The 57,671-nt window shown below is 42.2% G+C and carries 57 protein-coding genes and 1 pseudogene (1 of these 58 cut by a window edge); 33 read left to right on the top strand and 25 right to left on the bottom strand.

Going from position 1 to position 57,671, the window contains the following annotated elements; translation table 11 throughout:
- Positions 1-138 precede the first annotated feature (138 nt).
- The 4 genes from ectA (at position 139) to IQO02_RS18130 (ending at position 3,876) form a co-directional block, all read left to right on the top strand.
- A complete protein-coding gene (gene ectA / locus IQO02_RS18145; RefSeq protein ID WP_010431975.1) occupies positions 139-672 on the top strand; it encodes a diaminobutyrate acetyltransferase in 534 nt (177 codons plus the stop codon).
- A gap of 35 nt (positions 673-707) precedes the next feature.
- Positions 708-1,973, top strand: a complete 1,266-nt coding sequence (gene ectB, locus IQO02_RS18140) for a diaminobutyrate--2-oxoglutarate transaminase (RefSeq protein ID WP_010431972.1) — start codon at positions 708-710, stop codon at positions 1,971-1,973.
- Positions 1,974-1,986: 13 nt separating this feature from the next.
- Positions 1,987-2,373 carry an ectoine synthase gene (locus IQO02_RS18135; RefSeq protein ID WP_010431969.1) on the top strand — a complete coding sequence of 129 codons (387 nt, stop codon included), beginning with the start codon at positions 1,987-1,989 and terminating at the stop codon, positions 2,371-2,373.
- Between the two features lie 78 nt (positions 2,374-2,451).
- Positions 2,452-3,876, top strand: a complete 1,425-nt coding sequence (locus IQO02_RS18130) for an aspartate kinase (RefSeq protein WP_010431966.1) — start codon at positions 2,452-2,454, stop codon at positions 3,874-3,876.
- A 226-nt stretch (positions 3,877-4,102) separates the two neighbouring features.
- Here IQO02_RS18130 and IQO02_RS18125 read toward each other — a convergent pair whose 3' ends face one another.
- Positions 4,103-5,443 carry a sigma-54 interaction domain-containing protein gene (locus IQO02_RS18125; RefSeq protein ID WP_010431963.1) on the bottom strand — a complete coding sequence of 447 codons (1,341 nt, stop codon included), beginning with the start codon at positions 5,441-5,443 and terminating at the stop codon, positions 4,103-4,105.
- Between the two features lie 335 nt (positions 5,444-5,778).
- Between IQO02_RS18125 and IQO02_RS18120 the strand changes: the two genes are divergently transcribed.
- The 6 genes and pseudogenes from IQO02_RS18120 (at position 5,779) to IQO02_RS18095 (ending at position 9,964) form a co-directional block, all read left to right on the top strand.
- Positions 5,779-6,324, top strand: a complete 546-nt coding sequence (locus tag IQO02_RS18120) for a BON domain-containing protein (RefSeq protein ID WP_010431961.1) — start codon at positions 5,779-5,781, stop codon at positions 6,322-6,324.
- Between the two features lie 42 nt (positions 6,325-6,366).
- Positions 6,367-6,536, top strand: a pseudogene (locus IQO02_RS18115) (DUF1328 domain-containing protein).
- An 8-nt stretch (positions 6,537-6,544) separates the two neighbouring features.
- Positions 6,545-6,742 (top strand): hypothetical protein, encoded by a 198-nt coding sequence (locus tag IQO02_RS18110; protein WP_010431955.1) that lies wholly within the window; start codon positions 6,545-6,547, stop codon positions 6,740-6,742.
- Between the two features lie 70 nt (positions 6,743-6,812).
- Positions 6,813-7,241: a hemerythrin domain-containing protein gene (locus IQO02_RS18105; RefSeq protein ID WP_016767331.1), complete on the top strand. Its 429-nt coding sequence runs from the start codon at positions 6,813-6,815 to the stop codon at positions 7,239-7,241.
- Between the two features lie 150 nt (positions 7,242-7,391).
- Entirely contained in the window at positions 7,392-9,005 is a 1,614-nt protein-coding gene (locus IQO02_RS18100; protein WP_016798649.1) for a diacylglycerol kinase family protein, read from the top strand.
- Between the two features lie 41 nt (positions 9,006-9,046).
- Entirely contained in the window at positions 9,047-9,964 is a 918-nt protein-coding gene (locus IQO02_RS18095) for a mechanosensitive ion channel family protein (protein ID WP_016784381.1), read from the top strand.
- Positions 9,965-10,152: 188 nt separating this feature from the next.
- On the opposite strand, the gene IQO02_RS18090 is transcribed toward IQO02_RS18095, so the two are convergent.
- Positions 10,153-10,563, bottom strand: a complete 411-nt coding sequence (locus IQO02_RS18090) for a hypothetical protein (RefSeq protein ID WP_016784380.1) — start codon at positions 10,561-10,563, stop codon at positions 10,153-10,155.
- A gap of 107 nt (positions 10,564-10,670) precedes the next feature.
- The gene (locus IQO02_RS18085; protein WP_016784379.1) at positions 10,671-11,099 is read right to left on the bottom strand and encodes a DUF2383 domain-containing protein; all 429 of its coding nucleotides are present in this window, start codon (positions 11,097-11,099) and stop codon (positions 10,671-10,673) included.
- Positions 11,100-11,403: 304 nt separating this feature from the next.
- On the opposite strand from IQO02_RS18085, the gene IQO02_RS18080 reads away from it, so the two are divergent.
- The 4 genes from IQO02_RS18080 to IQO02_RS18070 all read left to right on the top strand — a co-directional run bounded on the left by IQO02_RS18080 (position 11,404) and on the right by IQO02_RS18070 (position 13,531).
- Positions 11,404-11,652 carry a hypothetical protein gene (locus IQO02_RS18080; RefSeq protein WP_010431939.1) on the top strand — a complete coding sequence of 83 codons (249 nt, stop codon included), beginning with the start codon at positions 11,404-11,406 and terminating at the stop codon, positions 11,650-11,652.
- Positions 11,653-11,687: 35 nt separating this feature from the next.
- The gene (locus IQO02_RS18075) at positions 11,688-12,176 is read left to right on the top strand and encodes a hypothetical protein (RefSeq protein ID WP_010431936.1); all 489 of its coding nucleotides are present in this window, start codon (positions 11,688-11,690) and stop codon (positions 12,174-12,176) included.
- Positions 12,163-12,375, top strand: a complete 213-nt coding sequence (locus tag IQO02_RS22265) for a hypothetical protein (protein ID WP_010431934.1) — start codon at positions 12,163-12,165, stop codon at positions 12,373-12,375. The genes IQO02_RS18075 and IQO02_RS22265 overlap by 14 nt, the downstream gene beginning before the upstream one ends.
- 100 nt (positions 12,376-12,475) lie before the next feature.
- A complete protein-coding gene (locus IQO02_RS18070; RefSeq protein ID WP_010431932.1) occupies positions 12,476-13,531 on the top strand; it encodes an AI-2E family transporter in 1,056 nt (351 codons plus the stop codon).
- On the opposite strand, the gene IQO02_RS18065 is transcribed toward IQO02_RS18070, so the two are convergent.
- The 3 genes from IQO02_RS18065 to add form a co-directional block, all read right to left on the bottom strand.
- A complete protein-coding gene (locus IQO02_RS18065) occupies positions 13,525-15,774 on the bottom strand; it encodes a hypothetical protein (RefSeq protein WP_010431929.1) in 2,250 nt (749 codons plus the stop codon). The genes IQO02_RS18070 and IQO02_RS18065 overlap by 7 nt on opposite strands.
- A gap of 188 nt (positions 15,775-15,962) precedes the next feature.
- Positions 15,963-16,526, bottom strand: coding sequence for a sugar O-acetyltransferase (locus IQO02_RS18060; RefSeq protein ID WP_010431927.1), 564 nt, complete (start codon positions 16,524-16,526; stop codon positions 15,963-15,965).
- A 153-nt stretch (positions 16,527-16,679) separates the two neighbouring features.
- Positions 16,680-17,678 (bottom strand): adenosine deaminase, encoded by a 999-nt coding sequence (gene add / locus IQO02_RS18055; protein ID WP_010431924.1) that lies wholly within the window; start codon positions 17,676-17,678, stop codon positions 16,680-16,682.
- A gap of 120 nt (positions 17,679-17,798) precedes the next feature.
- On the opposite strand from add, the gene IQO02_RS18050 reads away from it, so the two are divergent.
- The 5 genes from IQO02_RS18050 (at position 17,799) to IQO02_RS18030 (ending at position 23,450) form a co-directional block, all read left to right on the top strand.
- The gene (locus IQO02_RS18050; RefSeq protein WP_010431921.1) at positions 17,799-18,746 is read left to right on the top strand and encodes a LysR substrate-binding domain-containing protein; all 948 of its coding nucleotides are present in this window, start codon (positions 17,799-17,801) and stop codon (positions 18,744-18,746) included.
- A gap of 122 nt (positions 18,747-18,868) precedes the next feature.
- Positions 18,869-20,323, top strand: coding sequence for a glutathione synthase (locus IQO02_RS18045; RefSeq protein ID WP_016789960.1), 1,455 nt, complete (start codon positions 18,869-18,871; stop codon positions 20,321-20,323).
- Between the two features lie 199 nt (positions 20,324-20,522).
- Positions 20,523-21,041, top strand: a complete 519-nt coding sequence (locus IQO02_RS18040) for a TetR/AcrR family transcriptional regulator (RefSeq protein ID WP_102282465.1) — start codon at positions 20,523-20,525, stop codon at positions 21,039-21,041.
- Positions 21,038-22,093, top strand: a complete 1,056-nt coding sequence (locus IQO02_RS18035; protein WP_010431911.1) for an alcohol dehydrogenase family protein — start codon at positions 21,038-21,040, stop codon at positions 22,091-22,093. The genes IQO02_RS18040 and IQO02_RS18035 overlap by 4 nt, the downstream gene beginning before the upstream one ends.
- 241 nt (positions 22,094-22,334) lie before the next feature.
- Entirely contained in the window at positions 22,335-23,450 is a 1,116-nt protein-coding gene (locus tag IQO02_RS18030) for an HDOD domain-containing protein (protein WP_016784375.1), read from the top strand.
- Positions 23,451-23,560: 110 nt separating this feature from the next.
- Here IQO02_RS18030 and IQO02_RS18025 read toward each other — a convergent pair whose 3' ends face one another.
- From IQO02_RS18025 to IQO02_RS18010, 4 genes are all read right to left on the bottom strand, one after another.
- On the bottom strand, positions 23,561-23,959 hold the full coding sequence (locus IQO02_RS18025) for a DUF1090 domain-containing protein (protein ID WP_016784374.1): 399 nt from the start codon (positions 23,957-23,959) through the stop codon (positions 23,561-23,563).
- Positions 23,960-24,146: 187 nt separating this feature from the next.
- Positions 24,147-25,667 carry an SgrR family transcriptional regulator gene (locus tag IQO02_RS18020; protein ID WP_010431881.1) on the bottom strand — a complete coding sequence of 507 codons (1,521 nt, stop codon included), beginning with the start codon at positions 25,665-25,667 and terminating at the stop codon, positions 24,147-24,149.
- A 10-nt stretch (positions 25,668-25,677) separates the two neighbouring features.
- The gene (locus IQO02_RS18015; protein ID WP_016784372.1) at positions 25,678-26,688 is read right to left on the bottom strand and encodes a Gfo/Idh/MocA family protein; all 1,011 of its coding nucleotides are present in this window, start codon (positions 26,686-26,688) and stop codon (positions 25,678-25,680) included.
- A 115-nt stretch (positions 26,689-26,803) separates the two neighbouring features.
- Positions 26,804-27,703 carry a homocysteine S-methyltransferase family protein gene (locus tag IQO02_RS18010; protein ID WP_010431874.1) on the bottom strand — a complete coding sequence of 300 codons (900 nt, stop codon included), beginning with the start codon at positions 27,701-27,703 and terminating at the stop codon, positions 26,804-26,806.
- Between the two features lie 242 nt (positions 27,704-27,945).
- Between IQO02_RS18010 and IQO02_RS18005 the strand changes: the two genes are divergently transcribed.
- Complete coding sequence (locus tag IQO02_RS18005; RefSeq protein ID WP_016789958.1) at positions 27,946-28,647, top strand: lipoate--protein ligase family protein; 702 nt, start codon at positions 27,946-27,948, stop codon at positions 28,645-28,647.
- A 148-nt stretch (positions 28,648-28,795) separates the two neighbouring features.
- On the opposite strand, the gene IQO02_RS18000 is transcribed toward IQO02_RS18005, so the two are convergent.
- Positions 28,796-29,614 (bottom strand): SDR family NAD(P)-dependent oxidoreductase, encoded by an 819-nt coding sequence (locus tag IQO02_RS18000; RefSeq protein WP_010431869.1) that lies wholly within the window; start codon positions 29,612-29,614, stop codon positions 28,796-28,798.
- A gap of 324 nt (positions 29,615-29,938) precedes the next feature.
- Positions 29,939-32,011, bottom strand: coding sequence for an alkyl/aryl-sulfatase (locus IQO02_RS17995; protein WP_010431867.1), 2,073 nt, complete (start codon positions 32,009-32,011; stop codon positions 29,939-29,941).
- Positions 32,012-32,222: 211 nt separating this feature from the next.
- Between IQO02_RS17995 and IQO02_RS17990 the strand changes: the two genes are divergently transcribed.
- Positions 32,223-33,125, top strand: a complete 903-nt coding sequence (locus IQO02_RS17990; RefSeq protein ID WP_010431866.1) for a LysR family transcriptional regulator — start codon at positions 32,223-32,225, stop codon at positions 33,123-33,125.
- 86 nt (positions 33,126-33,211) lie between these two features.
- On the opposite strand, the gene IQO02_RS17985 is transcribed toward IQO02_RS17990, so the two are convergent.
- On the bottom strand, positions 33,212-34,111 hold the full coding sequence (locus tag IQO02_RS17985; RefSeq protein ID WP_080572704.1) for a DMT family transporter: 900 nt from the start codon (positions 34,109-34,111) through the stop codon (positions 33,212-33,214).
- A gap of 197 nt (positions 34,112-34,308) precedes the next feature.
- Here IQO02_RS17985 and IQO02_RS17980 point away from each other — a divergent pair, with 197 nt between their 5' ends.
- The 5 genes from IQO02_RS17980 (at position 34,309) to IQO02_RS17960 (ending at position 38,755) form a co-directional block, all read left to right on the top strand.
- Positions 34,309-34,698, top strand: coding sequence for a VOC family protein (locus IQO02_RS17980; protein WP_010431863.1), 390 nt, complete (start codon positions 34,309-34,311; stop codon positions 34,696-34,698).
- Between the two features lie 51 nt (positions 34,699-34,749).
- Positions 34,750-35,274: a hypothetical protein gene (locus IQO02_RS17975; protein ID WP_016789957.1), complete on the top strand. Its 525-nt coding sequence runs from the start codon at positions 34,750-34,752 to the stop codon at positions 35,272-35,274.
- A gap of 171 nt (positions 35,275-35,445) precedes the next feature.
- Positions 35,446-36,885, top strand: coding sequence for a 6-phospho-beta-glucosidase (locus tag IQO02_RS17970; RefSeq protein WP_010431861.1), 1,440 nt, complete (start codon positions 35,446-35,448; stop codon positions 36,883-36,885).
- Between the two features lie 107 nt (positions 36,886-36,992).
- Positions 36,993-37,991: a LacI family DNA-binding transcriptional regulator gene (locus IQO02_RS17965; protein ID WP_010431860.1), complete on the top strand. Its 999-nt coding sequence runs from the start codon at positions 36,993-36,995 to the stop codon at positions 37,989-37,991.
- Between the two features lie 203 nt (positions 37,992-38,194).
- Positions 38,195-38,755 (top strand): sugar O-acetyltransferase, encoded by a 561-nt coding sequence (locus tag IQO02_RS17960; protein WP_029189507.1) that lies wholly within the window; start codon positions 38,195-38,197, stop codon positions 38,753-38,755.
- A gap of 152 nt (positions 38,756-38,907) precedes the next feature.
- Here IQO02_RS17960 and IQO02_RS17955 read toward each other — a convergent pair whose 3' ends face one another.
- The 8 genes from IQO02_RS17955 to IQO02_RS17920 form a co-directional block, all read right to left on the bottom strand.
- The gene (locus tag IQO02_RS17955; RefSeq protein WP_102282464.1) at positions 38,908-40,266 is read right to left on the bottom strand and encodes a diguanylate cyclase; all 1,359 of its coding nucleotides are present in this window, start codon (positions 40,264-40,266) and stop codon (positions 38,908-38,910) included.
- 36 nt (positions 40,267-40,302) lie between these two features.
- A complete protein-coding gene (locus tag IQO02_RS17950) occupies positions 40,303-41,172 on the bottom strand; it encodes a hypothetical protein (protein ID WP_102282463.1) in 870 nt (289 codons plus the stop codon).
- Complete coding sequence (locus IQO02_RS17945; protein ID WP_010431850.1) at positions 41,141-43,579, bottom strand: pilus assembly porin PapC; 2,439 nt, start codon at positions 43,577-43,579, stop codon at positions 41,141-41,143. The genes IQO02_RS17950 and IQO02_RS17945 overlap by 32 nt, the downstream gene beginning before the upstream one ends.
- 43 nt (positions 43,580-43,622) lie before the next feature.
- A complete protein-coding gene (locus tag IQO02_RS17940; RefSeq protein ID WP_010431845.1) occupies positions 43,623-44,297 on the bottom strand; it encodes a fimbria/pilus periplasmic chaperone in 675 nt (224 codons plus the stop codon).
- Positions 44,298-44,349: 52 nt separating this feature from the next.
- The gene (locus IQO02_RS17935) at positions 44,350-45,021 is read right to left on the bottom strand and encodes a hypothetical protein (RefSeq protein WP_010431836.1); all 672 of its coding nucleotides are present in this window, start codon (positions 45,019-45,021) and stop codon (positions 44,350-44,352) included.
- 122 nt (positions 45,022-45,143) lie between these two features.
- Complete coding sequence (locus IQO02_RS17930) at positions 45,144-45,788, bottom strand: response regulator transcription factor (RefSeq protein ID WP_010431833.1); 645 nt, start codon at positions 45,786-45,788, stop codon at positions 45,144-45,146.
- A gap of 31 nt (positions 45,789-45,819) precedes the next feature.
- Positions 45,820-46,578 carry a helix-turn-helix transcriptional regulator gene (locus IQO02_RS17925; protein ID WP_010431830.1) on the bottom strand — a complete coding sequence of 253 codons (759 nt, stop codon included), beginning with the start codon at positions 46,576-46,578 and terminating at the stop codon, positions 45,820-45,822.
- 387 nt (positions 46,579-46,965) lie between these two features.
- Positions 46,966-48,150, bottom strand: a complete 1,185-nt coding sequence (locus IQO02_RS17920; RefSeq protein ID WP_010431827.1) for an MFS transporter — start codon at positions 48,148-48,150, stop codon at positions 46,966-46,968.
- Between the two features lie 281 nt (positions 48,151-48,431).
- On the opposite strand from IQO02_RS17920, the gene IQO02_RS17915 reads away from it, so the two are divergent.
- Entirely contained in the window at positions 48,432-49,313 is an 882-nt protein-coding gene (locus IQO02_RS17915; protein ID WP_010431824.1) for a LysR family transcriptional regulator, read from the top strand.
- Between the two features lie 126 nt (positions 49,314-49,439).
- Here the strand turns inward: IQO02_RS17915 and IQO02_RS17910 are convergent, their stop codons facing one another.
- Together IQO02_RS17910 and IQO02_RS17905 are read right to left on the bottom strand one after the other, a co-directional pair.
- Complete coding sequence (locus IQO02_RS17910; RefSeq protein ID WP_010431820.1) at positions 49,440-49,730, bottom strand: putative quinol monooxygenase; 291 nt, start codon at positions 49,728-49,730, stop codon at positions 49,440-49,442.
- Positions 49,731-49,934: 204 nt separating this feature from the next.
- Positions 49,935-50,432 carry a hypothetical protein gene (locus IQO02_RS17905; protein WP_102282462.1) on the bottom strand — a complete coding sequence of 166 codons (498 nt, stop codon included), beginning with the start codon at positions 50,430-50,432 and terminating at the stop codon, positions 49,935-49,937.
- Between the two features lie 93 nt (positions 50,433-50,525).
- Between IQO02_RS17905 and IQO02_RS17900 the strand changes: the two genes are divergently transcribed.
- Entirely contained in the window at positions 50,526-50,804 is a 279-nt protein-coding gene (locus tag IQO02_RS17900; RefSeq protein WP_010431815.1) for a hypothetical protein, read from the top strand.
- A 137-nt stretch (positions 50,805-50,941) separates the two neighbouring features.
- Entirely contained in the window at positions 50,942-52,474 is a 1,533-nt protein-coding gene (locus IQO02_RS17895) for a phospholipase D family protein (RefSeq protein ID WP_010431804.1), read from the top strand.
- 89 nt (positions 52,475-52,563) lie between these two features.
- On the opposite strand, the gene nfsA is transcribed toward IQO02_RS17895, so the two are convergent.
- Entirely contained in the window at positions 52,564-53,286 is a 723-nt protein-coding gene (gene nfsA, locus IQO02_RS17890) for an oxygen-insensitive NADPH nitroreductase (protein ID WP_010431802.1), read from the bottom strand.
- Between the two features lie 241 nt (positions 53,287-53,527).
- Between nfsA and IQO02_RS17885 the strand changes: the two genes are divergently transcribed.
- The 4 genes from IQO02_RS17885 to IQO02_RS17870 all read left to right on the top strand — a co-directional run bounded on the left by IQO02_RS17885 (position 53,528) and on the right by IQO02_RS17870 (position 57,323).
- Positions 53,528-54,511: an HAD family hydrolase gene (locus tag IQO02_RS17885; RefSeq protein ID WP_022571084.1), complete on the top strand. Its 984-nt coding sequence runs from the start codon at positions 53,528-53,530 to the stop codon at positions 54,509-54,511.
- A gap of 223 nt (positions 54,512-54,734) precedes the next feature.
- Entirely contained in the window at positions 54,735-55,430 is a 696-nt protein-coding gene (locus IQO02_RS17880; protein ID WP_016789953.1) for an aspartate/glutamate racemase family protein, read from the top strand.
- 596 nt (positions 55,431-56,026) lie between these two features.
- Positions 56,027-56,263 carry a YdcH family protein gene (locus tag IQO02_RS17875; protein WP_010431796.1) on the top strand — a complete coding sequence of 79 codons (237 nt, stop codon included), beginning with the start codon at positions 56,027-56,029 and terminating at the stop codon, positions 56,261-56,263.
- 163 nt (positions 56,264-56,426) lie between these two features.
- Positions 56,427-57,323: a LysR family transcriptional regulator gene (locus tag IQO02_RS17870; protein ID WP_010431794.1), complete on the top strand. Its 897-nt coding sequence runs from the start codon at positions 56,427-56,429 to the stop codon at positions 57,321-57,323.
- 103 nt (positions 57,324-57,426) lie between these two features.
- On the opposite strand, the gene IQO02_RS17865 is transcribed toward IQO02_RS17870, so the two are convergent.
- Positions 57,427-57,671 carry the 3' portion of an SDR family NAD(P)-dependent oxidoreductase gene (locus IQO02_RS17865; RefSeq protein WP_065100706.1) on the bottom strand. The gene runs 565 nt beyond the window's last position, so the window shows 245 of its 810 coding nt (coding positions 566-810); the start codon falls outside the window, past its right edge — the gene reads right to left on this strand; its stop codon occupies positions 57,427-57,429.

The following is a 57,671-nucleotide window of genomic DNA, read 5'->3' as shown; positions in this document are numbered from 1 at the left end:
TTTAATTCATGCTGACCGCTATTAAATGTGACACAGATCACTAATTTTTGTTTTTTAAAGTTAAGGTGTTGATCTTAGTAGGGGGTAAATGCTCATAATAAAAAGGAATTTAATTAGAGTTCAAAGGAATTTCTCGGTATGATTACATCAGCGCCTTGGGTGTTGTGTCCAGAAGTGATAGAAAAAACGAGTGAAGAATGGAGTTTTCGCGAGCCCAAAGCTTCAGATGGCAACGACATTTATCGACTGATTTCAGAATGTCCACCACTAGACACCAACTCGTCATATTGCAATTTTTTGCAATCCACTCACTTTAGTAAAACTTGTATTTTGGTTGAGAACAAAGGTGAGCTTGCGGGCTTTATCTCGAGTTATCAAAAACCGAGTGAGCCTAATGTTCTCTTTATTTGGCAAGTTGCAGTTGCTCCTCGATTTAGAGGTCACTCTTTAGCTTACAAGATGTTGAACAGCTTACTTCGTCGAGAGTGGCTGAAGAGTATAGAAGCTATTGAAACAACCATTACTAAGTCAAATCAAGCGTCTTGGGCACTCTTTAAAAAGCTAGACGCAAAAAATAGTAGCACTGGAAAAGTGACCACTTTCTTAGATGAAAATGTTCATTTTAAAGGGCTGCACGATACTGAGTATTTGTATCGAATACCCCTTAAATAATCATTAACTTATAGGAATCAAATAACGGCCTTATCATGGATATTTTTAAAAAGCAGGAATCTAACGTACGTTCATACTCGAATAGTTTTCCAGTCACTTTTGCTAAATCAAAAGGCTGCTGGCTTGAAACAAAACAAGGTGATCGTTACCTCGATTTTCTTGCTGGAGCAGGATCTCTCAATTACGGTCATAACAATCCAATACTTAAGCAAGCTTTACTTGAGTATATTGAAATGGATGGAATTACACATGGCTTGGATATGCATTCAGAAGCCAAAGCTGAATTCCTAGAAGCTCTTAGTCGCTTTATTTTGGAACCTCGAGCATTAGATTACAAAGTTCAATTTACCGGCCCGACAGGAACAAATGCGGTTGAGGCAGCGATTAAGTTGGCGAAAAAAGTAAAAAGTCGAAGCAGTATTGTTGCATTTACCAATGGTTTTCATGGTTGTACGGCGGGTGCATTGGCTGCTACAGGCAACCAACACCACAGGCAAGGTGCGGGCTCAAATCTCAACAACGTTACGCGTTTGCCATTTGAAGGTTACGCTGGAATCGATGGTTTAAAATTATTTGAAACGATGTTAACCGATAATTCCGCTGGTATGGATAAACCTGCTGCCGTTTTATTGGAAACGGTTCAGGGTGAAGGTGGGTTAAATGTCGCTTCAAATGAGTGGCTACAGAAGTTAAGCAAAATCTGTAAAGCCCACGATATCCTACTTATTGTGGATGATATTCAAGCCGGTTGTGGTCGAACAGGAACGTTTTTTAGCTTTGAACCTTCAGGTATAAAACCAGATATCGTTACGCTATCTAAGTCGATAAGTGGTTATGGCTTACCGATGGCTGTGGTTTTATTAAAGCCTGAACTAGACAAGTGGGAGCCGGGAGAACACAACGGCACCTTCCGTGGTAACAACCATGCGTTCATTACTGCTGCTAAAGCGTTAGAAATGTATTGGTCAAATGATGATTTTGAAAATCATATTCAACGTAGCTCAAGCATGGTCGATGATGTCATTCAACGCAATCTCAAGCGTTTCCCTGAGCTATTTGTTCAACGCAAGGGACGCGGAATGATGATTGGCATTGAATGTAAAGATGGGAACACAGCTGATGAGATTGCAAAAGTGTGTTTTGACAAGGGCATGGTAATTGAGACCGCAGGTCCAAACGATGAAATCTTGAAGTTCTTTTGTCCATTAACCATTTCAGAATCGGAATTGATGCAAGGTTTAACTATTTTCGAAGACTCAGTTGAAGTGGTAGCAACCAAGCATTTCAAGAAAGCATCGTAATAGGGAGAGTAAAATGATTGTTAGAACACTTGATGAATGTCGTAATAGTGAAAGACGTATTGTATCGGATAACTGGGAAAGCACTCGCATGTTATTGAAAGATGACAATATGGGATTTTCTTTTCATATCACAACAATTTACGAAGCGACAGAAACACATATCCATTACCAAAACCACTTGGAGTCTGTGTTTTGTATGAGTGGTGAAGGGGAGATTGAAGTCGTTGGTGGTAAAACTTACCCAATCAAACCCGGTACGTTGTACATCCTAGATAAGAATGATGAGCATTATTTACGCGCATATAAAAACAAAGAAATGACAATGGCTTGTGTGTTTAACCCACCAATTACTGGCGCTGAAGTACACGATGAAAACGGCGTTTATCCACTCGTTGATTAACCCATATATTCAGGGGTGATATCTCACCCCGCTCCCTATTATTTAGTCTTTAATCTCTTCAAGAACAAAAGGTCTTTTATGACATTTACCGTAGAAAAAATCGGCGGTACATCAATGACAGCATTTGATGCTGTGCTCGACAATATTATTCTCCGCCCTCAAAATCCTTATAACCGAATCTTTGTTGTGTCCGCTTACAGCGGTATGACGGATGCATTGTTGGAATGTAAAAAAACAGGTAAGCCTGGTGTCTATCAATTGATAGCGATGCGTGACGATTCGTGGAAGGATGCTCTATCTTATATTGAACGCCGCATGCTATTGACCAATGAGCATATTTTTGCGGATCCAATGAATCGTATGAGAGCAGATAAGTTCATCCGGTCTCGTATTTCAGAAGCCAAAAACTGTATTACTAACATTCTTGAAACGTGCCAATACGGACAGTTTTCACTGAGACATTATTTACCACAGATTAGAGAGTTTCTTTCTTCAATTGGAGAGTCACATAGTGCATACAACACGGCTCTTAAATTAAAAAACATTGGTATAAATTCGACCTTTGTTGACCTTTCTGGTTGGGACAACAAAACCCCTCAAAGTTTGGACGATACGATTAGAGAGGCTTTCTCTGACATTGATGTTACTGAGGAGCTTCCCATAGTAACTGGTTATGCGTATTGCAAAGAAGGTTTGATGCATACTTATGATCGTGGTTACAGTGAGATGACGTTTAGTCGTATCGCTACTATTACTGAGGCATCATTGGCGATCATCCATAAGGAGTATCACTTTAGTTCGGCTGACCCAAAAGTCGTTGGTGTAGGTTCGGTTAAACCGATTGGGGCAACTAATTATGATGTTGCCGATCAACTGGCTAACCTTGGTATGGAAGCTATTCACTCTAATGCGGCTGCTGGGTTACGAGAAAGTGGCATAGAACTGCAAATCAAAAACACCTTCGAGCCAGAACATGAGGGAACACTGATTTCTTCTGATTACCGACCAGACACGAATCACATTGAGATCATTGCCGGAAAACAGAAGGTATATGCGTTACATGTTTTTGACCAGGGAATGGTCGGTAAGGCGGACAATGTTAGTTATGAGTTAATGGAGATTATCGCAGATGCTAGAGTGAACCTTATTGGTAAAGAGATGAACGCCAATTCTATTACCTATTATCTAGGTGGTAGCACCGAGAGTTTAAACAAGGTGTCTTATAAGGCTGAGAAACGTTACCCTCAGGCATCTATTTCAGGTCGAATGGTCGCTATAATCTCAGCGATCGGTTCTCAAATTGATACCAATAAAACGCTCGCTAATGGTGTATTGGCTTTGATGAACCATAGTGTTACGCCTATTGCATTACATTCGTCTATGAGAAACGTAAATGTGCAATTTGTTGTGAGTGATGACAAGTATCAACAAGCGATTTGCGCGTTGCATGAAGAATTCTTTGACCAAGATAAAAGAACCGAGACATCGGTGAATGCAGCATAAAATTTAACAGTGGAGGGCTCACCCTCCACTGTTAAATTTTCATGGAAAAGCAAAACATCAACTGCAAATTAACGATCGCCTGTATCTATTTTGATCACACAGATGCGGTAAACGTTACATGATTTTTGTGTTGATACTGTACTTTCTTGAATTAATCGGTGATTTATTAAGTATTCGGTTATCGGTTATTTCACCTTTCACATAGCAACATCAGATATGAGTATTACTACTCTTGATACTTATCGAGCTTGTTATAAAGCGTTTTGATGCTGATTCCCAAGTCTTGTGCTGTTTCCTTTTTGTTGCCTTCATTTTCTTCGAGCGTATTGATAATCGCCGCTTTCTCAATCTTCTCGAGAGAAACACCCGCCGGAACCATATCCTCAACGGTAGTCCCTGTTTCTAAAGGAGGAGTATCAAAAATTAGGTGTTCATCTTTAATCGTCTCATCTGCCAATATAAAAGCTCTTTCAATACAGTGTTTTAATTCCCTGACATTCCCTGGCCATGCATGGGCTGATATTTTTTGAAGCGCTGATGTGAAAATGGTCTTCGCAGTGGTTTCATTTGCGTTGCGATGAGCAATAAAATGTTTTGCTAAGCCGACGATGTCGTCGCCTCTTTCACGCAATGGAGGGACATGTATGGGGAAGTGAGCCAACCTGAAATAGAGATCCTCTCTCAAAAACTGTTCTTCAATAGCGACTTGTGGATCTCGGTTTGTCGCTGCAATGACTCGAGTATTAGCGATACTCGTTGCATTACTGCCTACAGGGCGATATTCACCTGTTTCTAAAACTCGTAGTAATTTGACCTGGTGTTCAAGTGGCATTTCGGTGATTTCGTCGAGAAACAATGTGCCACCTTCTGCTTGCCTAAACACCCCTTGGTGTGTGCGATTCGCCCCTGTAAAAGCGCCTTTTTCATGACCAAATAATTCACTATCAACTAACTCAGGGCTGATAGCACCGCAGTTGATCGCAATAAAAGGTTGGTTTTTACGATCACTGGCAAGGTGAATCGTTTGTGCGACTAATTCTTTACCTGCCCCACTTTCGCCGACAATCAAAACATTGGTGTCAGTCTTCGCGACTCTTCTTAAAGTTCGATACAGCTTATGCATGGGCTTAGAAGAACCGACTAACATACCGAACTGGTCTAAATCGCTGGTGGACACTTTACGCCCTTCTTCCTGCTTCTGGAGGAAGTATTGACTGAAGTCTGCAAGGGTATCTTCCAATATTTGCATGTCGACGGGCTTTCTATAATGGAAGATTGCGCCATGGTTCATCATCATGTCTAAATTTTTGTTTGGCGTACCTGTACTGATAATAATCAAGTCCATTTCGTCCAATCCTGTTGCACTCGATAAGGACTTAAAATCATCGTTAGTAAATCGAGAGACTTCAACAATAGCAGTATCTGGTTGCAGTTGTTGTAGCTTGTCAATCCAATGAACATCCATAGTACTTTGAATTATTTCAAAGCTTGATAATTCATCTAGAGAGTTTATTTTAGACCGCAATAATTCATCTTTTAACTCTATAAACAGTGTCGGTAATGACATGATTTAACTCTCTTTTTGTACGACAGAAAACGACCTTGATAATAACATGATGTCCTTCAAATACGAATCTATCATTTACTATACGCCACCTTTTAAATGTAGTTACAATATTACTGATAGTAGAAGTGGCTAATTAATAGTATTGATATTAATTATTCTAGGATCTCCATTGATGATAATTTTTACAAAATACTCGTGTAATTAATACACCTCCGATTATTTTACCAATGGTAAATTTTCAAAATTAAAGTGTAAATCCTTTATTTTCAGTCAGTTAAAAAGTTGGCATGCTGGTTGCAATTGTACAAGTGTCAGTTAACTAGAGGAGATAATTAATGAGAAATACTGCAAGTAAAATATTATTAGCTACTTTAATTGCAACTTCTTCATCAACTGTTTTTGCTAATAGCATGTGGGAAAAAGAAACTTTCGATGCGTGGATTGATGGAAAAGCAGAAACGACTTTATTACTGAATACTAATTTAAACTCATTTGACATCAACACCTACGTTAAAAATCGAGTGGTTACTTTAACTGGCTCGGTTAAAAATGAAACAGAGAAAGATTTGGCAGAAGAGTTAGTGCTAAGCCTAGATGACGTTAAGTCTGTAAAAAACGAACTTACAGTGATTGATGAAGACAAAGAAAAAACACCCGCAGCCGTACAAGCTTTGACTGATGCTCACATAAAGACACTGGTAATCACTCGTTTATTAATGAATACCAATGTTAGTGGTAGCGATATTCAAGTTAAAACCGAAAACAGTGTGGTTATCTTGAAAGGTTCAGTTTCATCAAGCAGTGAACACGACTTAGCTTTATCTATAGCAAATAATACCCCGAATGTAGAGAAAGTGGTGGATAAATTAAATATTATTTAACCTCTCTACAATTGGTAATTTATTAAAAATTGGGGAATAACGATGATTCGCTGGTCGCTAATATTTTTATTGTCGCAATTATTGCCGCCCTATTGGGATTTAGTGGTATCGCTGGGGCTGCTGCGACAGTAGCAAAGATCATATTTTATATATTTGCAATATCACTACTGGTTTCAGTGGTAATTATGTTGCTGAATAAAAACAAACATTAGGAGTTTATATGAACATCAAATCGAACGCTTACCGTTTTTTAACTATTGTGGGTATTACATTTGCACTTGCGGCATGTAGTGATGAAGGTCCGATGGAACAAGCCGGGGAAAATGTAGATGAGGCTGTAGAGGATACTCAAAACGCAATAGAAGATAGCTGTGAAAATATTAAAGAGCATTTAGATGCGAAAGATGAAGATTGCTAGAACTGTCATCTAGAGTGCAATGAGATGCCAAAATCCTCATAAAAGTAAACCAATGAAGTAGGAATTAGACATGAAAAATATATTTGATGTGCTCAAAGACAGTCATGAAAAGCAACGACTTTTGATGGATGCGTTACTCCAAACTTCGGGAGACACACAAGCTAGGCAAGAACTCTATGTTAACCTTAAGAATGAGTTAACCAAGCATGCGATTGCAGAAGAGCGCCATTTTTATGCACCTTTGATCGAGAGTGATCAATCCATTGACATGACTAGACATGGAATCGCTGAACATCATGGAATCGACAAAATACTCGCTCAACTCGATGATACAGAGATGTCTTCACCAGCTTGGCTTGTTTTAATGAAAACATTAAAAGATAAGGTTGAACATCATTTAGAAGAAGAAGAGCAGCGTTTTTTTCAAACCGCAGGTCGAGTCTTAGATACTGAACAAAAAGAAACATTAGCTCGTAAATATGAAAAAGAGGTTGCTTGAATCACGAAGTAATCAAATTCTTTAAATAAGTATAAAACTGCTTTGTTATCAAGCTAAGGGCTCATTCTTGAGCCCTTCTTTTATTTAATTTAGAGATAGATAAATTTACGGATAAATATATTTAAATTCACGGATAAATTAAGGCGTAACATGTTTATTATTAAATATTATATGCTTCTTGCTATAGCTTGTTTTTTTGCTGCTGCTCTTATACCACAGCTAATAATCCGTGGTGTTTTTGCCTGGTGTAGTTTGTCGATGTTCATCGTTAGTGTTGCCTACATCTTCGATATGCCGTCAATATTTAGGAAGACTAGCGATGGGAAAATAGTGTGGTGGATTAGATGGATCTTCATTCCATTCTTCTTAGGTGTTCGACTGTACAATGCATGGGCAATTAAAAGAGATAAAGTTGAACCAATACAGAAGGTTGGAAAAGGTTTATATGTATCTCGTCGTTTGTTCCCTTCAGATTTATCGTTCTTAGAATCTCAAAACATCCATTGTATTGTAGATGTTACAGCTGAGTTTTCTGGTTTAGAAAGTGCAATGACCGGTGATCAATTTCGCTATTTAAACACCCCGGTTCTTGATCATAAAGTCCCTAAAATGCATAAGCTTAAACATGCTATAAATTGGATCGATACCCAAATCAATCAATCTAGATCGGTTGTTGTGCATTGTGCTCTCGGTCGAGGACGTTCTGTCTTTGTCGTAGCTGCCTATCTTTTAGCAAAAAATCCGTCACTTACTGTAGAGCAGGTCTTGAAAAGTATTAACGACGTGCGAAGTACAGCTCAATTGAACCATCTACAACTGAAAACACTTCAAGCAATCAGTGATAAAGGTTTGCTCACTCTTGGCCATAAAGCTTGCCTTATTGCCAACCCTGTTGCAGGTGGTGGTAAATGGTTGGCGAATGAACAACAGGTTATTCGTGAACTTACAAGAAAGTACAGTTTAGATATTTTTCTTACTAGCCAAGAAGTATCAGCAGAAATATTAGCTAAGCAGGCCAAAGACCGGAATACTGCGCATATTATCGTTGCAGGTGGCGATGGGACGGTTAGTGAAGTCGCAAGGCAAGTTAGGAAGACTGATACACAACTCGGGATTATACCTTTGGGTACCGCGAACGCTCTATGTCATATGCTTTATGGATTGACCTCGAAAATATCGCCTGTTGAAAAAGCGTGTGAGGCTATTTTATCGGGCAACTCAAAAAGAATCGATCTGGCGTTCTGTAATCAACAACCAATATTACTGCTTCTTGGTATTGGGTTTGAAGAACAGATGATCGATTACGCACATCGAGAACAAAAAAATGAAAAAGGGCAATTCGCGTATTTGACTGGGTTCTTCAATGCAGTAATCACCGACGATAATCAACACTTTCAAATTTCAATCGATGACCAACCATCACAAAGTATGAAACTACAAAGTTTGGTCGTGGCGAACTCTTCCCCTTTTAGTACTGTGCTTGCTCAAGGGGGACAGCCTCCTAGGCCGGATGATGGGAAGCTGCATATTACCTATTTGGAAAATACAAATTCACTTAGTAAACGAGCTATCGCTCTATCTGATCTGTTGTTATCGAGTCTCGGAGCGAAAGAACAAGCTAGTTACTTTACTTATGCTTCGGCACAGCTCGTTAAAATTGATTCTGACCGACCTATTTCATACGTGATTGATGGAGAGAGGTATTCGGCTGATTCACTGGAGATAAGTATTGATAAGCAAGCCTTAACGGTTTGTATTCCATGAATGTATTGAATAATCCGCATATTGAATAAGAAGGAGACACCATGGAAATGAATCTCTCTTTTAACTTAGAGAAGTTTCAGCATCTGATAGAGGGTAAGTTAGAGCATTGGTTAGTTGAAGCAATTAAACTTATCCCTAACCTGATTGTTGCTTTTGTTACGTTTCTTATTTTTATCTTTGTTGCCAACATAAGCGGTAAGTTGTTTAAAAGATTGAGCAATAGAGTTGTCGACTCTCAAGAAGTCATTAACTTACTGGCTTCTATTGTTAAGGTTACCATTGTTACTATTGGATTTTTTGTCGCGTTAGATTTTGTTGGGCTCCAAGGTACGGTTACATCGTTGCTTGCCGGTGCCGGTATTCTAGGTTTAGCTATCGGTTTTGCTTTTCAAGATATGACTGAGAACCTCATTTCAGGTATTACAATGAGTATTCGTAAACCTTTTAAAATTGGCGATGTTGTTGGTTCCAACGATGTCATGGGTACCATAGTCAAAATAAACTTACGAAATACACTGGTTGAAACGTTCTCTGGTCAACACGTCATGATTCCCAATAAGATGGTTTTCCGAAATATTTTGACGAACTACAGTCGAAAAGGACGAAGAAGGGTCGAGATCCCTGTGGGGATTTCCTACTCAGACTGTCCCAAAAGAGCCGCTGAGGTGATAACCAAAGCGATAAACCAAAAGTCTTATGTTAGTCGGAAAGAAGATACGACGGTTTACGCTTCAAGCTTTTCTGATAGTAGCGTTAACTTATTGGTTTGGTTTTGGATTGAGTACCCAGGAGGTTTTGGTTATATGGACGCAAAGCACGACGGTATTATAGCGGTTAAAGAGTCATTATCAGAGGCTGGAATGACAATACCGTTTCCGATTAGAACACTTGATTTTGATCCCAAAGGCGGTAAAAATCTGTCTAGAATGATGACTGGGGCTGTCGATGACGCTTCCTAGAATAACATAGCGGTCCCTCTCGTAAAAAAGCGTCAAGGCAATATGCCTCGACGCTTTTTATTTTGAGTGATGCCAGAATTAGATCAGAATTAAACCTAGATTATTCCCACTGTTTAATGATTGTGTTGTAGGCTTTGATTCTCTTCTCAAGTTAATTAATCGTATCTATTTTAGATGGGTTATATCTGTTACAAATGCTTTGCTATCTCATCATTTTCAACTTGCAACGCCGCAACCCAATAGGAGAAAAAAGCAGACATATGTTGATTGTTAAACTTTCTAATAGTGTTTTTGAGGTAAGAAATTAGGCTTAAATTACTCTGGTACATATCGTTATAACTAACAATTAACTCAGGGGGCTGACTCAATATGTCATTGTCATTAACTTCATTGTTAATGCAGAACTTGGTGTTTACTTCGTTTATTAATGAACGTTCAACTTTTATAAATCGATTTGCAGCTCTTGCAATGTTCCCATGTGCTTTCTGTTCAATTAGGTCAACACATGAGAAGTAGTGATCTTTCAATGTACATAGTATTTTTTCTATGCCTTTATAGTGAATTACCTCAAGGGGATCATTGTCCTTTTTAAACAACATATCATTACTCCTTTTTATCTCAGTAGTATTTATAATTTCAGTTGATTTATAATAATTAAAATAAGCCTTTTCTTTGATTCTGATTTCCAACCATCATTCGCTAATAACTAATTCTGACGCATGTTGTGTATTTGGTCTCGACATGATTCCATTTCATTTTTTACCACTTTTAATCTTCTTCTCCCTTCTATATCAGGGTTAGTTTCTAGCAGTGATTCAATGTCGGAAATGATCTTTGTCTCGACACCTTCTAGGTGCTTTAAATAGAGCTCTTGATTGTTTTTACCTTTTGTATCTTCCGCTTCAATACAGCGCTCTCTGGCATTTATCGTATAACTAGCGGGTATCTGTTCTTGATGTATTTTTGAGTAGTAAGTTAAAGATTGTAACTTTAACTCTGCACATTTCTTTACCGTGTAGATATCAAAAAGATTTTTTGCCATCTTTTCACTTCTTATGTTGGATATCGCTTTTTCGTAAATAATATTTCCACTTTTTATCAGGTTAACAATAGATAATATACTTTGGTTTCTCATGAATCCTCATTTGGTTCTAAGCTGTATTTGGTTATTGCATTTTTTATGCCAATTAATAACCCTATATTCAGATTGTTTCGTCTAAGGTTTTACTTTGCTTTTGTAAAAAATACATTAATAGATGTTTTCTAGTGAAATTATTACATTGATTAATGCCATTTATTAATGATATGGGAGCTTATCTTCAATTATTCTGGTACTTGTGAAAGTTGGCACGATGCTAGCATTGATTATTAAAGTAGCTAGAGATTAATAGTATTAATATTATTCTCTGGCTTATGATAATCAAATAAGGAGAAAACTTATGCCAAAGTCAAACGCTAAAAATTCAGAAGCCAAACAACAAATTGAAGAAACTTATGAAAAAGCTGAAGAGGCCGCAGTAGAAGTTATCGAAAATGTGAAAGAGGCGGTCCATGAAACTCTCGAGGCCAGCTCTGAAAGTGTGAAGAACACGTCTGAGAAAGCGGAAAACATCATTAAAGAGCGTCCATTATTGAGTGTTGGCTGTGCGTTTCTCGCTGGTTGGGCTGTCTCGAAGTTAATCAAATAGCCATATATCAACATCGCAATTGAGAGAGCACCGTTATGCAGGTAAATAGTCAAAATGATCCAGTAAACTCTGCCAATGATAAATCGAGCGATCGTAAGGTGGATGATCTTAAACGTTCTGCTTCTGAGTTAAATGGATTGTGGAAAGACTTAGCTATATTACAGACACATACCCAGCAATGGTCTCAATCGACCTTAGAGCTTTTCTTATTGGAGTTTCGCAATAGTGTTGATGCATTTAAAAAGCGTCTTGTGTTTCAGCTCCTCTTTGTTGCGTTGTTACCGCTGTTTCTTTTTAGTATCGCCGTCGGTGCTGGAGTAGTGATCTACTACTTCACTTTGAATCTGTTAGCGGGTTACGGCGCGTTTATATTCACACTCGGTTTGATTCTAATATGCTTGGTACTTCGTTCTAGTTACTTAAAGCAATTTATAGGTTTTGAATGTACGAAAGAGCAATTGAAGGAGGGGTTACATGTCAGCACTCAAGAATCGACAAAGACAGATTCAAATGAAAAGACTTGAGGGGAGAAGTAGAGCTCGTCAAGTTGCACTTTGTATGGGACTTATTCGTCACAAAGGAAAAGAGTTTGTTCACAAGCACCCCTTGTATGCTCTTGGCATCACAGGCCTTGGTGTTGTAATTTTGAATCGAACTCATCGTTTTAAATCGTCTGTTTTTGGTTATAAACAGCTATCGCTAATACTTAATTTACTTAAGTAACCATCATTTTTAATTCAAGTTAGTGTTGGCTGACGGTATCGAGTGCCTGATTCAAATTGACGAAGCCTCAAAAACAAGACCTCCTACTCATAGGAATAAAATGACATCAAAAAAATACAGTATTCTTAGACAACGAAGTGTGTTGCAAACTAGTTTTATGCTCCTTGCTGTTCTCATGATGTCTATTTTTACATTACATATCGCCAAGCCATTTTTGTTGCCAATCATCTTTGGTGCTTTTATTTCTTTGCTATGTAGCCCTCTAGTTAACTACCTTACTCGCTTCGGTATCCCTCGAGTCATTAACGTAATGGCTGTACTTATTGGTTTTATTGGCTTTGTTGTGATTAGTTTGAATATGTTGAGTGAGCCCGCTCAGCAATGGTGGTCAAAATTACCAATGTTGGTTGAGAATGTATCTAATGAAGTGAGTGAGGTTACTCAAAACAGTCGCTTAACTGACGCCACCGGGTTCTCCATGAGTAGTACTGTTACCAATGATGGGCTTACCAATAACACGGCTTTTTCCATTATAGAATCAGTGCTTACGACAACACCAACCATTGTTACTCAGTTGTTGGTTGCGTTTCTTATGGCGTATTTCATGATGAATTACGGTCGAAAAATTTATTCTCAAAGCTTATCTCTTTTTGAATGCTTTTCAGATAAGCGTAGAGCTGTTGAATTGGTTAAAGTTGTTCAAAAGGATTTGTCTCGTTACATAGGCGCCATCACCATCATTAATGTTTGCTTAGGACTCACTGTTGGCTTTGCTTTTTATATGATGGGATTGCAAGACCCTTTCCTTTGGGGCGCTTTTGCAGGCTTAATGAATTTTATCCCCTATCTTGGCCCGATGGTTTCAGTTACGTGCTTTGCTTTAGTCTCTTTTATACAGTTTGAGTCGTTTAGCTACGCATTGACGGTCGCTGCGATCTTCCTGGCGATTAATTTGATAGAAAGCCAATTGGTTACTCCTACATTACTGGGGAAAAGGTTTAGTCTCAATCCGCTGATTTTATTTGTATGGCTTGTATTTTGGGGTTGGCTATGGGGCTCTATGGGAATGTTAGTAGGGGTCCCATTACTTGTCTGTGTGAATGTATTTTTTGAACAGTTAAGACATCCAAGGTTGAATGCTCATAAAGGTCAGTAGAGCAGAAGTAAGCCTTGATAACCACTCAGCGTCACTTCTTTCACATAGTCTCCAATGTTGCCATTTGTATCGACCGGCCTCATGGGTTTTTTTAATGGAATATTGAGTTTAGGCGCTGAATAGAAGTCTGGATTTTTGCCGTAGAAATCGGTGCGGAAGAGTACGCGACCATGCTCAAACTCACGTGCGACCACCATTTCTTGTGGGCCGCCTTCCACTGCGTTTTCATCTGTTCGATAAGCGAAATAGGTATAGGTTGGTAACAGTCGAACCATACCGTTTGGCAGCGCTGGGTGCATGATGTGGTTGTTAGTTGAATCGCCAATTATGGTGTAGTCGTTGGGGGTAGGGTTTAAGGTCGATATCATCAAAGGAATCGGTTTCAAATGAGTAGGAATCTGGTTAGTTGGATTGCCGAGTTCTATCTTAAGTAACTCCGTTGGTTGGTAGGCGATATTTTTTGGTACACCACTTTTCCAATAATTATCTTTAGTTGTGTTACCACTTCCATACACATAACTGCCACTCCATTGATTAAAATAGCTATGTGTCGGTTGAGCGTTGAGGTAATAGATTACGAGGTTAGAATATTGATCTTGTTGCCAATTGTCCTGATTGTTACCTAGGAACTGAACTCGTCCAAAGCGAGTGGTGGCCTGAAATATAACGTTAGAGCCAGCATAGGCAAGTGCTGAGTTATCCCAAAACTTAGACAACCCGTTAAAGCCGCTAAAACCGGTAGAGGGGAATAAGTATTGCTCCCGAAAGTATAGGTCTCCAGCTTTAATCAAGTGTGCCTGCCCATTTCGACCATAAAGGTTTGCTGTTCCAATGTTGAGACCTATTGAGGGTCTATCTTGGTTAATCTGCAGACCATTCAGAAAAGCAGAGAATTGCTCTTTGTAGACATTGTCAGCCTCGACAGATCCTACGATAAACCCAAGCTCACAGACGGTTCCTCCGGAATAAACCTCAAATTGATTGCGGCCAATGAGTTTATTGGTATCGTCGTTGTAGGCCCCAGCCAGCCCTTGTTCCTCCCAGGTTTTGGAATAGTAATTTTGTAGAATCATTAACAGGTTTGGATTGGCCAAATTGGTCAGCGCCCATGATGAGTTTTGGTTCCACATTCGCCCGAATGGGATCACGCGAGATTCCCAACGAAAGCGAGCCGTGGCTGATTTGTTGTTCCTGTTTTCATATTCATAAGGGGATAAATAGTTGTCTTGATTGAGATCCGCCGATTGGTCAAAACCACGAACCTTTCGCCATTGCTTTGTTTCGTTGTGAGATCTTGAATTCGTATTTGTGATCTGAGATAGAAGGTCTTTGGCAGCGATTTTTTGGAAGCTGTCTTTCAATTGAACTCGATTCAAGCGAGGTCGGATATCACTTGAGTTGCCTTGCCAACGGATTCTGACAACGTATAAACGGCCGCCATCTCTCACCAATGTAGAACCAAAATATTGCCCACCACCGTAACTCTGGCCGCTGCTATCATGAGTTGTTGCTCTGACCCAATCAGAGGGCACTCGCCAGCTTACCGCTTGGCTTTGAGTCATATTGTGTGTGTGATCATTAGTTATTTCTAAGTGAGCCCATGCCGTAGATTGGCCTAGATCATTCATCGATATGGGGTATTCAATATGGAATTCTCCGCCTTGCGCAAAGCGCGAAAATTCGAATGTTAAGCTATCGAATTTCTCCGAATGGTAAATGTAGAGTGCGCCCCCTTTGTCGAAATGTTCAAATACATCTGCATTCCAAGGCGGCTGCTGATAAAGTGCATAACCCGCATGCTTTTCGTTTTCGGTATAGCCAATGATCATAGGCTTACGGTTTAATAGCGTATTGTCACCGTGTGTAGTATCGAGTTCAGCTAGAATGGTGTCTTCTGCAAAGTGTAGAAAAAAATCTTCGTAATCTATCCCGTTTTTCTCTGCCGTGTTTCTAATTTCGTTTTCCAACTCTCCTGAATTCAGCTCTAACTTTTGGTTGTACATATAGCCGATAGTTTTAACTTTTTCGTTATCACGTTTATTGCCGAAAGCGCCAAACACTAAGTCACTATTATCGATCTCCCAATCAACCACGTTGTCTGCTGATACAGCAGAGCCTTGCAGGTTAATCCCTTGTTCATGCTGGCCTGGTAATACGATCGCATAGCCAGCGTAGCTAGAGTTACATATGAAAATAGAGCAGAAGGTCGCTGTGGAGAGTAACAAAGCTTGGTGTTTTGTCATTGGCTTTCCCAATCATGGTGACGTTGGAGCTACATCTGTTCGAAAAAATTATCATGAGTTTATTTCTATCTAAGTGTAGCTAAATTACGAATTTTGATAGGGGGGAAGGGCATTATCATCATTAAACAATCATATAGAAGAAAAGCCACAGCGTTCGCTGTGGCTTTGTTTGCTCCGAGAGCAGTTAGCTATCGTCTTTGCTCAGTATTCAAATGTCGAATCAACTTGGCTGGCGTGCCTCCGTATAAGCAGTCTGGTGGCACATCACTATTGACCACAGAGTTCGCTGCGATAACAGAGCGAGCACCAATCGTCACGCCTTGGTTAATCACCGAGTTTCCGCCAATCCAGACATCATCTTCGACTGTAATAGGTAGACAAAACGTTTCCCACTTACGGCGACTGAGGTGATCCAATGAGTGAGAGGCTGTGTAAAATTGAGCACTTGGCCCCACCAATACATTGTTACCAATTCTGATATTGGCGCCGTCAAGCATGACAACATTCATGTTGATAAAGGTGTTGTCACCGATCTCAATGGTTTTACCAAACTCGCAATGAAAAGGAGGTCGGACAACGCTGCTGCCTACTTTCCCAAATAGATTAGCTTGAAGGCTTGGCTGCTGAGTATCGTCTGAACATTGATTGAAGTCTGACAGAGCCTTGCTCGCGTGAGTGCGCATGTGGTCTATCTCATGGTCTGCGCCATCAAAAATTTCACCGGATAGCATTTTTTGGAGTTCTGTTTTCATTGTTTGCATCTCACTAGTCAACATGGGTATTAGAATACGGAGATACAGACATAAAAAAAGAGAAAAGCCTAAGCCTTTCTCTTCCTGTTTTGTGCCTTTAAGCACTAATGCTAAGTGAGCCCAGCTATTCAGCAAAAGGCGCGCTTTGTTAAATTAGATTTGCTTAACGAAACCCATTAGGTGTTGTTTCACTTCGTCTGAAGCAAAAGCGCTCTCCACAGAGTATTTGTAGATCTCTGCGTAGTCTTCTTTTGTTAGACCGAAAGTTTCACACACACGCTTCACTTCGTTGGTCATAGTGGTGTTCGACACAGTGCGGTTATCTGTGTTGATAGTGACAACGATGCCGTCTTTCTTGAATTCAGCAATTGGGTGGTCGCTAAATTTGTGAATACATTTGGTTTGAACGTTACTTGTTGGGCAAGTTTCAAGCGCAACCTGCTTCTCTTTAACGATGTTGTATGCGTCTTCGTTTCCTTGGATGTGAACACCGTGGCCGATACGCTCAGCATCAAGCATTGTCACTGCATCGTAAACGTTTTGACCATGCCATTGCTCACCAGCGTGCACGGTAATACGGTACCCTTTATCAAGAGCGTATTGCGTGTATTCTGGGAATTCAGCACAGAAGCCTGGCTTTTCACCGCCAGCGATATCAAACGCCACTACACCTTTACCTAGGTAAGGGTGGCCTGCGTCGATTACGTCTTTGATAGAGTCTTTAGGGAACATACGAAGTACAGACATGATGTAGTTGCCCTTGATGTCGTATTTCTCTTCAGCACGCTTCATGCCTTTAACTGCACTAGCTATGATTGCATCGAGAGATAGACCTTTGTTTACGTGCAGAATCGGTGCAAAACGAACTTCTAGGTACTTAACGTTTTCTAGTGCAGCGTCTTCGTAAAGCTCAAAAGAGATACGTTCAATTGCTTCTTCAGTCTGCATTACTTGCAATGGTAGGCTGAAACAAGCTAGATACTCATCTAGGTTTTTGCAATCTTCTGGCACCGTTAGAGATTGAACAACCGCGTCGCGATCTTCAGGTAGTTCGATATTGTACTGTTTTGCTAGGTCAATAATCGTATCTGGGCGAACACTTCCGTCTAGGTGGCAGTGCAAATCAATCTTTGGTAGTGCTAGAAAATCCATGAGTAATCCTTAATTCTATTATTATTTGAGCGTGTTAACTCACATACACTAAATTTACCAAGACAATGATATGATTTAAAGTGACAAATAATCATCATTAACCTGAATTTAGGGAATATCATGGTAGATGTTAAAAGCTTACTTAAATGCGATATGAATTTGCTGCTTTGCTTACATGTTCTGATTGAAGAGCGCAGTGTGAGTAAAACGGCAGAGCGACTCTTTTTAAGTCAGTCTGCGGTAAGTAAACAGCTCACCAAGCTCAGAGCTTTGTTTGATGATCCTCTTTTTGAACGCGAGTCAAAAGGTCTGTTTCCAACCCCGAAAGCGACTTCTCTTGCGCCTAAGATTCATCAAATTCTTTTGCAAGTTGAGCAGCTAACTGTACCGGATATTTTCGAGCCAAAAGACAGTGAACGGACTTTTAATATCGATCTTGTCGAAACCGCTTATACCGCAATTTACCCTAAATTCATGCCTAACGCGCTGTCAGATGCGCCGAATATTACGGTAAACAGCACGACTTGGAGTAGCGAAACCTTTAAGCGCTTATTAAAGCGTGAGGTCGATTTTGGGATTGGGATTTTTGAGCTCGATGAAAGGGCGAGTACCCATATTCAAAATATCCCTGCCGAGCTAAACCATGTCGAATTGCTGCAAGATTACTCTGTATGTTTGATGCGAAATGATCATCCAGTGCTTCAAGAAGAGTGGAACCTGCAAGCCTTCCTTAAATATCGTCATATTCAGTTAGTGACCGGTGGTGTTGGCGACTGGCTGCTACTTGAAATTTTGCAAGCCAAACAGCTCCAAATCAATAAAGCCGCCAACGTGTCGGACATCACCAGCGCAGTAAAACTGTGTAAACAAAGCGATTTACTGATGTGTTATCCGTACAACTCGGTTCGTGACTATATTGAGAGTGGTGAGTTGGTGATGAAGCCGATTCCTATTGAGTTAGTTCCCGGTGGCTTGTTTCTGCTTTGGCACCGTTACTTTGACTCTGAACCAAGTCACAAATGGCTTCGAGACCTGATAGTCAATAAGACCCAAGATACCCAGATGTGAATCATTAACTCGAACACTCAAAGAAATGAAATATTTTTCGTTTTTATTCGTCTTTCTAGAATGGGCATCGTCTTAGTAGAGTGCTTAATCTGAGTTAATAGTGAGAAACCAAAATGAATCCAATGCTAACGTCATTGATTCCGCAACAAATTATTGAAGACGCGTGTGAGTGGGCAATCATGCACGGTGTCGCTTTTCGTCAGTCTGACAATACCGCGAGGCATTGTCCTTTCAGTATTGCGCCAATGACAATGGAGCGCGAGGTTTATGATCACTTGCGCCGAGTCACTCCGCTTATCACTAAGTTGATCAGTAACGTGTCGGAAGATCATGATTTTTTACAGTCATCATTGAGCGATATGGCTCAAGCCGATCCGTTCTTTGGTCACTTGATGGAGTTGCATCAACAAGCCCATGGCAGTGTGGATGAGCGCTTGAATCCTGCCCGTCAGCCACTGTTGTTGATGCGTACTGATTTTATGGACGATCGCCAACACGGTGCAAAAGTGATTGAGTTTAATGGTATTGCTGCAGGGATGGCTCCGTTTGGTCAACGTGCAACAGAATTTCACTCATTCATGCAAAACCAATGGCCAAACGTTTATAACCATTGGTTGGAAGAACCGTCAGCAACACCGGCTGAAAACCAAGGCTTAACCCAGTTGGCTTATGGTATCGCTAGTGCTGCAAAGCAAGTTAAAGCGGAATTCAATGAACAAGGCAAACCGATTTCCTTGATGGTGGTACAGAAGAACGAAGACAATGTTTATGACCAACACCTACTTGAAGTTGAGTTACAAAAACAGGGTGTTCGCACGGTTCGCCGTACCTTCGATCAATTGAGCTCTCAGCTCTCAACGGGCGATAACCAACGTCTGCTTTTGCAAGATGTTGGTGCAGTCGATGTTGTGTACCTAAGAGCGGGTTATCAGTATTCAGACTACTGGGCGCCTGAGCTTAATGAATCCGTTTGTTGCGACACGCTAAGTCAGACGCGTTTGTTCATCGAACAACACCATGTCGCTGTGAATGCTACCTTCAGCCAACAGCTAGCAACCAGTAAAACCATGCAGATGCTCCTAACCATGATGCCTGTATCAGAATACGCTCGTTGGGGGTTAACGCTAGAAGAAGCTAAATTGGTGAAAAGTGTTTTAGCAGATATGAAACCAATCACCAGCGAGTCGATTGAATGGTTTAACACACAAGCTGATAAGCAAGAATGGGTGCTGAAAAACCAAGGTGAGGGCGGCGGCCATTGTGTGTTCGGTGACGATATCAGCGAGCAACTTAGTCGACTTAAGCCAGAAGAGTACGACGCGTGGACACTCATGCAGCGCTTGTACCCACATGAGCGAGATATGCCAACTATTGCGGTGAGAGACACTCAACAAACACTCGTGACAGACCTAGTCAGCGAAGTCGGTCTATTTACCGCTTACTACCAAGGTAGGCCAGTGACCGAACTTGACGGCTACGCGGGCTATTTAATCCGCAGTAAGCCAGCCAGCGAAAATGAAGGCGGGATCCACAGTGGAAAAGGCATTTTAGATTCTTTAACACTGATTGAATCCTAATTTGACTAAGCAATAATCTAGTGGTTTTGATAATTGAAATCCCGCATCTACTAATTGGATACGGGATTTTTTGTTTTACAGGACAACAAAAAGATCTCATTGACATGGGTAGAATGTTCGCTCTACCATATGGGTAGAGCAGTTATTCTACCTATCCCTGTTACTTACTACGATTGGTATTCAGTATTAAGAGAGCACTATGTTAAGAGAACAGATTGCAGCAAGTCTTGAAGTGGCGTTTAGCCAACAAGGTTTTGCTGAGCCGAGTGTGGCTCAACTAAAAACGGCGTGTAATGTCAGCCTACGTACGCTCTATAAACATTTTCCATCGAAAGAGGCGATGATAGTGGGCGCCTTAGAGCACCGTCATCACCGTTACCTAAATTTTCTATTAGAAAATGTACCTGCAGGTGGCCTTGAGTCGATGCTTGATATCTTCAACAAGTTACAACAGTGGATGGAAGAGTATGCGCCGCACGGTTGTATGTCGATGAATGCGATGGCGGCTTTTCCTGACAACGAGATAATTAACCAAGCTGTTACTGAACATAAACGAGAAGTAAAAACACTTCTGGGTATGCAGAGTCAACGAGATGATCTTGCTTCAGAGCTTTTTCTACTTCATGAAGGTGTATCAAGCGCGTGGCCAGTATTAGGCGAAGAAGCCGTTACATCAGCACAGAATATGGTGACAAAATTACTCAAGGAAACACGATGAAATTCGAATTACCAAAAACAATGAAAGGCGTAGAGATGTTAGGACACGGCGGAGCAGAAATGCTTGGTTACCGTGAAGATATCGCTGTTCCTGAAATAGAACCTAATGAAGTGTTGATCAAAGTGATGTCTGCGGGCGTGAACAATACGGATATCAACACTCGAATCGGCTGGTACTCAAAAAGTGATGACTCAGACGACGCAAGTTGGTCGGGTGAAGCGTTGCAGTTCCCTCGCATCCAAGGTGCTGATGTATGTGGTTTCATCGTGGCGGTCGGCAATGAAGTCTCTGCTGATCGCATTGGAGAGCGTGTTCTTATCGAACCTTGTTTGACTGAAGTGTACGGACGAGATTTACCACAACCATGGTATTTCGGTTCGGAATGCGATGGTGGTTTTGCTGAATACACCAAAGTGGCGGCGAAACACGCTTATGCGGTGAACAGCACCATGTCGGATGTTGAGCTAGCGTCTTTCCCGTGCTCTTACTCGACCGCAGAAAATATGCTAACCCGTGCCAACGTAATCGAAGGTGATCGCGTGCTTATTTCTGGCGCATCGGGTGGTGTGGGCTCGGCTGCTATTCAACTAGCCAAAGCTCGTGGCGCTTATGTTATTGCCATTACTAGCCCAAGTAAAAACCAACAGTTACTTGAATTGGGTGCTGATGAAGTGGTTGCTCGTGATGCTGATCTGGTTAAAGCGTTAGGCGCAAACAGCGTCAATGTGGTTATCGACTTGGTTGCCGGTGACAAGTGGCCTCAGTTCCTTGAAGTACTGAAACCCCATGGCCGTTATGCCGTATCTGGCGCAATTGGTGGCGCTATGGTCGAGCTCGATGTACGAACTTTGTATTTGAAAGATTTAAGCTTCTTCGGTTGTACTGTGCTGGAGCCTGAAGTGTTTCAAAACTTAGTTAATCGAATTGAACAACAACAGATTAGCGCGATAGTTGCGGAGTCGTATTCCCTTGTTGATATTCATACAGCACAAGAGGAATTCTTGAAAAAAAAGCACGTCGGCAAGATTGTTCTGGAAGTGGCTCAACGCTAACGTTATAGAGATTCACGGTTCAAATATAGGCAAGAACGAGTACATGTTACCTGCTCGTTCTTTTCGTTTGGGAGAAGGTGAAATAGAGGTGGGTCTGGTTTTAAGGCTTGTGAGTATCTGATCTTATACAGCTAAAAAATAAGTGATTGATTTATCACTGTGTGGTTTATGAGTTATCTGTGCAATAATCACTGCTGTTATATATCCCGATCTGTTTTATATCCATCTAGGAGCCGTATTGATGTTTAAAAGGGTATTGCAGGCACTATTTTCCCCTTTTGTTTCTAATCAAAGTAAGCAAAATGATTCATCAAAGAGTGTCTCTCAACAAAGCGTTTCTTCTGATTCCGTTCTTGAGCAAAGCACTGCACCATCTCATTCTTCTATTTTTGTTCCGTCCTCATCGGCTCATGAACCATCACTCATTGTTGATAAAGCAATAAGCTTGCACGATGCTGAGTTTCTTGATTACTTATTTGGAGAGTCTCGCCTGCGAACGGAGTCAGATCCGTTTAGTGACTTTGTTGCTTGTCAGATCGAACGTTTGATTCGCTCTCCAAAAGCCTTGCTTAATGAATTGCCAGTGATGCCAGCCTCTGTGACCACATTAATGGCAGAATTACAGAGTGACGAATTTGATGTAGATGCTCTGTTGAAAGTAATTGAGCGAGAGCCGAGTATGGCTGCCGATGTAATTAAACTGGCTAACAGTGCTTTCTACAAACGCAGTGAAAAACAGGTAACCGACCTAAAAACAGCATTCCTAAATATGGGTTCTCAAGGACTTGTTGAAGGGGTTGTGAATAGCTACATGAAGAACTTCACGCCGGGCAACAATATTTACTGGCGTCATTTCGGTGAGAAAATTTGGAATCACAGCGTTCAAACCGCGTCTTTTTCTAAGGAGTTGATGAAAGATTCTTCATCTCAAGAAGATCAAGCGGCGGCGTACTTTGTTGGGTTGATTCGCAACTTAGGCAAGATGATCATTTTCCAAATGATGGTTGAAGCCTTCAAGCATGTAGATCCTTCTGTTCCGCCTAACTCGTTAGCGTTGAAGCGCCTGATGAACAGCTACTCTATTCGTCTGACTTATACCATAGCTAAGTTCTGGGAGTTGCCAGAATCTGTGCTGACGGTGATTGGTTACCAAGAGTCGAGCCGATATGAATGCACGCCACTTGGTCAAGCTGTGTTTGAAGCTAACTACTTGAGTGAGTTGTTTTATTTACTAGAAGAACAAACGATTGAAGTCGAGCAGTTTAAGCGCAGATGCAAAGAGACCCTAACTTTGCCTGCGGCATACAACGTGGCCAACCGTATCTATAAAGAGTCTGAATTGGCGCTGGTGGGATAATAACGACTGGCGTTGGCTAGATTGGTTCTTGAGGTTGCCATAAAGCGGTATTTTCTAAATGGTCTAACTAAGCAGTAAAGCAGTGAGACCATTTCTGTATCTAGCTTCGATTAAGGGATCTCAGTCAGTTCTTGCTTCAATTTATCGGTTTTACGCAGTTCTTTTTCGATCTTACCCTCATATTTTCGAATCTTATCCGCTCTATCGTCTTGTTTTGCTTCTTCTAAGTCGGCTTGGTATTCAGCTAAATCTTGTTCATTGGATTCAATCTTCTCACGCAGATCATCCTTCAAACCTTCATTGGTGCAGTTCTCTTTCGCCGCTTTCAACGCTGTGGTTAATCGCTCCACTTTGTACTGATTGTCGTACTGCTCAGCCTTCTTTATTTGATATTCGATCTCACAGAATTTCTTTTCACAGCCTATAAGCGCATCGCATTGGGTACTCGCCATGCTGTTAAAAGAGAGCGCGCAAAGAAACAATAATGGGCCTTTTAAGTGTCGAGTCATGGTTTACCTTCTCACTGGTTTATTTAGCTTGAGCTTATTTTGTTTTTACTGTTCTCAAGCTTACCTTGGTTGAGACTAATTTAGCCTAGCCTCATGTCTATATTACTTTAGCACCTGATAATGACGCTATTGGCAGCTGAATGTTAAAGATAAGTCTTTGTGCCCAATGATTTCTTTCAGGTCTTACTCAGAAGTGGCTAATCCACAATTGGTCGAGTTCGCACCAACCGAATCCATTTACTTGCGCGCCGTGTATCTTTTCAGAAACCTCTAAGTTGAACGCCTCTTGCTTGAGCTCAACCACAACCCCAGAGTCATTCAACCAATGCTTGAGTTCCAACAGTGCATTCATCGCTAACTCAAAGTTGGGCTGGTTTGTTATTGAGGTTAAGCCTTGTTCGATTCTGTCTATCATCTCAGTAGGCAGTGCTAAGTCCTCAAAGGGAAAGCGAGTGAAAAAGCTTAACCACGAAGTGAAGGTGTCGTTCTCATCAATAATGCTGCATAGCGCGACATCTTTGGTAGTTAGGTAGTTAGTTAGGTAGTGTCCATATTTCACGTTGGTTTTGCTGTCGCCGGATACTGACAATTGCTCGAAAAGGGTTTGGCATTCAGAGGTGTCTTCAACAGTGAATTCACGAACGGTTTTCGACAACATCGGGCTTTGAATCTTGAAGAAGGTTGAGCCGAAATCCGGTTGGGAAGAATGGTCATCGCCACACACAGTGACCGTCTTTTCGGGCAGTTTTACGCACACCTGATTTTGAGCGCAAGCTTTGCTCTGTGCCCATTCCGGATAGACCCACAACTCGACTCGATTGAGAATCGGAGTGCTGTGTGAATACGTGCTATTACGGCTTAATCTCAACATCTTGCTTGAGAATATGTCTAGTGAGAACGCGCCAGATCCAATCAGCCTATCAGTCGGTGATGAGTGATCAAATACGGAGGCTTCAACTCTGGCAAGTAAGCGCGGTAAATGCCAATCCGGTTGATTCAACTTCACGACAACCACATTACCAGCCGAAGCAGAAACCTCATCAATATGCTGATAGCAGCGACGCCATATTTTGCTTTGAATTAGCGAGTTAAGATTGCGTGCTATGTCTTGAGGTTCGAGTGTTCTGCCGTTATGGAACTGAACGCCATTGCGAATTTGAAAGTGCCATTGCGTAGCGTCTTGATTAGGTTGCCAATGATACGCCAAATCGCCGCTGAGTTTGCCGTGTTGAACGGTGGTTAGGCGCTGGCAAACTTGCATCACTAAGAAACGTTCGGTGCGTCTAAGCACTCGTTGAGGATGAAGTGCTTCGAGTTCTCGGTGAAAGGGAATGTACGCGACGTTCTGCGCAGATTGATTAGCGCTGTTTAGAAAGGCTTGCAGTTCTGCGCCTGCATTGCGGCCGTTGAAGCTTAAGGTGCTAAACACTTGTTCTATGTTGCCCGTATCGGCTTGGGTTTGTGCGTATTGGTAACACGCCTCAATGGGCTCAACCAGACACATCAGTTGTGCTTTCTTGCTTCGGCCTGAGCTTGCTTGCCACTCAATCCAACCTTGTGCTGTCATTACTTTGAGTAAGGTTTGAACGTGACGTTCACTTACATGCAGCAGCGTGGCCAGTTGGTTGATCTGACAGTGTGATACTCCTGGCCCAAAAGCCTGAAATATCTTTTCATACAGTTCAAGCTTGCGCTTAAGGTTGCCCAATTTGCTTTTCCTAACGACGAGGTTGAGTTAAATGTTTATAGCCAGAGTCAATGAGTGCTTTTTCCATCGTATCGAGCACTTGAAAGGTTATCTCTGGGTTTAGGATATCGGACTCAGTTTTGCCTTGAAGGACTAACTCTGAAAAATGGTCAATTTCAAACTCGAATCCATTGCCCGTCACTCGTTTGTTGATGGTCGACTTCTGCCCTTGATGTTCAATCTCAATAAAGGCCGGATTCCACCATTTTTCGTGAATGGTGATCTTAGTGTCGGGCCCAGTCAAGTGTGCTGATCGGGGAAGGTTTTGCACCGTTGATGCCGATATCTTACCGTTCATACCACCAGAGAAGGTAAAGCACGCATCGGTATCAACATTCGCCCCCTCATACAGGCATGACACCTCTACTTGAGGTTTTGAAGGGTTAACACTCAGAGTTCGACACAGGTCGTAGAAGAACCAAAGCCCGTAGACCCCAACATCGAGCGTTGCTCCACCTGATAACTCTGGGTTGAAGATAAATAACTCTGGGTCATAGTCGTGATGGTTACCAAAGCTGGCTTCGATTGAGTCTATCTGAATGTTGTTGTCGACCAAGAATGATTGGAGCTCACGATACGCGGGAAACACCACGGTCTTCATCGCTTCTAGCAGCATCACGCCATTTTGTTTCGCGAGAGCTTTCATCTCAAGCCAATCAGCAAGGTTAGTGAAAGCTGGCTTCTCGACCAATACGTGCTTATTGTTCTTTAGAAATAACTCGGCAAGTGGCTGGTGGTATGGGTGAACGGTGGCGATGTAAACCGCTTCTACTGCTGGATCATTCGCCATCTCCTCATAAGAGTCATAAGCCTTAGCGCAACCAAATTTATTCGCGAACGTGGCTGCGCGTTTATGGTCTCTCGCGGCAACCGCATAAAGTTCACCACGCAGACAGTGCTCTGTTACAGAGGTTGCGAATCGATTGGCGATGTTGCCTAGCCCTGCGATGCCCCATTTAATTTTTCGTTGCATGTCGTTCATCAGTTGCTCCAAATCGTTGTTTTGTATCAGTGTACTCAGAGACGCCACATACAAATAGAGAACAGATTTCTCAACCTGTTCTCTATTTATCTAGATTGTTGTCGTGATGTTATTATTAGCTCTGTATGGAACGTTTCCAATCCGCCAAAACTTGAATGTGTTTTGGACCGATGCCACAACAGCCACCGACGATATTCGCGCCCAGTGCGTGCCAACGTTTGGCGTAAGTTAGATAACCTTGACCATCCAGTTCACGCATTTCTTGAAGCATGTCGTTTGCTTTATGTTCGCTGCTGATAGGTGCAAAGTTATTGGCGTAGACACCAATTTCTAAACCACTACCTAGCTCATCAATCACTTTCTTTGCATCAATGATCGCTTGATCCATCACTTCAGGCACTGAACAGTTAAACATAATGCCTTTCGCGTTTGATTGGCAGGCAAGTTTAATGGCATCCGCTACGCTCTCTCCAGAGCGAATGTTCGCAAAATCGCCCTTGGTATCTTCCAAACTGAATGCGTAGTAACACGGCTTATGTGAGTGCTTGAGTACCGCGTGAATTGAGTCGAATTCTTGCAGGCTACAAATCGTTTCCGCTATCCAAAGGTCGATGTTTGGATCTTGAGCATCGTAAAGCGTTTGAATGATTGGTGCTGCTTCTTCTACCTTGAACAAATCTGGTCGGTAGCTGCCAAACGGCGGTGGAATCGCGCCCGCAACTTTCACTGTGTGAGGAGCATTATCAGCAACCGCCTTCGCCAGTTCGCCAGATAGCGCTGCTAGTTCAAAACCTCGTTGCTCGAAGAGCGATTCACCCAAATGAAAAGGTACACACGCGTAACTATTGGTGATCAGGATTTCAGCGCCAGCATCGACAAAATTTTGATGCGCTTGGCTAACAAGATCAGGGGCTTCAATCAGAGCTTGAGCGCTCCAAAGCGGTTGAGAGAATGGCGCGCCAATTTCTTTGAGTTCTCGGCCCATGCCGCCATCAAGTATGGTTAGTGTTTTCATATTTAATACTATCTAAAACAGTTGCTGAAGTTCTGCCGCCACCATATCAGACAACCTTGTCAGACAGAAGCCATCAAAGTGGAAGTAGTTTAGCTAAATCAATACATCTCAATAATTAAAGGAAAAAGGGCTGGAGGGGTAATTGGTGCTATGCTGCATTGGGTTTCAAAGGTATGTTTATCTCATCAACCATCCCAGAACGCTAAATACTAAGTCACCACAATCTGTAGAGGAAAAGTGCATTGAAGTTAACGAATAAACTCGTACGTTACCCGCACATTGATGTTGATCGTGTGTTTGAAAAAGAAGCTGAATTATTGCAGCAAATACAGGCGAGTGAGATTGGACAAGCCTTAATGCTGTGGCAAGCAAAAACGCCAACGCTCGTTTTACCCGCAGGTAAAAAGTGGCCAGTGACGATAGAGTCTAGAAAGCAACTCGCGGAACAAGGCTGGCAACTCACTTCTCGAAAAACGGGTGGCGCTCCCGTTCCCCAACTGCCGGGGATCATTAATCTGTCGCACATTTACCATTGGCCTCGTGATGAAGCCTACAACATCCAAACAGCGTATCGACATTTATGCGATGTCTTAACCCAGTTTTTTAAAGAGCTGGGTATTGGTGTGGATGTACACGCAACCCCCGGCTCTTATTGTGATGGTGACTACAACCTCAATATCAATAAACAAAAAATAGTGGGTACTGCGCAACGTGTATTGCTTAAACAAGGGGGGGGCCAAATCGTACTTTCTCAAGCTTGTATCTTGTTAGATGTAGACCTAGAGAACATCGTTGAGCCCGTGAATTTTTATAATCAAATTTGCGGGAATCCAACTGTGGTGGATGCGCAGGTTCATACTCCGTTGTCCGCGCATTTGACGACCCTCCCCAACGTAGACTCACTCTTTCAGCAATTAAGCCAAGCTTTCATCAAGCATGCGTAATGCCGTTATTTCGTTAACGCTATGCCAATTTGTTGGGAGAGGAACCATTTCAATTTTACCTAAACAATCGATGAAGTTCTCTCGTCAAGATATCGGTGAGTTTGGGGTTTTGGAGCGCTCCTAAATATGGAACACTCCTTGTATCTGGCTAGCGAGAGTAGAGGTGTTCTGCAATCAACTGGTCTATGGTGGTCACCAGTTTGTGGTTTTTATCTGTGTCTAAAGCATCAGAGTGAGGGTCTTTAAATAGCCCTGAGTCATTATCAAAATACTTCCCAGAAGCGTTGGAAAACTCATCAGACAATGCCGCTCTAGATAAAATGTCAGCACCAATACCTAGGTCATTTCCTTCCAACCCGTAGGCATCTTTGACTAATTTACTGCCAAGGAATGAAGCTGGATTGACAGGAATAATCGATGGTCCGTTAGCTCCGATTTTGTGAGCGAGGCTGATAGACCACATTGTGAGGGCTAACTTGCTTTGCGCATAAATAGGGCCATCTAACTCTCCTGCGTTTGAGCTGGTCATCAGATCAAGATCTACAGGGGCCTGTGCTGCTGAAGATAAGTTGACGATGCGACCAGAGGAATCAAAAAGTGGAAGTAGTAATTGTGTGAGTAGGTAGGGGGCAATCGTGTTAACGACGAATCGAACGTCTAGATTATCCTGAGTTGTGATCTTATCTACCTTATAAACGCCAGCGTTGTTAATCAGTACATCAAGTTGTTTGTGCGCTGAGTTGATCTGCTGTGCGAGTTCCTTTACATCTGCCAGGGAAGATAGATCAGCAATATAACTTTCGATGACTGCGTTTTTAGAGAGCCTGGATAAACTGGTTTTTACCTTATTCAGTTTCGCAGGGTTGCGTCCATGAATCAGGATATGGTGTCCTTGCTGAGCCAACATTCTTGCTGTCTCTAAACCTATACCATCTGTCGCGCCTGTGATCATGATTTTTTTTTGCATCTTTCTTCCTTTGAAACGTTGTCCGTGCAACTTTTATAACAAAGTTTGACCGCACAAAATTTCTATTGGTTCACATGCTGGGACTAAGAAAGGGTATGAATTGTGTTGTAAGTGAGAAATATGACAATACAGAGGCCCATAAAGAGACCGCCTGGGTGCTGCTACTTTATGATAGTTGATTGGAAAGTATAGGAAATGAAGCACTGCTTTATTCTTTGATAAGAAAGCCTCAACTAAATGAATTAGCTGAGGCTTGGTCGGTATTAGCCTTGTGATAGCCTATATTGGCTTCGTTGACGTTATTATAATGCTGTTATTTAGACCTTAATGAGCGTGTACAGCTGAATCTTGGTATAGCTCAGCGTCGACTTCTTCACCTTTGTTCGGGCGAGGCACAATCTCAAAAGAGGTATCAGCTTCAGTGAGAGAAGACAATAGTTTGTTAAGAGACGACTTGTCGCCTTTCACACCTGCTTGCCTTGCTTCCATCAGCTTATTGAGTGTCGTTCTCTTCAGTACGATGTCAGACACATCTGATTTGTTGATGATCAGTGTAGTATCTGCATCTTGTAGGTCTGATACTTGAATGTTGTTCAGGTTACCGTTAGACATTTCAACGTAGTAGAACTCTTTCACATCAGGTAACTGAATGTTCATCGTAAATGGCGTGTTTTGAGCCTTCAATGAATCCACTTTTACCGCTAAGTAATCCAACAAGTTCTCAATGGTCATGTTAGCCAATACATCCGGTGATGCTGTTTTTGGTGCGCCCGGCTGTGTGCCAATACGAAGCTCTTGAGCGCCCGTTAGGTAGATGTTTCTCCAACCTGCACCTTCTGATTGATAACCCAATTGCTCGTAAGTATCGGCCAATAAGCCACGTGCAACTTTGTTCTCTGGTTCAGCTTGAATCACCTTATTCAGTGCTGTTGCAACGAAGCGGTATTCACCTTCTTGGAAATCTTGCTGTGCTTTTTCAATCACAGCGTCGCTACCGCCCATGTACTCAACAAACTTCACCGATTCTGGTTCTATCGGCAGCGGGTTTAGGTTGGCTGGGTTCATATCAAAGTAGCCAAGATACATGTTATACACAGCGCGAGCGTTGTGCGAGTAAGTGCCATGGTAACCATTGGTGTGCCAAGATTGTTGAATACTGTCTGGCATCACTTTGTAGATCTCGTCACCGATGTCTTGTAAAACCACCCCATTATTCGCTAGGCGCAGTGTTTGGTTATGAGTAAAGCCGTACGCGTCACGCTGCATTTTTAGGTAATCAGAGATCTCTTGCTCTCCCCAAACTGGCGCTGAATGAGAAGCAAACAGCACCTCTGTTTCTTCGCCCCATGTCACTAGCATCTCGTTGATTTTCTTAGACCACTTCAAACCATCACGTACTTTTGCACCCCGCAGCGTGTACAGGTTATGCATGCCTTGGTAGGTCAGTTCGCCTGTCCAAAGAGCTTTCATGCTTGGGATGTAAGTGACCATTTCTGATGCCGCTTCGGTGCCTGATGCATCCATGAATTGCATTTCTAAGCCGTCAATAACTAGCGTTTCAATTTCTTCGTTATGGTTCAGCTCGTAGTCTGGCAGTACGTAAGTAATGCGACCTGTTGATAGACCTTTCGATAATGCCGCATCAACAATACCGTGTTCATGTCGGTTCAACGTAGCACCGTATTGATAAGCAGTACGTCGAGACATCGCATTACCTGCCAATACGTTCTCGTCTACGATTTCTTTGGTAATATTTTTCGAACCGTACACTTTCACATCTGGGTAAGCGTCTTTAATCGCTCTTGCGCCACCAAAGTGATCAGCGTGTGAGTGTGAGTAGATCATTGCGACAACAGGCAGTTCACCGCCATCAGGCACATTGCTCTTGAAGAATTTGAGTGATTTAGCGGCTGCTTCTTTGGTGAGAAGAACGTCATAGGCGATCCAACCATTGTCACTGCGGATGAAAGAAATAGACGCTAAGTCTGCACCTCGTACTTGGTAAACCTTACCTGGAACAACTTCATACAAACCTTCAGCTGCTTGGTTTAGTACTGCTTGGCGCCATAATGATGGATTAACTGAATCAGGTGCTTTGTCTGCGTTTGTGACACTTGGTTCGATAAAGTTGAAACTGTTACGGATGATGTCGCCTGTTTCTTGGTCGAAGCTTGCGATTAGACCTCTGTTGTTATTGTCGAACGCTCGGGTGTCTGAGAAGTTGAGCGTTTTCGCAAATTCTTGGTTGGCTTGTGTTGTCATTTTAGTCGCGTCTTTGCCACCTTGGTCGCCAATGTCACTAAAGTGTGCATGGTCATGATTTGCAGCAATAGCAGGAAACGCTAGAGAGATTGCAAGCAACAGTGAAGCATTTTTGAAAGTGCGTGAAGTTGTCATTAGAGCCTCTTCAATTCGGGGAATTGTTTCGTTGAGAGGATTATATGGCCGTAAAACATAGCAAAAAATAAAGTAAACTTTAGTTAATACATCACGAAATGTTATGTATAAGCTAAGCTTTAGTGATAAACAGAATTTAGAGTGTGATTTTCTAGCCAGTAGCCAGTAGCCAGTAGCCAGATAGAAAGGTTTGTTAATAAGGAGTTCGTTTGTGAGTGACGTTGAAAAGTTAGATTTAAACTTGCTGAATGTGTTTTTAGAAGTGTATCGGTTGAAGTCGATAACTTTGGCATCTGAGTCTCTGGGTATGACACAGCCGGGTGTGAGTGGCGCACTCAAGCGATTGCAGTCTCAGTTAGGCACCGATCTTTTCATCAGAGAGGGGCGAGGGATCAGTCCCACGAATGCTGCAACGCAATTAGCACTTAGAATCGAACCTGCGTTAGACGGAATCTCAAGCGCTGTAAGTTCATTGCAACAGTTCGATAATCAACAACATCATGTGTTTCGAATTCTGGTTAATGAGATAGGTTTAACCAAGCTTCAACCTCTTGTAGAAAAAGATAATACTCTTGGAAATATCTCTATTGAGTTCAATATGGTACCGAATAACGAAGAAGATTTGCTTCAGAGTTTAAGTATGCAGCAAGCAGATTTAGCGATCGATATCCACTACCCACAAGTTAATGGGTACATGAATCAGCAAGTCATTGAGGATAGGTTGGTGTTGATCGCTCGCCAGGGGCATCCAAGAATTGATGGTTCAGTCACTGAAGCTCAATATTACGATGAAAAGCATGTGACTTTTAGGATGCGTCGCTCTCGTCTGTACACTGCAGATTACTTTACTAAGCAGGCTATCAAACCGAGAAAAGTGAGTTCTGAGTGTGATTCATTGATGATGATGTGTGTGTTAGTTTCTGGCTCTGATTGTGTTGGTAGTACTTCTCGTGACTTCGCTAACCAATTTGCAGAGCGATTCCAACTTCAAGTGCTTGAGCAACCGTTTGAGGTGTTGCCGATGCAGCAATATATGATTTGGCATAAAAGAACGGAGTCGAACCTTGCTCATCAGTGGTTGAGGAACAAGATTCAACAATACATGGCTGATTAGCCGTGGATCAATTATCTGTTGTCGATTAGCTTTTATAGCGGTTCAAGCATGCATTGTTGAGGTGTTATGGGTTCATTGGTCACTGATTAGCGAGCAGCTCTCGCAGCACGTTTTTGTTTTGCGCTCTCTATCATCTTAGAAGGTGTCATACCTGTCACTAACATGGTGCCAGTGATTACCAGAATTGAACCAGTAATCGTATTGATGCCAATTGCTTCACCTAAGAATAAGTTACCCCAGAGAATACCAAATACCGGAATGATGAAGGTAACGGACAGGGCTGAAGGTGCGCCGAGTTCAGAAACTAGATTGAAGTAAAGCAGGTAAGCAAGTCCAGTACACACCGCGCCCAGTAAGATAACCGATGTGGTAATAGTTAGATCCGGAGCCTCTCTCATAGGAATGAAAAAGATGAACGGCAACACGATCAATACCGCAGCCCACATGCTGCCATGAGCATTATTGAATGCCTCAACTTTAGGTGCTTGTTTGGTATAGTTTGAAGCTATTCCGTAGCTAAACGCGGCCATCACCGCAGCACAAATCGGAAGTACAGCCTCATGGCCAATGTTTATCGCATCCCAACCAACGAGTACTCCTACTCCCGCTACCCCAATCCCAAGTCCTACTAGAACTCTCGCCTCGAGTGCTGTTTTAGTCCATATCGCACCAATGATTGCCGCCCATATTGGCGCGGTAGAATTCAAGATGGCTAGGGTCGAAGCGTTAAGTGTTTGCGCGGCATAAGCGAACAGTAAAAAGGGAACTGCGGTATTAAACAGCCCAAGAATAAAGAAGTGTTTAGCATGAGTGTTGAACGTCAGCTTTTTTCTTAAATACAAAGACACCAACATTAGCGTGATTGCTGCAAACAGTACTCTTGCTTCAATTAACACTGCTGGGCCCAATGGATTAGCGGCAATTCTCATGAACAGAAACGAACCGCCCCATATCGCAGCGAGAGTTATTAATTTTAGAAAGTTCACGGCTTATATCTCAGAATGTGTAAAACCCGACTATGGAGGAAAGATAACTATTACACAAACATAGATACCAATACTGTGCAGTTATGGACATAAAATCGAGTCCGTTAATCAGGAACAATTTCGATGAATTTCGTTCTGTTTATAGTTCCTTATTTGATGAGTAATCTAGCGTTAGACATCAAACTTAGGCAAACAAAATGAAGATTGAACACATCGCAATTTGGACCAAACAACTTGAAGTTCTGAAGCTATTTTATGAAGATTATTTTGGCGCGACATCGAACTCAAAATATCACAACCCAACTAAAGGGTTTTCTTCCTACTTCCTCTCATTTGAAACTGGAAGTCGTTTAGAGATTATGGAAATGGATTCTGTCCCTGAATCGAAAGACGACATCTATGATCAGTTCACAGGCTTCATTCATATGGCGATTTCACTAGGGTCTGAACAAGCGGTCGATGCACTGACTCAAAGTTTGGTCGAAGATGGCTATGAGCGCTTAGATGGCCCAAGAAGAACAGGTGATGGCTATTATGAGAGCTGTGTACTCGATCCGGATGGTAATCGCTTGGAGCTTACCGTTTAATAGAAGGCGCTTGAATAGCGTTTAATTCACTAACGGAACTGAGGTATTACAATGATGAAGCGTATTTTGACTTTCCTTTTTAGTCTTGGGCTTATGGGATGTGTTACCTCAGCTCTGGTGTATGAGAAGAAGCCAGGTGCGAAGCCTGACTCGTCACAACCCATTGGTTACCTTGGCTTTAAAGCTCACCAAGAGTGGGCGATTCAATTCAATGATTGTACGGTCTACGATTTAATCGGTGCGCAACCTTACCAGTGGTTTGATCGCACTTCAGCCTCTGTGAGCTGTTATACGTTTAAGCTAATCGATGCCATCGAGCCATTATCAGTCTATGCCGACGCAAATTTCGACAGCAATAAGCTAACCCCGATTAACCGCTTTAAAGAGCTGCAGGTATCAGAGTCAGGCTGGGGCAACTTTCCTGTCGTCTATGAGACCAGCGGCACCAATTGGCTGAGAGTTAAGGAGGGTTGGATTCACCTCACACTAGCGGATCAGACGCTCGTTCAGTTCTACCCAGGAACTCAAGACCAATTTGGCAAATCACAGCATGATCAGTATTTTGAGCAGCATTGATTGTAACGCTGACTTTTGATTAGTCTTTAGTTCGATCAAAAAAAGATCCATTAATTATTGTTGAAACCGGTTTCAGGGTGTATCTTTGTTCTATTTTGAAATCGGTTTCAGGGCTGCAATAGGCTCTCTAATCCTGATCTGTTTCACGAATAACTTGTAGCGAGTAATGGTATGAACAACGAATTTCCAAACGATTTTTTATGGGGCGGTGCAGTTGCGGCGCATCAGCTAGAAGGCGGCTGGGATGCGAATGGTAAAGGTGTCAGTGTTGTTGATGTATTAACAGCAGGCGCTCATGGTGTACAACGTCGAATTACCGATGGTGTGATTGATGGCGAAAATTATCCAAACCAAGTCGCAGTGGATTTCTACCATCGTTACAAAGAAGACATTAAGTTATTCGCTGAAATGGGTTTTAAGTGTTTCAGAACCAGTATTGCCTGGACACGCATTTTCCCAAATGGCGATGAATCAGAACCCTGTGAAGCGGGTTTAGCGTTTTACGATGATCTGTTTGATGAACTACTGAAATACGGCATTCAGCCAGTGGTAACACTGAGCCATTTTGAAATGCCTTATCACCTAGCCAAAGAATACGGCGGTTGGATGAACCGTAAAGTGATCGACTTCTTCGTTAAGTACTCGACCACAGTGATGGATCGCTACCAGCACAAAGTGAAGTATTGGATGACGTTTAATGAGATCAACAACCAGATGAACACCTCGGCAGACATCTTCGGTTGGTTGTGCTCTGGCGTGAAGTTTCCACAATGCGAAAAGCCTCAACAAGCCATGTATCAAGCGGTTCACCACCAGTTTGTGGCGAGTGCTTTGGTGGTTAAGAAAGGTCACGAGATCAACCCAGATCTGCAAATCGGTGCGATGTGTGCGATGGTGCCTTTTTACCCTCGCTCGTCAAAGCCGGAAGACATTATGCTGGCGCAGCAAGCGATGCGTGATCGTTACTTCTTCTCGGATGTGATGGTTCGCGGCCACTACCCAAGTTACGCAAAACGCGATTGGGCAATCAAGGGCTTCAACATTGATATGCAGCCAGAAGATGAACAGATCTTAAAAGAGGGTAAAGCGGACTATTTAGGCTTTAGCTACTACATGTCGAATACTTTAGATTCTTCTTCTCATCAATCCACAGAAGAGGCAATGGACGGCGGTCATGAAAACTCGGTCGATAACCCGTTCATCCAGTCTAGCGATTGGGGCTGGCCAATTGATCCAACGGGTTTACGTTTCTGTTTAGCTTCTCTGTATGAACGTTATGAAGTGCCATTGTTCATCGTTGAGAATGGTTTTGGCGCTGTTGATACCATTGAAGAAGATGGCAGCATTAATGATGACTATCGTATTGCTTACCTTTGCGACCACATCAAAGAGATGAAAAAAGCGGTTGCGATTGATGGCGTTGATCTCATGGGTTATACCCCTTGGGGCTGTATCGATTTGGTGTCGTTTACCACAGGTGAGATGAAAAAACGCTACGGATTCATTTACGTAGATAAGCACAATGACCAATCTGGTTCATTGGAACGCAAACGCAAGAAGTCGTTTGAGTGGTATAAAGGTGTGATTGCATCTAACGGTGCCACTATTTAGAATGCGATTCGCCTTACTGTTATGTGGTTTGTAAACTGCATAATAGTTAGTTAACAATGAATTAGCCGGCTTATGTCGGCTAATTTTTTATAAAGGAAAAGAAGCCAATGGTAACCATGCTTGATGTCGCGAACCGTGCAGGCGTATCTAAATCGACAGTTTCTCGTGTCTTAAATGGGAAGAACATTGTGCGCCCAGATGTGGTGAAAAAGGTATTCGATGCGATACAAGAAACGGGTTATCGACCGAATTTGTTGGCTCAGCAATTGGCGACTAAGAAGACTAACTTCATCGGTTTCGTTATCACCAATGAGTTGTTCAATGGCCCGTACTTTTCCTCCTTGATGTATCACGCTGCGTCTTATAGTGAAAAATCGAATCACCAATTGGTGATCACCGATGGCAAACACAGCGCTGAAGACGAAATAAAGGCGATCAATTTCCTGCTAGATATGAAGTGTGCGGGCATCATCATTTATCCGCAGTGCTTAACCGAAAATGAGATTGCTAAGCTCATAGAAAGCACTGACACACCGATTCTGGTGCTCAACCGAGAAATGCCGTCGAAGCCCAATAATGCCATTACCACAGACCATTATCAGAGCGCTCGTTTGATGGTTGAACACATCATCGAACAGGGGCATACCGATATTGCCGTGATTCGTGGCAAAGCAGGTTCTTCGACCGGTGCGCTGCGTTACCAAGCCTATCAAGACGTGTTAACTAAACATGGTATTACATTGGATGAGTCTAAAGTTATTCAGGGCGAATGGACGATGGAGAGCGGTTATCACGCCGCTCAGGTTTTAGCAAAAAACAAAGCCACGTTCACCGCTATTTTATCCGGAAACGATGATATGGCGATTGGGGCAATTAAGGCATTAACCGAGCTAGGTTATTCATTACCCCAAGATGTTTCTATCGTCGGTTTTGATAACAGCAAAGTGGGTGAGTTTTTAACGCCAAGCCTCACGTCTGTAAGTGTGCCGTTAGAACAAATGACCCTAAAGGCTATCTTGAAAATTGTTGGAGCTATCGAACAAGCTGAATCGGTTTGTACTACTGGAAACTTGGTGTTGCGTGATTCGATAGCGAAGCTAAATTAGTACTGATTGAATTTCATATTTCACCTACAAAAAATGATGAGCTGCGCATCTATTAAATCAAGCGAAAAGACTCTTTATTCACTGTTATTTAGATGTGCGATATTGCGTTTTTTGGTCGATGAATTGACCATCATTAGTTAAGTAATGTAAAAGCAGTTTAGTAATATGAAAATAGCTAAGTTATGTGAAAACAGGTAAGTAACGTGAGAACAGAAAAGCAAAAGATGTTAGCAGGTGAACCTTATCAAGCTTGGGATAAGGCGCTTTATTCAGAACGTATCGAATGTCGTAAGGTGCTTCAAAAACTCAACAATAGTATTCCTGATACACCCGAGTGGAAAGCGGCAACCCAAGAGCTTATTCCGGGCTGTGAGAACGCGCACTTAGAGCCGCCGTTCCATTGTGATTATGGTTCAAATATCAAGTTAGGTAAGAACTTTTACGCTAACTTCAATTGCGTGATTCTGGATGTAGCAGAGGTGACCATTGGCGATAATGTCCTACTTGGTCCGAACGTTCAAATTCTTACCGCAGGTCACCCACTCGATGTGAAAGGCCGAGTAGAAGAAGGCGTCGAATTTGGCACACCGATTAACGTTGGTGACAATGTTTGGTTAGGTGGTGGTGTGATCATCTGCCCTGGCGTGACCATTGGCGAAAACAGCGTGATTGGCGCGGGCAGTGTGGTAACTAAAGACATCCCAGCCAATGTGGTTGCAGTAGGTAACCCGTGTAAGGTTCTGAAAGCGATTGATAACGAGTAAACATCGTTATTTTCGTTCGAGTGTAAGGCCTACTTATATTTCAGGTAGGTCTTTTTGTATGTGTAATCACGATAACTCATCGAACCATAGGGGCTATGTGACGCTCCTTTGACCTTCAATAACTGTCGCCGTAGTTGTTCAAACTCATTGGTTTAGATAAGGGAACTTTGAACCAAATTGCGCCCTTGGTTTTTCGCTTGATACAACATCTCGTCAGCGGAAATAATGGCCTCTTCAATCGATTGCCCAGTCGATAAATCCACAAGTCCAAGCGAAGCTGATACTCCTCCTTTAATCATACTTCTGAGCTGTGGGTCGTAGGCGATTTTATCTCGAATTCTATCTGCTAACTTGATGATATCGGACTGACTTTCTGTTTTGAGAATGACGATGAATTCGTCTCCACCGATACGATAGCACTCATCGTTGTTTCTTACATTTTCTAATAATATCTCGCTTACCCGAACTAACACGTTGTCGCCGATATGGTGTCCGTAGTTGTCGTTGATCAGTTTAAAATGGTCGAGATCAATGGCAATAACTCCGATACATCGGTTGTTTTTGCTCGTTCCAGCATCGCGAATGCGTGAGTTTGCACTTTCTAAGTAAGAGCGGTTCTTCAACCCTGTTAATGCATCTGATTCCAAAGCAATTGAGGTTCGATATTGATAATGAGAAAAAGCGATCAGTAACACATAGCCTATCCCTAACAATGCGATGACCTCAACAAAACTTTGAATCACTCCCTTTATTTCAGCCACAGAACTGGTCATATTATCAAAGATAAAAAGGGTCGCACGAAGTTGTGGTAACGGAACTTCAACAAGATGAAAGTATCGAGAATTGTCATTGTTTAATTGGAAAAATATGACGTCCAGTAGTTCCACTTTGCTTACATAGACAGCGGTGTCTTCTAGAGGTTGTAAGGCGTGCGTGTTCGATAAGTCTAGATTTATCTTTTCTCCAGAAGGCATAAAGTATTGATGTTGATTGTCTCTTATAAAAAGAAGCGTGTTGGCCGTGCCGTTGATTTCTGGGAAGTAATGCTGCAGATCGACATTCGCCTCGTGGTATAGGGATGTCCGCTGCGACACGAGCCCTGCTATTAAGTTGATATGAGGTTTTGGATGATTGAAATTAAATCCCCAAAGTGTCGTTTTTCCGTTTTTCATGGCAAGAAATTGAGGTGACGATGTACTGATATTGAATCGTTCTGCGATGCCTTTAATGTCAGAATTTGAGAAAGGTCGCGTAGGCTGATAATAAACGCCACCCACATTGGGTCTGTTGGCATTTGTTGCTTCTGAGTTTAAAGAAGTACCTAAAATATTCAGTGTTCGCACGACATTACTTTGAACCAGCGTTTGAATGAGATCGCTTCGGTGAGTTTGATCTTTCTCAACAAAATGGATGGTTCTACGGATTTCACCAATATGAATACAAAGGATGACCAAAGCGAAGCAGGCCATGACCCAATGTCTTTGTTTCATTGCTAAATTGATAGCATTCATATTGGTGTACCTTTGTTAAAATGTCACAGCGCTACTTCAGAAAATAGGATCTATTGCTTTTACTTGGATATATAATTCATCGCGGTAACTTCCCGCTCGTGACAGGTTGGTGTTGTCAGTGATCGAGAGTAAAAAAGGAATGGTGTGCTGGCCGCGACTATAGTTTTTTATGGGAGTCATGCGGTGCAATCTGGACACTTCTATCCCATTCACGGTCAGTTGATAGGTAATCGTCCAATCCGGGTTCTGGGTATTGATCAGTTTGCCGTGTCGAGATTTAACCCAAAGCTCTGTTAGAGAATTAGAACGGATCATAAAATCTGCTTGATAACGCTTACCACTATGAAGTTCACCGAGTTGCCAACTGTATCCTGTTGCTGAGCGGTGAATGTTGCTTCCATGGCCAGACCAATCAAAAGTAACGAAAGACTTTATCTTGTAAGTTGCGGTACTTGTTAGTGTTGATACAGGGTTGTCTTCATACTTGAGCTTGGCAATAAAAGGCACAGTGTATTTTGCAGCGTAGTTAATTTTTGCTCTCGGATCGACCAAGTAAAAACGGACCGGAGAATTGTATTTTGCGTATAGCAAGTACTCTCGCTCTTTGGGATTATAAGTAAGCATTGTTTGGCTTTGGTTGACGAAATAAGGTCCATTTTTGTCCAACGTATTGAGAATTTTTAGTCGAACCGACCTTAATGAACATTCGCCGCTTTGAGAGCGTAGCTTTTTGAGCTCGTATTGAATTTTCGCAAATCCCGATTTATCAAACTCAATCGGACCATTGTTAAGTTGGGTTAAGCTCCATACTCCGTTGCAACTCTGTGCTAGTAATGGTGAAGGCAGCCAGAGAATGCATAATGTGAGCAGCCAATTAGTTTTTTTCATTGGAGTTACTTTGAACATTGTTTGCTCCTTGTTCTAGTTGAATATCAGAAAGTCTCAACAGGTTATCGTCTGATTCAGGGATGCTGATGATCCCCGTTGCGTTGGAGTTGATCGTTTCGATTCGATAATCACCGCTGCCTATTCCTTCAATAACGAATCTTCCGCCTTTGTTGGTGAAGAATGGATAAGATGTGTCATCGAGATCGGTTAAATAGCCTTGAGTTAACGCAAGCGGTTGACCGTTAGCTAATAGTAATTTGCCTATTATGGTTTTAGATTTATTGGACCCAACGGTGATGAGATGACTGGTATAAGCGCCTGGGGTGATGTTGTACAGATAATTGCCGATGTCATAACCAACAGGTGCGTTTGGCGCATCTACAGTAAAGCTCTGAGTGATGTGGGCTGTAGAGAGGCTGATAGCATTGGGGTAACCTTGCTGAGAAATCGCTTCTGCGTACGCGTCTTCATCGCTGTTTATTAGGGCGTCCGACTCTAAACTTTCATGAACTTGCACCACAGCCGCCGCACCATATATTGGGCGTGACCAAGAGAGATTGCTGTCACTAATTGTGAATGCTGTACTGGGTCTAAACGAGGTGACCACGGTGTCTTCGGTACTGTTCGAGTTGTAATAATTGATGTCTCCATCATATCGAACCCGGTTGCCTATGTAGTCACCACGTAATTGATACTGTCCTTGATTCGATTCGACATCAGCAGATAGAGAATAGCCATATTGGCCAACTTGATTTTTACTTGGCTTACTAAAGCTTGCTCGTAAGATCTCAGTATCGCTGGCGTATCCGGCATCTGCGGTGTATTGCCCGTCATCAGAACTCCATGTCCAATCAACAGATAGAATACCCTCTGTGTTCGAAATGCCCTCATTTGGGTCTTCTTCATGAGTAACACCTAAACCGACCACTACATTGGAGTAAGACCAAGACGTTGAGGCTTCTGCACTCCATTCCGTATCGTAACCACTCTGCTTATCAAGGTTATATGAGAGCGATAAGTAAACATCATCGGTAATGCCTAAGGTATAGCTGACTGCTGCCGAATGGCCTGTCGTTCCTTCTTCCGTCCAAGGTTGATAGGAATAGGTATCGTAAGATTCAAGCGCGATACGTAAGTTGGGGGCGCTGTAATTGTTTTGATCCCAGAGCGAGGCGGCATAATCGATGCTTGCGATATAACCGGTTTCATCATATTCACTCGACTGGCTGCCTGATAGTCGAAAGCCAATATTACCGATGGGGGTGCCAAAAGTGGAGATCCCCCCTAGTATGAATCCATCTTTATGATAAAAGCCATTCAACCCAAGCGTTAAGTATTCGGTTAAGCCATAGTCATAATAGGCACTGGTGATTAAGCTTTCGGTATCGTACCTATAGTGACTGTCTTTTATTTCTGAAGGAGCACCCAAATACACGCCAAAGTCGGATATTCCCTCTTTGAGCAGTTTAGAGTTGTAGAATACGCTGTAGAGAATGGAGTCTCGTCTTCCCGATTGATACTCAATATCTAAACGAACGTCATTACTACCTGAAGACAGTGGCAAGTTATCGAGCATATAACGTCCAGGTGGAAGTCGAAACTCTGTCACGTAGGAACCATTAATGTACAGTTCGATGTCGGCAGACTCTTCAAGCACTAAGGCTTGAGTGCCTCCTACCTGAATACTGCGATTCGGTTGTAATGCTGAGTAATTACGTTCAAACCCGATTCCGCCAAATTGTTGGCTAGGTAGGTGGCCTGAAGTACTGTTAACTTGGTCGCCAAAAGTGACTCGATAAGGGGTTTCTGCACGGTCGATAAAGGCCGATATATCGCCACGATAAAAAGTTTGTTCCTCACTGGTGCCATCATCAAAATAGCCTGACAGTTTATAGTTAACTCCCCGCGCACCAGCAAAGTTTCCTGTGGAGATCCACTCTATATTCCACTTTTGTTCTTCATTTTGAGTCTCAACCCCTCGTGTATCAGATAGGCCAAAGTTAAAGTTATTGATGTTGGTGAAAAAGGCTGATGTGGAATAAATAGGAGGAGAGTAAGGTGCGCTGAAACTTAGCGCTTGCTCTTTTCGTGCATCTTGAACGAAAGATAATGAGATAGACATGTCAGAGGATGAAAAGGAGAGCAACACACCCCACTCTTTCAATGTTTCCACTGAAATAAAGGTATCTTTGTACGAAGATAACTTACCTGATACTTCACTTGTAAGCGCTGAACCAATCAGTGTATTCAGTTGAATGGTATGAACCTTGGAGATCGTTTTACCATCAGAGAACGCATCAATATCGCCCACTGTTGAGCCTAAATAGTTGATTGGGAATGGAAATAACCAATCCGCGGAATAGGCGTGAGGTTGGGCTAGCAAGCATAGAGATACGCACAGAAGAACTGTGTAATATCGGCTCATGTTACCTCCCAATAAAGCTCGTGTAGAAGCAGGTGGTTCAGTGTTAATTATTTTGTTTTATGGCAATACCAGTGACTTTTTTGAATTCGTTTGGAATAGGATAATAAGCGGTGGCACCAGGCATTAAGTAACCACTTGTCTTAGTGTCAATCTGGCTCCACGGTAGGTCTTTTTTCTCGCCGTTAGTTTGAAGTTCGAATACGGAATGAAGCAAGTTCACTAGAACTTGGCTTGTGTTTTCTACCACTATGTTTCTATCTTTAATCGAGGACTTCATAGTGGGCTTTATTGAGTTCGGAGATACAAAAGCTAAGGTCGAAAAACTAAGCAGTGTTCTTATTTTACTGTCACTATCTTCAGGCCCTTCGACTTCTAGTTCGTTGAATTCAATGCGGTACAGTTTGGTCATTGTGAGAGTATCGCTAGGGATATAGCGCACCCGAATCTTTTGAGAACTTTGTGGGTCTACCATTATTTGAGGAGGCAAAATGAGAAAACTGTCTTCATTAAGTGTTAGTACCTCTCCGGTTTCATCGTAACTTACGTCATACACTACAACTTCAATTGGGAGTGAACGGTCTTGAGGGTTATTGATCGTATAGCTTGAGAGAGCCTTTCCTCCAAATTCGTTCATTTCTTGATACATAGGGGTAATTTCGTAGCTGAAAGCGACGGCGTGGAAGAGTAGCAGACTGATAAATAAAGTAATGTTTTTCATAAAACCCTTCCTTGGTAAAATGAGCCCACGTTTGTGGGCTCTAATTTATGAGCTAAAATCCACACATGTGGTGACAAGTTTTCGCTTGGAGTTTCACATACACTGTAGAGCGATAATTACCGGCTCTTGCTAAAGCTGCACCCTCTGTTGTGATACTAAGAGGAACTTCTGCAATTCTTGCTTTTTGGTGTTCACCACTCCATTTAACTTGGAAGTTACCTGTCGTATGACCAAACAAACCATCACTTGCATTGCTTGTATCGAAAATGTCGGTTTGATTTGCTTGTAATGTGTAATCGATACGTTCTTTACCAATGGCCATGCCGAAACGAGTCATTTTGAAAGGTGTGGCAGTCATATCGACTTCCATTGATTTCCCGTAGTTACACCAGGCACGAAGACTTGCAATTGGTTTACTGGCTGTTAGCCCTGAGACCAAATTTTTGCTATCTGCCAGCATGTTCGTTAGGTGGATATCACCATTAACAAACTCTCCGGCTTGTGCTGATTTCAAGTTGAGCACACAACGTTGTGGAATCGTGCCTTCCATGCGAATGTGTGCGCCATCAGTGTTCGTTGCATTGGTCAGAAGAGCATTGGTTGCTCCTCCAAATTGAACCACATTAGCTTCTAACTTGGTTCCACCTGGACCACCACCAACAGCGAAACTATTTACACTGAACATCACACCGGCTACTGCTACCGCTAATATTAATTTTTTCATAATTATTCCCTCATTACTCTTGTTATTCCCGACAACAAATACATAGTAATTAGGATTTAAAAAATACACCTCGCAACGAGGGGTGATATATTGAATAAATAAGTATGAAAAGAGTGCTAATTTTAAACGGTTAATTCATGAGCTTTAGCAAATAGTTCATGTCGAGAATGTACATTCAACTTGGACATCACATTGTAAGCGTGTGTTTTTACTGTGTTTATACTGACATTTGTGTCGTTTGCTATTTGTATGTTTGAAAAACCTTGAATCATTAATTCAAAGACTCTTTGCTCTTTCTTTGTTAAAAAAAACTTTGATGTTACTTTTTCTGTGATGGAATAGGATTTCTTAGAAACGCTACTGATACAAAGGTCAATAATAAAGCTTTCCATAATATGTCTAGGGAACCAAAGCTCTCCCTCTTGAACAGATTTAATGGCTTTTGGAATAAATTCAAAATGATTCACTTCTATTTGGCCAAAAAAGCCAAATTTTAGGTAATCGTAACAAGCGCTGCATTTAATATTGATGGCGATCCACTTATCTTTTCTATTGATAATTGAAACACCACACTTGTCTGGCATCGGTATCGTACTTCTGTCTAAAAGCACAACGCCTTTATACTCAGGGTCAAGTTCAGAATAAGATTCGATAACTTGAAATTGATTGAGTGGGAAAGAAAGTTTCAATAAATCTCTGATCACTCGCGACAAGGTGTTGCTGCGAGTGATCAAGCATGTGTAAGGTGCTGGTCGATTATTTTGCATACTTTGAGCCTTCCTTGGCGGCAGAAGCGAATTAGGTGTAAGCAGAGCGTATTGGTGGGCTGATGAGCCACTGCCCTTGTCCAAATCGAGAGATCAGTTGGTTTTGGTTTTTACATTGTGTTTTGTGCAGGATACTCTTGATCTGACTGCGAACCGTTTCTTTTGATACATCACGGGTTTGTGCGATCTCAGTACCGTTCAATCCTTTAGTCAGTAGATCAAGCACATCAAGTTCTGACTTAGTCAAAGACGGGCTCGTGTTGGCCGTTTTTGGCTCAGAATATTTACGCCAATGTGAGACCATAGTACGGTGGGCGACCCATGAATTTGCCCAAGCGATGGCAATGTCACATATTGATTTTAACTGGCGTAATTCATCAATCCGGAGTTCATCGACACTATGAAACATTATTGATATTCCATGTTCGTAAAGTAGATTTTCAGAAATACTATAGAAATTCAGATAATCTTGGGCGACAGGGAGCTTGTCATGACCCAATATTCTATTGTCCATTATGTCATCTAGCTTGTGATGAATTTTTCCTTTACGGCTCTTTGAAATCAACATGAGATAATCATCTAGATTGTCTGTGATTACCTCTGTCAGCGAGACTCCATCTGACAAACCATCAATATATTTGAAGGCTGGGAAGTCTGGTTTTGATGAGATAACTAATGTGACATGCTCAATTCCAAGTGTAGTTAATCCATTTCTTATCGCTTCTTCGAATTCAGACGGGGATTTATTAAGTCCATTTTCTAGTGGAATCTTCAATTCTGATATCTGCATAACTCAATCCATTTAACCTATTGCAAGCGATAACTCGAATATATTTTGGTGCTTCATTTGAGTTTATCTAAGGTTGATATTAGTCATTAAATGATAGGTTTATCATCACCCAATTGGGTGAAGTAATCCACAAACAATCCACTTTTTATAATAATGGATGCTTATTGAGCAATTAATTGATTTGAATCAATATTAGAAGGGCGATATGGAAGGGTATTTAAATTCAAAAAAAGATTCATAATAAATTATTACTCAAATTATAATTAATAATCTTTTAATTTAATTCAATCGAGGATGTGTTATTTATGTTGTTCGATTCTTATTTGCGATAAGACAAGATAGAAAATAGCAACGATGTAAGATTTCATCGTTGCTATTTGGTTAGAGTTATTGGTTCGTCGCTTGGAATGCTGGTTTTTTATTGTCTAGAGCACCACTAATTCGGGTCAACACTAGCGCGATTAAGACAATCATAGCCCCAATCCAAGGTGTGTTCATTAATCCAGATTTTGCGACAATCAAACCACCTCCCCATGAGCCTAATGCAATACCTACGTTGAAAGCTGCAATGTTGAGCCCTGATGCCACATCGACTGCGTCAGGTGTGTATTTCTCAGCCAGTTTCACTACATAAACCTGTAGTCCCGGAACGTTACCGAAAGCAAATGCACCCCACACAAGTATGGTTGCGACCGATGCATAAGGGTTTACCGCGGTAAAGTTGAAGATTACCAGTACTGACGCTAAGCCAGAGAATATAACGGTCAGTGCTTTTATTGGGCCCATTTTGTCGGCCATCTTACCGCCCCAGATGTTACCAACCGCGACTGATACACCGTAAACGAGCATGATTAAACTGATAGAACTTGAATCAAACCCTGATACGTTTTCTAGTATTGGAGCGAGAAAGGTAAAGGCTGTGAATGTACCGCCGTAACCGAGTGCTGTGATGGCGTAAACCAACAGTAATCTAGGCTGAGTTAGAACCTTTAATTGCGTTGAAATCTTAGCGGTTGGCGGTTGTTTAAGGTTGTTTGGAACTAAGAAGGCGCTTCCAATAAGGGCTACCAGGCCAAGAATAGCAACGATCAAGAAGGTCGCTTGCCAACCAAAAGTTTGGCCGATGTAGGTGCCCAGTGGTACACCGGTTACCAATGCAACAGTTAAACCCGTAAACATGATCGCAATGGCACTGGCTGCTTTATCTTTTGAAACTAAACCGGTCGCGATGGTTGATCCAATCGAGAAGAACACACCATGGGCAAGGCCTGTCAAAATACGAGCAGCGATCAATGTGTTGTAGCCTGGTGCTTGCCATGCCAGTAAGTTGCCGACGACAAACAAGGCCATCACGCCTAGCAGTACCAGCTTACGGTTCCATTTTCCGGTCAACGCCGTTAATACTGGCGCGCCAATGGCAACACCAAGTGCGTATAAACTGACTAATAGGCCTGCTGATGGCAGAGATACATTCAAGTCGCTCGCCATCGTGGGGATCAAACCCACGATGACAAATTCTGTGGTTCCGATGGCAAAGGCGCTGAGCGTCAATGCAAATAGTGCTAGTGGCATAATCATCTCTCTTACTGTTCTGTGTTGATTATTGAGCGCGATAACATGGGGCAGCTTGCTACTGCGATAAGAGCGCTTCGTCTGATGGCGGGGATTATCTAGTAAAATATATTTGTTAAAAATGTCATCATTAACAAATAACCTTTGTGTTATTTGCAATAATTAGAGAGTTAGCCGATCATTGGATTAAGTTAATAAGATCGAAAAGACACAGATGATTTGAGCTGTGATGAGCACAAACGAGAGGACATTAAACAACATGAAAGTAGTGAAGGAGCATCATGCTAACCCGTTCAGATGATTTAGAAATGGTACTCACCGTCGTCGATGCTGGTGGCTTTTCTGCGGCGGCAGAGGCGTTGGATGTACAGGTTGCCAAGGTGTCTCGTTCGGTGAGTAAGGTTGAGTCGCAACTCGGCGTCTCAATATTCAACCGAACAACGAGACGAGTGGAATTGACAGAGGAAGGGCGGCAGTTTGTTGATTCAGTAAGGTTGGGGTTACAGGTGATCCAGAGCGCAGAAGAAGAAATTGTGTCGCGCGGTGAGTTGCCAAAAGGTCGTTTAAGAGTTGATGCCGCCAGTCCATTCGTATTCCATCAGCTAGTGCCTTTGGTGCAGTCATTTAAAGAGGCTTACCCAGATATTGAATTGGAACTCACTTCCAACGAGGGCTTCGTTGATCTTCTGGAAAAGAGAACTGATGTTGCGATTCGAATCGGTAAGTTGTCCGATTCAACACTGCACGCCCGCCCGTTAGGGAAAAGTTTGCTTCATATTGTAGCGTCGCCTGATTATCTCGCTAAGCGTGGGTTGCCCACCAAACCTGAAGATTTGAGTTCGCATCAAGTTGTGGGATTTGCAGGAAACAAAGTGCTTAATCACTGGCCTTTGCCAAACCAAAGTTATATCCCGCCTACTGTAACAGCCAGTAATGGTGAAATCGTGCGTCAACTGGCATTAGCTGGAAATGGGATTGCTTGTTTATCGGGTTTTATGGTGCAGGACGATATAGCAGCAGGGCGCCTAGTCCCTATTTTGGAGCAAGACAAACTTGCCAACACAGATCGAGAGCGAGTGAATGCGGTTTACTATAAGTCGTCATCCGTCTCTAAGCGTATCTCGGCGTTTATTGATTTTATACAGCCAAGGTTAAAGCTCTAACTAAGGCTGATTGACGACTATATACGCTTAAATGAAAAAGCCCCGCTGACGTGCAGCGGGGCTTTTAAATCAAAATCAATTGATTGTAAGCGTGTTATCCAGTAGCAGATAACTTGGAATCAGTATTTAAGCGATTTTAGTCATTTCATTGAGCGTGAATGACGCAACACAACCTTCCGTTGCTGCCATGTACTCAGCAAGATGGGCATTACCCATGTGCTGTTGCCACAGTTCACGAGACGTCCAGTTTTCATAGAAAGTGAAATGCGCTGGGTTTTCATTGTCTTGGTGAAGGTCGTAGTTGATGCAACCTTCTTCCGTACGAGTTATATCAATCAGTTTTAATAGCTCGGCTTTAACCAATTCAATTTTGTCTTCGTTAGCGACGATGTTTGCGATGATAGTCAGTTGAGTCATGTTCGTTACCTTTATTATTTCATTCACTTAATAGTGGATTGTTCTTTGTTCACTGAGCAACTCTCTGTTTGACGGAGTGCCTGTGTCGATGAATAAATAATAGTAGGAATATTAGAAACGATAAATAGTGGTGTATTTGAATTATTATCAAAAATAATTTGATAATAACGGTTTAACTTATGATGCCAGACAAGCTAATAATCGTTAAAATCCGCCCGCCCATGCATCAAAATCATCAATGATATCGAGTTCTTCTTTCGTTCTTGGGGCTGGGTAATAAGGTAACGCCAACCTCTGGAATGAAGGTTGCAGTTCCCAATCGGGCGTAATCTTGAGTCGTGTTAACTCATCGTTGAGGCGCACAAACATATAGTAACCATCGCTATGAGTATTGGCGTAACTTGCGACTGTAGCGATATCACCGGAAGGTAATTTTACGTCTCGACCCAGTGGATAGAGTTGGTGCAATGCGAAACTCACTTTGGGATCTTCAAGCTTGCCTTGCTTAAAGCGTTCTAATCCGATGGCGGTTGAAGTGGTGCGCGGCTTCCACCCCGTGAGGAATAATCCACTTAAGTTATCTTGGAACGGCTTACCCTTTCGATTACCTTCGTTGCTAATGAATTGAACCGTTAGTGTATCTCCAGATTCATTTAGAATTTCTAAAAATTGTTCGCCTGTTCGATCGACTAAAAGCTTCATGAGATCCAGATACCATTAAGGATGAAATATGATAAAGGGTACTACTTTAGGGGAGGCTTGTGTAGGGACGATAAACGTTATGTAGCGTGAACAATGTTTCCGGTGTTGAATGAGTATCGAGGGTTGTTAGAAACCTTATTGACAATGAAATCTCTTGGTCCTGTAGAAGTGTTTAGCGAACGTTTTGAAGCAGTAGTACACCCTTTAAATCTGACCTCAGAGCAAACTGAAAATGCGCTTCATTTGCTAGTGGACTATTTGCATGGCTACGCTTTAGCACTGAACTGTAATCAAGACAGAACTGAAATTACCGTCGAAATGGTCGAAAAACCACTAGGCTTATACTGTTTAGGGCTGACTCATTTGAAGTGATTTGTTGCTTTAATTGCTGGGCTTTCAATTTATCCTTGATAATTACCTATAAATTTCAGGTAATAGCAGCAATAATCAATAGGTAAATAGGAATGGCTGCGCACCCTGAAAGCCATCGTTGAAAGGAAGTTCAATACATGCCCGTGCTCCAACGCATTAGTTTAACCCTAATTTTAATTGCTATTCTAGGTGGGTGCTCTTCTCTCCCTGAAGGCATTGATCATCCAACAGAACCGCAAACCTTCCCCTCATCCAGTGTCTTGTCGGTCTTAGCTGCGGATTATCAACCTGAGTCTGTTGAGCAAGGAACGACGGCCGTTAGCTTACAAGAATCTGGCTGGGATGCGCTAGCTCAGCGATTGGCACTGGTTGAATCGGCTGAACATACCATCGATATTCAATACTACATTTGGAATTCTGATGAATCGGGTAGCTACCTAGCCAGTCGTTTGTTAGCCGCTGCTGACCGTGGTGTTAAAGTTCGAGTGATGCTTGATGATATTAACCTCAATGAACGTGAAGGTTTGTTATCGGCATTGGATGCGCATCCTAACATTGAGATTCGCATCTTTAATCCAACGCCAACACGTCGTGGCTTCAGCAAATGGTTGAGTTTTTTGGGGGACTTTTCTCGGTTAAACCGTCGCATGCATAACAAGTCGTTTACTGTAGATAGCACTTTGTCTGTCGTTGGTGGGCGTAATATCGGCGATGAATATTTTGACCTCTCTGACGAAATCAATTTTCGAGATCGCGACGTGATGGTCATGGGCTCTGTGGTAACCACTATCCAAGCGAGTTTTATTGAGTATTGGAATAGCCGTTGGTCTTACCCTGTTGATATGTTAGGTGGTGAAGAACAGCCTGATATTTCATTGATGAACGACATCGCTGCTCCGCATTATCTGAACTACCCTAAATTGCCAGAAGACGGTAAATCGAGCACTGAATTGTTAAAAAGTGTCTTGAGTCAAATGACTTGGGTCAATGCCCGTTTTGTTTACGATCCCCCAGTCCCTATCGACTCAGATGATACTAATTTACCTAAAGCAACGGCTGTGTTACTTGCGGATCTAGCACGTAAGTCTGAACACGAAATCTTGCTAGAGTCTGCCTACCTAGTGTTTGATGATGGACAACTTGATGAGTGGCAATCTCTGAGTAGCAACAACGTTGAAATAAAGGCGCTTACCAATTCTATGGCGTCTAATGATCTGGTGACTAATCATTCTGCTTATGCGGGTCGCCGCTACGACATGTTAGATCATGGTATCGACCTGTTTGAGCTAAAACCAGAATCTAATCTTTGTGAAGCATCTACCCAAGATGTGTCTAAATGTGCTCCGGAGACGGCCTATGGCTTACATGCTAAATCGGTAGTATTTGACCGTAGTATTGCGAGCATTGGATCATTTAACTTCAATTTGCGCTCTACGTATCTCAACACGGAATCGGTTTTAATCATCGAAAATAAAGTCATTGCCGAAAAACTAGCAGAAACCATTGAACAAGCAATGAATGAAGATAATAGCTGGCGCCTAGAACTGGAAGACGGTGATGTGTATTGGTATTCCGGTGAGCAAAGTTGGGACAGCGAACCTGAGACAGGTAAGTGGGAAAGAATGCAATCCGGTTTTCTACAATTGCTACCGATTGAGAAATATCTGTAGCAAAACCAGTACCGTATAAACAAAAAAATGTCAGCGTATATTGCGCTGACATTTTTTATTGTGCTTTCTGAATATCGAGTGTGAGCAGTTTATCGCTTGGTCAGTCCTTTACTGTTCAAGTAAGGAAGGATGTGTGGTCGAGACTCACCAGATAACTTTTGTGTGATCTGTTGTGACCAACTGCTCTGCTTTTGGTTACTTGAACGGCTTGCGTAGTAGCTCTGCATCGAATCATCGTAGCTGGCAATTTCGTCTAGGCTTAGCGGTTGGTATTGGTTTTCGTGCATTACTACGTGAGCAGGAAGGCGAGGCTTAACCTCTGGTTGCTGTGCCGGGTGACCTAAACACATCCCGAACAACACGGCGGTGTGTTGTGGTAGTTCTAACAGTTCATCGACTTGTTGTGCGCTGTTACGCAGTCCACCGATATATACACCACCCAAACCTAGAGACTCTGCAGCCAACATGCAGTTTTGCGCCATGATGCCAGAGTCGACCGCACCAATCAGAGTCAGCTCAGTAAAGTCGGTTTTCACTTCAGGGTTAATTTTAGCGTGACGTTGATAGTCGATACAGAACACCAAAAACTCGGCTGCATTTTCTACGTAAGCTTGGTTACCTGCGTATTCCGCTAGCAGCTTGCGCTTCTCGTTGTCTGTGACTCTAATGATGGAAACAGCCTGTAGTAAGCTCGACGACGATGCAGCAAGGCCTGCTTGAACAATCATGTCGAGTTGTTGCTTTTCTATTGGTTGGCCCGTGTACTGGCGAATGGAGCGGTGCCCCAAAATGGTCTCAATCGTGCTGTTCATAATTTTCAGGCAGTCCTTGTTTTATGATGATATGACAAATCACCATAACGAGATTTGTCGTTGGGGTAAACCACAAAGCAATCTTGTGTGAGCTGAAAATTTTAATGCTGAAGCATTACTTCTGCTGTTCAAATCGCAACATAAACATCGGTTATAGTATCCATAAGTGGAAAATCGCGATAGACAAACTAGGATGAATGAAAGTGAACCCTATAATCAATTCAACAACATGGTAGTTGCTATGAAGAAAATATCCCTTTTGTCAGTTGTGATTTTATCGAGCTTTTCCTTTTCATCTTTTGCTAAAGATTGTGATCCTTTGTTGCTGCCTTCTTGGAAGGATGGTGAAAGCAAATCCGCTATCGTAGATTTTGTTGGGCAAGCCACCCAAACAGAGTCCGAGGCGTTTGTGGCGATTGAAGATCGAATCGCTGTGTTCGATAACGATGGTACGCTTTGGTCAGAACAGCCTTACTACTTCCAATTAGCCTTTGCACTAGATCGTGTAAAAGAGTTGGCTTCTGAGCATCCTGAATGGAAAACGGAAGTACCGTTTAAGTTTGTACTAGAAGGGGATATTGAGAGCGTTCTTGGCAGTGGTGAAGAAGGGTTACTCAAAATCATTTTAGCGACACATTCTGGCATGACAGTTGAGCAATACCAAAAAGATGTTGAGCAGTGGTTAGCGGTAGCAAAAGATGCACGTTTCAATAAAGCTTACACAGACCTGACTTACCAGCCAATGAAAGAGATGCTGATTTACCTACAAGAGCATGACTTTAAAACTTACATTGTATCGGGAGGAGGCGTTGATTTTATGAGAGCATGGGCTCCTCAGGCTTACAACATTCCTTCTGAACAGATTATCGGCAGCGCGCTTAAATACAATTACAACTATAACGATGGTAAACCGACGGTCACTAAAGACTCTTCCATTTTGACCATCGATGACAAAGCTGGAAAAGTATCGAATATTCAGCATATTATAGGTAAAAAGCCTATTCTAGCTGTCGGGAACTCAGACGGAGATCAAGCGATGATGCAATGGGCAACCAGCCAACCAAACTCAATGGCTATGATTGTTCATCACACTGATGGCGAACGTGAGTGGAAGTACGACCGAGAGTCTCATGTTGGGCAACTCGACAAAGCATTAGACGAAGCGAGCTCAAGAGATGACTGGACACTGATCGATATGAAGTCAGATTGGTGTGAGGTGTACTAACGCCAAAACTTTGGTTGGTCAAAAGCAACAAAGGCTCGGGTTCTTAATTCGAGCCTTTTTTATGAACGGAGGTTTTTGGAATAAACGGTTTGAAAGCAATGGTTTGGAAAGAATGGTTTGAAAGGAGTAAGGTGTTATGGGCTCGCTTTAAGCAAGAACGTACTATAAATTTGCAACGCATAACGATTTAATCGGGTTAGTCGGAATCTAAAGGGACAGGAATATGAAAACGATCGGTTTGCTCGGCGGAATGAGTTGGGAGTCGACAATGAGTTACTATAAATCCATTAATGAAGGTGTTAAAGCCAATCTTGGTGGCCTTAACTCTGCAAAAATTTGCATGTACAGCGTGAACTTTGATGAAATCGAAAGGCTACAACACCAAGGACGTTGGTCAGAGACGGCTAACATCTTGTCGGACGCGGCTTTATCGGTTGAGAAAGGCGGAGCGGACTTTATCCTTATTTGTACCAATACCATGCATAAGGTCGTACCTGAGATAGAAGAAAAGATTACTATTCCTATCCTTCATATCGCTGATACCACCGCGCAAATACTGCTTGAACAAGGTGTTAAAAAAGTAGGGTTATTAGGTACGGCTTTCACAATGGAGCAAGATTTCTATAAAGCTCGCCTAGTCAATAAATTCGGTATCGGTGTTGTGATTCCTGATGAAAGCGACCGAGAACAAGTGCACAACATCATTTACAAAGAGTTGTGTCGAGGCGAAGTAAAAGAAGAGTCTCGTGATGTATACCGTCAAATTATAGAGAAGCTAAGCCAGCAAGGTGCTGAGGCCGTTATTCTAGGGTGTACTGAAATCGCCCTGCTGATTCAGCAACAACACACTGATGTTCCTTTGCTCGATACCACGTCAGTCCATGCAGACGCAGCGGTCCGTTTAGCGCTTGGAAACTAGTTTTTAGACCCTCGTTTCGACCTCAATGCAGCCTTTATTGTCGTTTTTGTGTGATTTTTATTCGGATGAGTGAAAGTTTTTTGTACAAAAGCAGGTCGTTAATTAATGAGAAGATACTTTGTTCATTAACCAAGGCTTTATTTATGCGTAAGACTTTAGTTAATGGCTGAGGTATCTAAGCTAATAAGCACTATGCTTCAGTCATGAACAAAAGAGGATTTATTATGAAATGGCTTATCTTATCTGTGACGCTGTTATTCGTGGCAGGATGCCAATCGACGGGCTCTGACACATCATCACATGATCACATGAATAAAATAGATACGAGAGGGTGTAGTAGCTAGCTCCTTTTTGGAAACACCTCTTTAGCTATCCACTTATTAGAAAGACCTCTTTAAAGCCTTACGATTACGTGAGGTTTTCTTTTATTCAAAACTAATCCATCTGTTTTGTGGATGGGTGCTGTACATTTTTGAATCAGAATTGTCTATATTCTATGCTGTGTACTGGATCTCATTTGTTATTTAAACCACTTGCTAAGGTTAATAATGAAATGTTTTTAATACCAATCACTTTACTCAACTTAAGAGGTTTCTATGCTAGGTGAAAATCATTCTCTTGTTCACGAATTTCCTGAAATGAAAGATAAAATTGCTGAGCTTGTTAAAACTGACGATGGATTTGCTGAAGATATGAAGACATACGACAACCTTGATAAAGAGATTCGTAAGCTTGAGCTGAAAGATTCACCCATTGATGACGGTTCGATGCACCAGCTAAAACATGATCGTTCTGTACTTAAAGACGCGCTGCATGCTCGCTTAGTAGCTTAGTTGATCGAGATAACATCGTTTTAAAATTGTTAAACTCCTTCGGGAGTTTTTTTAGTTCAATAATATGGCCAAAATGAAACGTTCATAAATATTACATTGCTATGTTTTTGGCAAGTAATGTGGTCTATTAACAAAGGATTTTTAAGATTTCATTGGTAATCGTATGAATATTGAACACCTTAAGTTATTTGTTCGTTTAGCTTCCACACATAACATCAGTATGGCTGGCCAGGAGCTTGGTTTGTCTCCTGCGGTTGCTAGTTCGCACATCAGTAAACTTGAAGATAATTTAGGTGTTCGCCTGGTACACCGAACGACTCGTAAGGTGTCTTTAACAGAAGAAGGTGAAGCGTTTTTACCTCACGCTGAAGAGGTGTTATCGAGTGTTGATGCTGCCAAGTCGGCAGTCGGTGTGGGCTGTGATTCACCAATCGGAACATTGCGCGTTACGGCCTCTGCGTCTTTTGGGCGTTTGCATCTTGTTCCTGCATTGCCTGGATTTCTCGATCGTTACCCTGGTCTAAAAGTCGATTTGAGACTGTCAGACTCCATGGTCGATCTTGTGGAAGGTGGTTTCGATATCGCGATTCGCATCTCTGAACTGAAAGATTCGACACTCATTGCTCGAAAGCTCGCAAGAGACAAACGTGTTGTGTGCGCATCGCCAGATTATCTAATCAAATACGGCAATCCTGCCAAGCCTCAAGATCTTAATGACCACCAGTGTATTAGTTTGATTGGCTTAGAAAACTGGACCTTCAATACCGAAAACGGGCCTAAAACGATTAAGGCATCTGGATCGCTCAGGGCTGATAATGGAGAAGCCCTGCGTGATGCTGCTATTGGTGGGTTGGGTATCACGGTGACATCAAATTGGTGTGCGTATGAGCAACTGAAAAACGGTCAATTGATTAAAATATTGGAAGACTACTCTTTAACGTCAGAACCTGCGATTTGGGCGGTGTACCCAAGTTCAAGGTTGATTGCACCAAAGGTGAGAGCCTTCATTGATTATTTCTCTGAGTATTATGGTAACCCGCCATATTGGGAACAAAAGTAGAGTCAGATAGATTTAGAGAAAAAGCCCTGTGTTTCTAAACTAATGCATTAGAAAAACAGGGCTTTTTGCTTAGAATCAGAAAATCAATTGAGCGTAGCTGTCATTAAGAAAGCGTAGCCGCGATGATCTCATCAATTTTAGCGACAACTTGCTGTGATTTATCACCATAAATTGCATCTGGGTGTGGGTTAGCAAAGGTATTGTTGTCGTTATCGAAGTATTGACCGCCAGCTTGTGCGAACTCGTCAGACAATGAGGCGCGAACTAGAATATCAGAGCCAATGCTTAGGTCGCCGCCTGCAATGCCGTACGCATCTTTCACCATCTTGCTGCCTAATAAGGAAGCCG

This window comes from Vibrio sp. OPT24 (assembly GCF_015163545.1).
Lineage (GTDB): Bacteria > Pseudomonadota > Gammaproteobacteria > Enterobacterales > Vibrionaceae > Vibrio > Vibrio cyclitrophicus.
The sequence above is the reverse complement of the archived record's forward strand: the minus strand, read 5'-3'. Positions and strand labels throughout refer to the sequence as shown.

Bases quoted from the DNA above. Each gene is read 5' to 3' on its own strand.
- ectA (WP_010431975.1), top strand. From the start codon at position 139: ATGATTACATCAGCGCCTTGGGTGTTGTGTCCAGAAGTGATAGAAAAA.
- ectB (WP_010431972.1), top strand. From the start codon at position 708: ATGGATATTTTTAAAAAGCAGGAATCTAACGTACGTTCATACTCGAAT.
- IQO02_RS18135 (WP_010431969.1), top strand. From the start codon at position 1,987: ATGATTGTTAGAACACTTGATGAATGTCGTAATAGTGAAAGACGTATT.
- IQO02_RS18130 (WP_010431966.1), top strand. From the start codon at position 2,452: ATGACATTTACCGTAGAAAAAATCGGCGGTACATCAATGACAGCATTT.
- IQO02_RS18125 (WP_010431963.1), bottom strand. From the start codon at position 5,443: ATGTCATTACCGACACTGTTTATAGAGTTAAAAGATGAATTATTGCGG.
- IQO02_RS18120 (WP_010431961.1), top strand. From the start codon at position 5,779: ATGAGAAATACTGCAAGTAAAATATTATTAGCTACTTTAATTGCAACT.
- IQO02_RS18110 (WP_010431955.1), top strand. From the start codon at position 6,545: ATGAACATCAAATCGAACGCTTACCGTTTTTTAACTATTGTGGGTATT.
- IQO02_RS18105 (WP_016767331.1), top strand. From the start codon at position 6,813: ATGAAAAATATATTTGATGTGCTCAAAGACAGTCATGAAAAGCAACGA.
- IQO02_RS18100 (WP_016798649.1), top strand. From the start codon at position 7,392: ATGTTTATTATTAAATATTATATGCTTCTTGCTATAGCTTGTTTTTTT.
- IQO02_RS18095 (WP_016784381.1), top strand. From the start codon at position 9,047: ATGGAAATGAATCTCTCTTTTAACTTAGAGAAGTTTCAGCATCTGATA.
- IQO02_RS18090 (WP_016784380.1), bottom strand. From the start codon at position 10,563: ATGTTGTTTAAAAAGGACAATGATCCCCTTGAGGTAATTCACTATAAA.
- IQO02_RS18085 (WP_016784379.1), bottom strand. From the start codon at position 11,099: ATGAGAAACCAAAGTATATTATCTATTGTTAACCTGATAAAAAGTGGA.
- IQO02_RS18080 (WP_010431939.1), top strand. From the start codon at position 11,404: ATGCCAAAGTCAAACGCTAAAAATTCAGAAGCCAAACAACAAATTGAA.
- IQO02_RS18075 (WP_010431936.1), top strand. From the start codon at position 11,688: ATGCAGGTAAATAGTCAAAATGATCCAGTAAACTCTGCCAATGATAAA.
- IQO02_RS22265 (WP_010431934.1), top strand. From the start codon at position 12,163: ATGAAAAGACTTGAGGGGAGAAGTAGAGCTCGTCAAGTTGCACTTTGT.
- IQO02_RS18070 (WP_010431932.1), top strand. From the start codon at position 12,476: ATGACATCAAAAAAATACAGTATTCTTAGACAACGAAGTGTGTTGCAA.
- IQO02_RS18065 (WP_010431929.1), bottom strand. From the start codon at position 15,774: ATGACAAAACACCAAGCTTTGTTACTCTCCACAGCGACCTTCTGCTCT.
- IQO02_RS18060 (WP_010431927.1), bottom strand. From the start codon at position 16,526: ATGAAAACAGAACTCCAAAAAATGCTATCCGGTGAAATTTTTGATGGC.
- add (WP_010431924.1), bottom strand. From the start codon at position 17,678: ATGGATTTTCTAGCACTACCAAAGATTGATTTGCACTGCCACCTAGAC.
- IQO02_RS18050 (WP_010431921.1), top strand. From the start codon at position 17,799: ATGGTAGATGTTAAAAGCTTACTTAAATGCGATATGAATTTGCTGCTT.
- IQO02_RS18045 (WP_016789960.1), top strand. From the start codon at position 18,869: ATGCTAACGTCATTGATTCCGCAACAAATTATTGAAGACGCGTGTGAG.
- IQO02_RS18040 (WP_102282465.1), top strand. From the start codon at position 20,523: ATGTTAAGAGAACAGATTGCAGCAAGTCTTGAAGTGGCGTTTAGCCAA.
- IQO02_RS18035 (WP_010431911.1), top strand. From the start codon at position 21,038: ATGAAATTCGAATTACCAAAAACAATGAAAGGCGTAGAGATGTTAGGA.
- IQO02_RS18030 (WP_016784375.1), top strand. From the start codon at position 22,335: ATGTTTAAAAGGGTATTGCAGGCACTATTTTCCCCTTTTGTTTCTAAT.
- IQO02_RS18025 (WP_016784374.1), bottom strand. From the start codon at position 23,959: ATGACTCGACACTTAAAAGGCCCATTATTGTTTCTTTGCGCGCTCTCT.
- IQO02_RS18015 (WP_016784372.1), bottom strand. From the start codon at position 26,688: ATGAACGACATGCAACGAAAAATTAAATGGGGCATCGCAGGGCTAGGC.
- IQO02_RS18010 (WP_010431874.1), bottom strand. From the start codon at position 27,703: ATGAAAACACTAACCATACTTGATGGCGGCATGGGCCGAGAACTCAAA.
- IQO02_RS18000 (WP_010431869.1), bottom strand. From the start codon at position 29,614: ATGCAAAAAAAAATCATGATCACAGGCGCGACAGATGGTATAGGTTTA.
- IQO02_RS17995 (WP_010431867.1), bottom strand. From the start codon at position 32,011: ATGACAACTTCACGCACTTTCAAAAATGCTTCACTGTTGCTTGCAATC.
- IQO02_RS17980 (WP_010431863.1), top strand. From the start codon at position 34,309: ATGAAGATTGAACACATCGCAATTTGGACCAAACAACTTGAAGTTCTG.
- IQO02_RS17975 (WP_016789957.1), top strand. From the start codon at position 34,750: ATGATGAAGCGTATTTTGACTTTCCTTTTTAGTCTTGGGCTTATGGGA.
- IQO02_RS17970 (WP_010431861.1), top strand. From the start codon at position 35,446: ATGAACAACGAATTTCCAAACGATTTTTTATGGGGCGGTGCAGTTGCG.
- IQO02_RS17965 (WP_010431860.1), top strand. From the start codon at position 36,993: ATGGTAACCATGCTTGATGTCGCGAACCGTGCAGGCGTATCTAAATCG.
- IQO02_RS17955 (WP_102282464.1), bottom strand. From the start codon at position 40,266: ATGAATGCTATCAATTTAGCAATGAAACAAAGACATTGGGTCATGGCC.
- IQO02_RS17950 (WP_102282463.1), bottom strand. From the start codon at position 41,172: ATGTTCAAAGTAACTCCAATGAAAAAAACTAATTGGCTGCTCACATTA.
- IQO02_RS17945 (WP_010431850.1), bottom strand. From the start codon at position 43,579: ATGAGCCGATATTACACAGTTCTTCTGTGCGTATCTCTATGCTTGCTA.
- IQO02_RS17940 (WP_010431845.1), bottom strand. From the start codon at position 44,297: ATGAAAAACATTACTTTATTTATCAGTCTGCTACTCTTCCACGCCGTC.
- IQO02_RS17935 (WP_010431836.1), bottom strand. From the start codon at position 45,021: ATGAAAAAATTAATATTAGCGGTAGCAGTAGCCGGTGTGATGTTCAGT.
- IQO02_RS17930 (WP_010431833.1), bottom strand. From the start codon at position 45,788: ATGCAAAATAATCGACCAGCACCTTACACATGCTTGATCACTCGCAGC.
- IQO02_RS17925 (WP_010431830.1), bottom strand. From the start codon at position 46,578: ATGCAGATATCAGAATTGAAGATTCCACTAGAAAATGGACTTAATAAA.
- IQO02_RS17920 (WP_010431827.1), bottom strand. From the start codon at position 48,150: ATGCCACTAGCACTATTTGCATTGACGCTCAGCGCCTTTGCCATCGGA.
- IQO02_RS17915 (WP_010431824.1), top strand. From the start codon at position 48,432: ATGCTAACCCGTTCAGATGATTTAGAAATGGTACTCACCGTCGTCGAT.
- IQO02_RS17910 (WP_010431820.1), bottom strand. From the start codon at position 49,730: ATGACTCAACTGACTATCATCGCAAACATCGTCGCTAACGAAGACAAA.
- IQO02_RS17905 (WP_102282462.1), bottom strand. From the start codon at position 50,432: ATGAAGCTTTTAGTCGATCGAACAGGCGAACAATTTTTAGAAATTCTA.
- IQO02_RS17900 (WP_010431815.1), top strand. From the start codon at position 50,526: ATGTTTCCGGTGTTGAATGAGTATCGAGGGTTGTTAGAAACCTTATTG.
- IQO02_RS17895 (WP_010431804.1), top strand. From the start codon at position 50,942: ATGCCCGTGCTCCAACGCATTAGTTTAACCCTAATTTTAATTGCTATT.
- nfsA (WP_010431802.1), bottom strand. From the start codon at position 53,286: ATGAACAGCACGATTGAGACCATTTTGGGGCACCGCTCCATTCGCCAG.
- IQO02_RS17885 (WP_022571084.1), top strand. From the start codon at position 53,528: ATGAAGAAAATATCCCTTTTGTCAGTTGTGATTTTATCGAGCTTTTCC.
- IQO02_RS17880 (WP_016789953.1), top strand. From the start codon at position 54,735: ATGAAAACGATCGGTTTGCTCGGCGGAATGAGTTGGGAGTCGACAATG.
- IQO02_RS17875 (WP_010431796.1), top strand. From the start codon at position 56,027: ATGCTAGGTGAAAATCATTCTCTTGTTCACGAATTTCCTGAAATGAAA.
- IQO02_RS17870 (WP_010431794.1), top strand. From the start codon at position 56,427: ATGAATATTGAACACCTTAAGTTATTTGTTCGTTTAGCTTCCACACAT.